A 53,968-nucleotide genomic window follows, 5' to 3' on the forward strand; every position below is an offset into this window, starting at 1 on the left:
CCAGACGTCCATCCGGAAGTCATTGCCCTGGATGTGCGCCAACGGGTCCCCGGTGACCACGGCCTCGACGCCGAGCTCCTCAGCCAGTTCCCGGCGCAGCGCCTGCTGAGGCGTCTCGCCCTGCTCGACGTGACCGCCGGGCAGGTCCCAGCAATCGGGGTACCAACGACGCGCCGGGGTGCGGTGCACCAACAGGCCGCGACCCCCACGGCGTAGAAGCCCGCACACGATCCGATGGAGGTCGTCGTGGCTCGAGTCGGCAGCGTGGTTCGTCACGCTGCCACGCTACCGATGGCCCGGGCGGTCATGGCTGCCGGATCGTGCCGCTCTCGGCGGATCCGCTGAGGGCAGATCCGCTGTGGGCGGCACGCCCTTCTGTCACCGTGTCGCCGGAGCCACGCTCGGAGCATGACCGAAGAACACCGACCCCTCGTCCTGGGCAAGCGCACCGCCGAAGACCTGCTCCGGCGACGCATCCTGCTCCTCGACTCCCCACTCGACGACGAGATCGGCGCCATGCTCTGCGCCCAGCTCGTGCTCCTCTCGACAGACGACCCGACCACCGACATCAGCCTCTGGATCAACTCCCCCGGCGGCTCGGTGACCGCCATGCTGGCCATCGCGGACACCATGCGCCTGGTCCCGAACGACGTCTCCACCGTCGTGCTGGGCATGGCCTACAGCGCCGGCCAGTTCCTGCTGTGCTGCGGCGCCGAGGGCAAGCGGTACGCCCTGCCACACGCCAAGGTGCTGCTCCACCAGGGCTCTTCCGGCATCGGCGGCAATGCCGTCGACATCGAGCTGCAGGCCGAGGACCTGCGCCACATGCGCGACACCGTGATCGGGATCGTCGCCGAGCGCACCGGCAAGTCCCCCGAGCAGGTCTTCGAGGACTCCTTGCGCGACCACGTCTTCACTGCGGAGGAGGCCCGGGACTACGGCTGCCTCGACCACCTGGTGACGGACCTCGGCCAGATCCGCCCACGCGTCCGTCGTACGACGGGGCTGCGACCGACCGACCCGACCGAGGAGGACGGCCAGTGAGCACCTACACGATCCCCAACGTGGTCAGCCGTACGCCGCGAGGCGAGAAGGTGATGGACGTCTACAGCCGCCTCCTCGAGGAGCGGATCGTCTATCTGGGCACGGAGATCGACGACGGGGTGGCCAACGCCCTGATCGCGCAGATCCTGCACCTGGAGGCCGAGAACCCCGAAGCCCCGATCAACCTCTACATCAACTCGGCGGGCGGCTCGATCACCGCGACCTTCGCGCTCTACGACACCATCCGCTTCTGCCGGGTGCCGGTGGCGACCACCTGCGTCGGACAGGCCTTCTCCAGTACGGCGCTCCTGCTCGCAGCCGGCGAACCGGGGCAGCGGACCGTGCTGCCGCACGCCCGGGTGATGCTGCATCAGCCGTCGGGCCAGGGCCGCGGCACCATCCCGGACCTGATCCTGGCCGCGGACGAGATCCTGCGGGTGCGCGAGGAGATGGAACAGGCGCTGGCCGAGCACACCGGTCAGGATGCCGAGACACTGCGGCGCGACACCGACCGCGACCGCATCTTCCGCGCTGAGGAAGCCGTCGCCTACGGACTGGCCGACGAGGTGATCAGTCGCAGGTGACCGGGCTCGAGGGACCGGGCGCAGGTCAGGCGGCCAGGGCCAGGGGTCCGCGGAGGGCCCCGACGTCCTGCCGGATCGAGGCCGTTCCGATCGGGCCGGCCGGTACGACGTACAACCGGCGCGCGGCCGCGACGGCCAGGTCGCGCAGGGTGAGGTCGAGTGCACCGGCCACCGCGGAGAGCACCTCGGAGGAGGGGTCCTTGCGACCACGTTCGACCTCGGAGAGGTACTGGGTCGAGATGCCGGCGCGGCTGGCGGTCTCGCTCAGCTTCTCCCCACGCATGTGTCGACGCTCGCGGAGCAGCTCGCCGGTCACCTCGCGCCACAGCGGTTCGGGGGTGCGGGGTTCATGGGTGCGCGGGTCGGCGGTGCGGGGTCCCGGCGCGCGCACGTCGGGGCGGTCGGACGGCGTACGCAGCGGCAACAGGTGACCCATGTCGCGATGCTAGCCACTGCCTCCGCGCACCCTGCCCGGGTTCTGCTCAGGGCAGAACGCGCTCACCATCAACGTGATGAGCGACGTGGCCAGTCCCCGCGGGCCGTGCCATCGCACAAGAGTGGGTCTGCGGGAGGATTGGCCGCCGCAGTTCGGGGAACGTTGCCCGATGACCACACATGACCGGAGGGCAACAGACAGATGGCAGACGACGACTTCCTCGACGTGATCGAGACCGAGGTGAGCCGCGACCCGCAGAACCTCGCGCTGCGTGAGGACTTCATCACCCTGCTGCTGCAGGCAGACCCGGACCGCGCCGCCGACGAGCTGACCACGTTCGAGGCCAGTGGGGGCGACCCGGCCCGCGTGCGCGTGTTGCGGGCCCGGGTGATGGCGGCCCGGATCCGGGGCGGCGCCATGGCACCGCCCAGCGAGCCGGCTGCACCTGCTCCGATCCCGGTTCCTTCGACGGCCGACCTCGATGACGAGACGGCGGAGGAACCCGGCATGTGGGACGCCGAGCGACCGGCCGTGACGCTGGCCGACGTCGCCGGCCTCACCGAGGTCAAGCAGCATCTCGACGCCACGTTCCTCGCCCCGCTGCGCAACCCCGAACTTGCTGCGGCCTTCGGACAGACGCCCGGCGGCTCCCTGCTCATGTATGGCCCTCCGGGCTGCGGCAAGACCTTCATCGCGCGCGCGATCGCGGGTGACCTCGGGGCCTCCTTCATCCACGTGACCCTTGCCGACCTGTTGAGCAAGTGGATCGGGGACAGCGAGAAGGCGATCCAGAGCGTCTTCCGGAATGCGCGGGCGGCCGCGCCCTGCGTGATCTTCTTCGACGAGTTCGACGCGCTCGGTGGGCGGCGTACGTCCGGCGGCGGCGGCTCGCAGTCGATGCGGATGATCGTGACGCAGTTGCTCGAGGAGCTCGACGGTGTGTCGAGCCAGAACGACGGCGTCTACTTCCTGGCGGCGACCAACCGGCCATGGGACATCGACCCCGCCCTTCGCCGCCCCGGTCGCATCGACAAGACCGTGCTCGTGCTGCCGCCCGACACGGTCGCCAGGGCCGCGATCCTCCAGGGCGACCTCAAGGACAAGCCGACCGACGGCGTCGACGTGGCCAAGGTGGCCGCCGCGACCGAGGGCTTCTCGGGCGCCGACATCGCGTCCGTGGTGAAGGTGGCCCTGCAACAGGCACTCAGCGCGTCGATGCGGGCAGGCAGCGTCTGCCCGGTGACGACCGACGCGCTACTGGCCGCGGCATCCGAGGTCACGCCGTCGACGACGGCGTGGTTCGACCAGGTGGCACCGGTTCTCGAGTACGGCGTCGACGACGGCACGTTCGACCAGGTGCGGGCCTACCGAGTGAAGCGAGGAATGCGATGAAGTGGCGCAAGAAGGACGGCGCGACCGTCGACCCGATCGAGCGGGACGTCGACCTGGCCTGGGAGCTGTTCGAGGCTCAGCCGACGCACCCCGAGATCGCCCGCCTCGCCTCGCGCGTGCTGGCACAACAGCCGGGTCGCAACGGCACCCGAATCCTGCTCGCCCTTCACCTCAAGGAGTGCGGTGAGACTGACGAGGCCCGCAAGCTGCTGCTGCAGGTGGCCGGTCAGCGCGACCGGTTCTTCGGTGACGTCGTCCGCAAGCTGCGCGACCTCGAGCAGTACGAGTGCAACTACGACGAGGCCCGCAAGTGGGCCGAGATCGCGCTCCGCGAGGACCAGGAGTCCTGGCTCGACGTGATGGAGCTCGGTGCCGCCACGGCGATGTCCGGGGACCTCGAGGCCGGCTGGCGGCTGCTCGACGAGGGCACCGCGATGTGCGGTCGCACCAACGCCGAGCTGCTGCCCGATGCCTTGGTCAAGCGCGCGATCAACCTGTTGCAGAGCTGGGCACCGCCGGAGCGCTTCATCCCGGCCGCCGAAGAGGCGATCCGGGCAGACGCGTCCTCCGAGTTCATCGGCGGACCGCTGGCCTGGTCCTATGTGCACGAGGGGCGCTTCGACGAAGCCGAGGAACTCTCCCTGCGTCTGCTCCGCGCCGATCCGATGGACGGCGTGGCCGAGAGCGTGCTCACCCTGATCCGTAAGTGGCGCGCCATCGTCGACAAGGGTGAGGTCACGCTCGCCGAGATCCACGCGTCCGGCGTGATCGACATGGCCTGGACCCAGATGCGCGACCAGCTGCTCGGCACCGACATCGACTCTTCGTTGGCAGCGCTCGATCCGGTGCTGCCCGCCGAACTCGCCGCCGCACTGCGCCCGCCTCTCGACGAGCAGGGCGCTCGCGAGTCCGCGGGCGAACGCGAGATCGCCGCCTGGCACGACGGCCAGGAGCCGGGCACCGGCGCATTGTGGGGAGTCGAGGGCGACTTCCGGCTGATGTCGAGCGCTGAGATCGACGCGATGGACGAAGCCATCGAGGCGGACCCCGAGGCCTGGCCGCAGTGGCAGGCTGATGAGATCGCCGAGTACTTCTCGCAGGTGATGACCGACGACAACGGCGGCTACCTGATCGCGACCATCGACAGCGTCGTGGTCCGCCGTGCCGGTGTCGACGACGTCACGGTCGCACCCAAGCTGGCCGACTGGTTCTGGGATCGCGTTGCAGCCTTCGGTGGCCGTGACCCGCGGCCGCTGGCTCGACCCGAGGCGGGACCGTCCACGGAGGAGCCCGTGGACGACGTGGAACCGACGGCTCCCCCGCTCGACCCGAGCCCGGAGGTGCTGGCCGAGCTCGACCGGCTCAACGCCGCCTGCCTGGCCGCGCCGAGTGCCGTCGAGCCCCAGGTGGAGCTGTGGAAGGCAGTGTCGGCACTTGACCGCTGGGTGTTCATCAACCGCGGTACGCCGGAACAGCCGCGGCCCTACGCACTCACGTCACCGGACGGCCCGATGCTGGCCGTCTTCAGCAGCGCCACCCGGGCACAGGTCGCCGCCGACTCCGGCGGTCTGGTTGCCGAGGGCGCCTCCGTCCCCCTGCTCGCCGTACCCCTGCCCGCAGCGCTCGACTGGGCGATGTCGTTCGGCCAGAGTGGCGTCGTCGGGGTGACCATCGACCACCCGCAGATCGGCGCCTGGTGTCCCATGCCGAACCTGGCTCCCCTGCGTCAGATGCGCGAGCAGCCGTAGGCGAGGCGTGATCGGCGCTGGCCCGGCTTCCGAGCTGGCCGCGGCCGAGCGCACGTCATTGAGGGGCACGACCCGGCGCCAGCCTCTAGCCTGACCGCATGGTGACCAAGATCAGGGCATCGGGGCTCGAGGCGTTGGAGTTGTCCTCCCTGCTGCTGCAACGTCGCAGGTTGGCCGACCCGGACGGCGGGCTCTGGGAGGCCGCCGACGTGCAGTGGTGGTGGCGCAAGCCGAGCCGCTCCGATGACGTCGAGAGGCCGTTCTGGCTCGATGACGACGGCCCGGTCGCCGGCGTGCTGATCTCGGCCGACGGTGACGGCTGCCAGATCGACCCGATCGTGGTGCCGGGCGCTCTCCCGATCGAAACCGTCTTCGCGGCGGCTCTCGAGATCGGGCAGGCCCACGCACCGGGCGGATTCGAGATCCCGGTCGACGATCACGACACGGCGTTGCGCCGGTTGGTCGCGGACGCCGGGCTCACCGCGGGATACACCGACAGCACGGCTTGGCTCCGCGCCGACGAGCGCGGAGAGGTCAGGGCTCCGGCCGATGGCTTCACCGTCGTCGACCGCAGCCAACGCACGGAGGCTCAGCATCCGTTGCTCAAACGCGCCGGTGAAGGTGTCGTGCAGCGCCTGGGGCAGTGCACGCTCTACGACCCTGAGCTCGATCTCGCGGTCGAGAGCGCCGACGGTCAGACAGCGGGATATGCGTTGTTCTGGGCCGACCCGGCCACGTTGGTCGGGCTGGTCGAACCCGTGCGGGTCGAGGACGACTTCCAGCGACGTGGGTTGGCCTCGACGCTGGTCACGGCGGGAGTCGCGCGACTGGCCGCTCGGGGCATGGAGCGGATCAAGATCTCGTTCGGGTCCGAGGCCGCTGGGGCAACCTACCGGGGCGTCGGGTTTGTTCCGACCTCGACGACCACGTGGTACGGCGACACGTCGGCCACGCCCTGACCGATCGTCTCGACGCCGGTTCCCTCGAATCACGCCGTCCCGAGGGACGTGAACACTGACCAGACTCCGAGGGCGAACATCACGAAGAAGACCGCCAGGATCACGAGATACATCCGGCGCAGCTCCACCACCTTGCTCCGATCGGGGTTCCTCGGGTCGTACATGATCTGGAGGCGGTCTCCGCCTCGTGGATCACCGGAGGGATTGACCGCAGTGCCGGTCCGGTCCGTCTCGTTGGCATCCGAGAAGGCATAGGTCACGGTCGTCGTGGTGGTCTCCGAGCCGTCACCCTGCCGCGACTTCTCGGTCCTCCTGCCCGTCACGGTGGCCTCGGCACGGGACCACGTCCTGCGCCGCAGCTGGTGGCGGAGGTAGATGAGAAGCACGATCAGGAAGGGCGCCATCAGCATCACGCTGATCAACAAGCCGGCCCACTCCGGAAGGTCGTCGGATCCCATGTCCGCTCCTTTCGCCGCGTCGTCCAAGCGTAGGACGAAGATTGCAGGCCGGATCGCGCGGGCCGATCACCGCCACCTGTCCGGACGCCACGGGGATATGGTGTGCGGCATGGCCGCCGAGCCGTCGTACACCATCGCGCCACTCAGCTCCGAGACGTGGCCGGCCTTCGACGCGCTGGTCCAGCGACACAACGGCATCTTCGGCGGCTGCTGGTGCATCTGGTTCCACCCTGACGGGCCCGAGCGCGGCCAGGGCGCCGACGCCAACCGTGCACTGAAGAAGGCCTACGTCGAGCAGGGCAAGGCTCACGCCGCACTGGTGATGGACGGCGACGAAGCCATCGCGTGGGCCGAGTACGGCACGCCCGTCGAGCTACCCACCCTGCACCACCGCAAGCAGTACGACGCCACCAAGACCACGGACCCCGACTATCGGATCACCTGCGTCTTCGTCGACAAGCGGCACCGGCGCGCGGGAGTCACGGAACTGGCCATCACCGGCGCCCTCGACCTGATTGCGCAGGCCGGCGGCGGACTGGTGGAGAGCTATCCGCACGATCTGACCAACCAGACCAAGAAGATGTCGTCGTCGTTCCTCTACAACGGCACCCGTCGCCTCTATGAGCGGCTCGGGTTCACGTACGACCGGCCCAAGGGCCTGAAGAACTGTGTCATGGTGAAGACGGTGGGGCCTGCCTGAGGTCCAGCCGCACGAGGCAACACCGGACCCTACGATGTGCCACACATCGAGCATCGTCGAGCAGATCCGAAGGAACCCATGTCCGAGAATGTGACGGCCGAGCTCATCCGGGCACTCGTCGACCACATGGGAGGTCCCGTCGTCGACTGGGACGGGTGGGAGTCGTTGGCGATGATCCTCGAGTTCCCCGGGGGCGAGTTCAACGAGGCGCACGGCTTTCTCTATTCGCCCGACGGCACCATCTCGGCCGTGGCCTCTGACTCCGGGGCGGTCAGGCCGGCGGTGGACGCCTACACGGACAGTCATTACCAACCGGGTGAGGCGCGGCCGGTGCAGGTGCTCGTGCAGTTCGACCGTGGGTCCGGCAAGTACACCGTGTCGATCGAGGACGCCGACGAGACGCGTTGGAAGATGACCCCGCGGAACCGCAACGAGTTCCGGGACGGACTCCGCCCCCGCTTCGACTGACGCAGGCACCGAGACCGCCTGACCTCGGGCGTGACGGACGTTCGCGACGAGGTCAGCGGCGATGGCCGATTCACTGTCCGTGCGGAGTGCGCCTGCCTCGCCCGGCCACGACGAGCGTGACCGGGCGAGCTGATTGCGACGCTCAGGGCGTGCCGGACGGCTCGCTGACCAGGAAGCCGGAGTGACCGTTGCATGAGTCGCCCGGCTGGAAGCCCGAAGCCTTGCGCTCGGCGGGGGTCGCGCCGAACGCTTCCCTGGAGTGGCCCCAGTTCTGCACGTTGCCCGGACCAGCGGGCTCGCCCTCGCCGCCGTCGGCGAGGCCGGAGAAGGTGCAGATGGAGTTGGCGTGGGCCGGACCCTGGGTGGCGCCGCCGTTGCCGGTGACCTCGCCCGCCGTCGCGGGTCCGGTGGAGAGGAGCAGGGCCGCGCCCATGGCTGCGGTCGTGACAAGAATTCGGCTGGTACGCATGAGTTGCCTTTCCCTAGACCGAGAGGGCGCCACATGGGAGCGCGGAGCCCGCCTAGGCCAGCGAACCACCGGCCGAGGGCGCTGCGCATGCCCAATATGCGGGAGACGGGGCACCCTCAGTTCGGCCCCGCAGGTTGGTGCGAGCGGGCGCCTAGTCGTGTTCGAGGGACGGCTCGTCGGGCGTCTGCGTGGTGAAGCCCGCGTTGATCCGGTTGAGTGCCTTGACGCAGGCCGCCATGATCAGCACGAGCACGGCGGCGACGCCGAGGAACCACAGCGGCGGCAGCGCCAGCCAGCCGGCCTCGCCCCAGGTGCGGTGGCCGTCCTCACTCTCGAGGCCGACCAGGTCACCGTCGACGAAGATGCCGCCGACCACCTCGTCCTCGAGCGACTGGCCCGAGTGGCGGGCGATCTTCAGCTTGATTCCGTCGCGGTCGCCGTTCTCGGTCTCGAAGTGGTGGGTCTTCGACTTGGTCTTGCCATAACGACTGATCGTCGCCGAGTCGAACGTGCCGGGCCGGATCTCGAGGCACTCGCTGGTCGCCTTGCCCGCGCATTCGGGCAGGCTGCGCAACTCTTTCCGTTCGTTGTCGATGGTGAAGAACCAGCCGAGCACAAGGCCCAGGAAGCTGAGCACCAACAGCAGGGCCAGGCCCAGCCGGAGGTTGTGCTTGGCCTGCGACATGCCCTCGGGCGCCGCCCATGAAGAAGAATCCATGATGCGCACAATGTCCATCTTGTTCGGGTCCAAACGTGCTCGATTCGCGACGTCCTACTGCGTGGCGGCGTCGAGCCACGCATCGGCGTAGGCGACGTTCACTTCCTTGATGCGGTCAGCCAGGTGCGGGAACTCCGCTGCCCAGTCGAACGGCAACCACTGACCGTGGCGCCACACCAGGGGGTGCGGGCTGATGTGGTCACGGCCCCACGTGATCGCTTCGCGCGCGGCCTTGAGGATCGCGAGCATTCCGTCCTCGTCGCGACTGCCCGTCATCACGAACCGGAGCCGCGAGAGCGCGGCCACCACGAGGTCCCCGTTGGGGACCAGGGTGTGGATTTCCGGCCAGGTGATGGGCAGGCGCGAGCTTTCGATGATCGTGGCGCGGACCTTGGGGTCCACCAGTACGGCGGCCGCGAGGTCGGCGTGGCTGATCCAGCAGGTGCCGTCGCGCGCGACGTGCTTGCCGACCTCGGCCTTCGCGACTCCGGCCGCGATGAGCTGAGCGAAGGTCACCTGCTCCTGGTCCTCCCAGAGCACCATGTCGTCCTCGGTGACGGCCTCGTACGTCGCGAAGGCGATCCGGCGATCGACACCGACGAAGAGCTCTCCGCCGACGTGTTCGACCCAAGGACGGGCACTGGCTTCGGGTGTGGTCTCCGCGATCAGGGCGAGCTGCTGGGCGTCGTACACGTGCAGCTGCAGATGGCGCTCGATGTCACCCAGCGCCGGCATCTGCCGCTGCCTCCACGCGCGGTCCGGTGCCTCGCTGCGCACCAGCGAGGCGATGGCACGGATCGGCTCGTCGAGGAGCTCTGGCCTCGTGGCGCGGAGCGCAGGGCCGACCACGTCCTGCCATCTCTCGAGCGGAGCGGTGGGCTCCAGGTCGGCGGTCGCCCCTTCTGCGTCACGGACGAGGGCCAGCACCGCCTCCAGCATCTCGGCCGGCACCTGTTCCGGCCGACGACCTCCGAGACCGCTCCAGGTCTCGCGCCGGTTCGTGTAGTACAGGACGGCCTTGTCGAGTTCGGCCAGGTGGACGCCCTCCTCGGCCCGCGCCTCGTCGGCCCAGTACTCCCGCACGTTCCTCCAGTCGGCCGCGACCTGCACCCGACCCTCGAGCGCCTCGAAGAGGCGGCCCTTCCCGATCAGTGTCGGATCACCGCCGTGGGCGATCAGGCTCTGCAGCTGGTACGACGTGAGGCCCTGCGCGGCGACGTACGCCTCGACCTGTTGGTCGGTGCCGAGCAGCACCACGTCGATCGCGCGGGCGGACTCCTTCTTGTTCGGCTTGCCGTTGCGGTCTTCTCGACCGGCGTGCTCGGCCAGGGGTTGCAGCACGCACCACAGGATCAGGTGACGGGCGAGACTGGTGCGGAGGACGGCGAGGTGCTGCTCGGTCAGCGCGAAGTGGAACTCACGGATGTCATGGCCGCGGTTGAAGTCGACGCCCATCTTCAGCTGGAGTTGGTCGCCTTCGCGGATGACCTTGGGGATCCAGCCTTGCGCCTCGACGGCGTACACGACCTCGCTCATGGGACCAGTCTGGTTGATCGGAGCCCGGCCTCTCACCAGGCAACGGCTCCGTGGTGGTCGATGAAGGTGCCGGACTCGGCATTGTCGGGGAGGGTCGCGGCATGCGCGACCACCAGCGAGGCCTCAGCTGGCGTGAGCGGCGCCTGTTCCATGTTGGCGGGAGTGAGGTCGGTCTGGACGAATCCCGGGCAGACCGAGGTCACCTTGATCGGGGTCTCGGCAAGCCTCTTGGCCAGCGCGATGGTGACGCTGTTGAGGGCCGCCTTCGATGCTTGGTAGGCCGGGACAACCACTTCATAGAACGGCGAGCCCGGGTCAGTCTGGTCACTCAGCGAGCCCATGGTGCTCGAAACGTTGACGATGCGGCCCATCGGGCTACGGCGTAGGAGCGGGAGGAACGCCTCGGTCACGGCGACGGCTCCGAACACGTTGGTGGTGAAGGTGGTCAGGAACAGTTCGGGATTGGCGAACTCGTGCGCCTCGTCGTCGGTGGCCTCGGGCAGGATGCCGGCGTTGTTGACCAACACGTCGAGTCGTCCGTGCACGGCGGTCATGGTGGCAACGGCCGATGCGATGGAGTCGTGCGAGGTGACGTCGAGCTGGATTCCACGGACGTCGAGGCCTTCGCTTCGCAGCGACCGAGCCTCCTCCTCGGCTCTGCCTGCGTCCCGGGCCGCAAGCAGCACACAGGTGCCGTTCTTGGCCAAGGTCCTGACAGTGGCGAGGCCCAGACCGCGGCTGGCGCCGGTTACGAGGGCGATCGTCATGAGAGTTCTCCATCCCTGGATGGTGTGGCCGTCTCGAATGCCGAAAGGGCCGTGGAGTCCTCAGTCAACGCGGGCGGACGTCGAAGTGCTGGCGAGAATCGGACTCCGCGTCGAGGCCCTGACAAACAGCTCTCCGGCGGCGTCGATCGCGATCAGCGACGATCCGGCTCCATCGCTGCCACTGCGTTCGCCGCCTGGATCTCCGGAACGTGCTCCTCGGCCCAGAGCCGTACGGCGCGCAGCGGCTCCAACAGCGAGCGGCCGAGCACGGTGAGCTCGTACTCGACGCGAGGCGGGTTCTCCTCGAAGTCGGTGCGAGCAATGAGCCCGTCTCGCTCCAGGGTGCGCAGTGTCTCGGTCAGGACCTTTGGGGTGATGCCCTGGATGTGCGTCTTGATCTGGACGAAGCGCAACGGCTGGTGCTCGAGCGCGTTGAGCACGAAGACCGTCCATCGGGCGCCGATGCGGTGCAGGACGACACGGGAGGGACAGGTGCGAGACATCACGTTGTAGCCCACCGACGTTCTCCAGTTCCCTTGCAGTAACTCGGTATCCAAAGCATACCGTCACGGTCATGACTCAACGAGAACTGGACGGACAGACACTCTTCGTGATCGGCGGCGGACGGGGCATCGGCGCGGCCATTGCAACGCGGGCGCGACAAGTTGGCATGGTGGTGACGGTGGGCGCTCGCGATCCACTGGCGATCGACGGCGCCGTACGCCTCGACCTCACGGACGAGGCGACGATCGCCGCAGCCTCCGCGCAGATCGGTGCCGTCGACCATGTCGTCACCCTCGGCTCCCTCCCCCACGATGCTCCGGTCGCCGGGCTCGACCGCGACCGGATGGTCGCCGCGTTCGAGGCGAAGGTGATCGGTCCGATCCTCGTCGCGAAGCACTTCGAGATCCGTCAGTCGATGACGCTCTTCGCCGGCGTCGTCGGCTGGCGGCCAGGACCCGGGTCGATCGTCAAGGGGATCACGAACGGAGCGGTCGACTACGCCGTCCGCCACCTCGCCGCGAACCTCGCGCCCGTGCGGGTCAACGCGATCGCGCCAGGCATCATCGACAGCGGCGCGTGGGACGCCAAGGGAGAAGCGAAGCCGGCTTTCCTCACGGGGGCGGCCGGCCAGACCCTTGTCGGCCGACACGGCGAGCTGGACGACGTCGTCGATGCGGCGCTGTGGCTCATCCGCTCGCCGTACGTCGACGGCGAGACGATCCACGTCGACGGCGGCCGACGCTGACGCGACTCTTCAGCCAGACCTCAATGTTGGGGCAGAGTCTTGCGCTCGGTCGCCCTGCCACGTGACTGTAGCCAGATGCCCGACTTCACCTGGCTCCCGGCAAACCAAGCGACGACCGAGGACGTCGAAGCGCTGTTCGCCACGGGAGGCGCCGGCAAATGTCGTTGCCAGGCGATGAAGGTGCCCGGTTGGATCTGGCGCGACACCACGCAGGATCAGAGGGACGCGGCCCTGCTGGAGCAGACCGCCTGCGGAACCACCCGGCCGACGTCCGGGCTGATCGGGTACGTCGACGGCGAGGCGGCCGGCTGGGTCGCCGTCGAACCGCGGGAGAACTACCCCAGGCTGTGGAGCCGCAAGCAGGCATGGATGCGGATGGATCCCGAGCTCGAGGGCGTCTGGTCCGTCACTTGTTTCGTCGTACGCAAGGGCTTCCGCAAGTCGGGGCTGACCTATGAGCTCGCCCACGCCACCGTCGAGTACGGCGAGCAGGTCGGCGCCCGTGTCCTGGAGGGCTACCCGATCGAACCACCGCCCGGTAAATCGGTGATCTGGGACGAGGCGTCGGTCGGGCTGGTGCAGGTCTTCGTGGAAGCCGGCTACGAGGTGGTGGCCACGCCCACCCTCCGGCGGCGAGTTGTGCGGCGAGAACTGGCCAGCACGCCCCGCAGCTAAGGTCGGCCCATGAATCGGGTCATGGCGGGGATGACGATGGCGGCGCTCGTGTTGATGGGCGGATGCGACGACGACGACCAGGTGACGGCGACCCCCGAGGCCCTGGCGGCCGTGGCCCTCGAGCACACCGGCATCGAGCCAACACTTGTGGAAGGGTCGACCGAGGACGGTGACATCGGGGCATCGATCGAGTTCGACAACGGCCACCAGCGGCTGGGCGTCGGCGTGAAGGAGGACCCCGGATCAGGGGACGAGCCCTGCGACGACCGCGGAACCTGCACGACCATCAGCACTGACGCCGGCGACGTACAGCTCTATTGGGAGGACGAGGAACCGGAGGAGGACCCCGGCCTCGTCATCGTCACCTTCGCATCCGATGAAGGCGTCAACGTCGCCTACTATGCCGGCGACTCCATCACCGCCGACCCGCGAGACCTCGACCTCGGTGTGGACGTCGACGACATGGTCGCGATCGTCACTGACGAACGGTTCGGCACCACCACGACCACGGAGCTGACCGAGGTCGACGTGCCGGGCTGGGCCGAGGAGCCCACCGAACGGACGCCCCAGACGATCGCCCACCACCTGACCACGGTGCACCAGACCCAGCACAGGATGGCTGCATTTGAGGTCGACGCCGGTGAGTACGGCGAAGGCAGCATCGGCGCCACCGTCGAGCTAGAGGACGGCATCACGATCACCGGCTACTACGTGCCGGACGCCGAGCGCGCCAAGGTCTGCCCGAGCGGATGGACCTGCACGCCGGGGCAGGACGGGGAGATGCTGGAGGGCCACCCACGCAACCAGGTGGACGACTTCTCCGAGCCAGTCGCCCTCAAGTACCGCCTCGTGTTCCTCAGCGACGACGGCTCCGCCACGATCGTGGTCCGCGACGGGATCCCCTTGGCGGGGTGGGATCCCAGGGATTCCATGGACCACGTGGCCCGCAACCTGGGCCGGGTGGACGGCGTCGAGGCAGAGGACCTCGTCGAGATCAACGAGATCTGGGAGCAACGCTGAGCGCGAGTTGCCCTCGTCGGACGCGTCCTTGGGGTGACCGGGCGCCTCGGAGCGCTCCAGGGTGCGCCTCGTCACCGCTTCGGCCCTTCCCGGTCCTCGTTCTCGAGCTCTGCCAGGTGCACCAGCGCCGGAAGCGCCGCCACCAGGGCCTCGATTTCGTCCTCGGCGAGTTCGTCGATCAGCCGCGCGAACGCATCGACGCCAGCCTGGCGCCGCGTCTCGACGTACGACGCGCCGGCCTCGGTCAGGCACACCAGCGTGACCCGCTTGTCGGACGCGTCGCCCGTCCTCTCGACCAGTCCGGACTCCTCCAGCACCCGGACCAGGACGGTCATTGCTGGCTGGGTGACCCCCTCGATCACGGCCAGATCGGTGATCCGCCGCGGACCGGACCTGTGCAGGGTGGCCAGGGTGGCGGCGGACGTGATGCTCATGCCGCGCGGCTGGCGTCTCACAGCCCTGGTGGCCAGCCCGTAGAGGGCCGATCCGATCGCAGTGGAAGCGCCACGATTAACGGCTTGACGCGCGGGGCGTCGCCGTCGAGGTGGAGGTCGAGTCGAAGGCCCAGGCCATCGAGGCGCTCCGCGCGGGAGTCGAGTGGATCATGCTGGACAACATGTCCCTCGAAGACATGCGGGACATCGTGACCATGCGCGGGCCGGATGGGCCCCGACTCGAGGCGTCTGGATCCATCACGCTGGACACGGTGAGGGCCGTCGCGGAGACCGGGGTCGACGCGATATCCGTCGGCGCCATCACCCACAGCGCGCCGGCCTTCGACCTCAGTCTGTTGTTGACGCCGACGGCACCTCATGCGTGAACGCGCCCTGGCTGTCAGTTCGAAGCCGGACGTGTCCGGCCGATCACAGGAGGTTTCCATGGCCAAGGGCTACTGGGTCAGCGTCTACCGCACCATTTCCGACCCGGACAGGCTGACCGCCTACAACGAGCTGGCCCGAACGGCCGTCCAGGCTGGGGGCGGGCGCACCCTGTCCCGTGACGGTCGAGTCGTCGCCCACGAGTCCGGGACCACGCAGCGCGTCGTTCTGGTCGAGTTCGACAGCTTCGAGCAGGCCGTCGCGACGTACGAGAGCGTGGCCTACCAGGAGGCGCTGGGCGCCCTGTCCGACAGCGTCGAGCGCGACTTCCGTATCGTCGAGGGCATCGACTGACCGGCCCGCGGGCCGCGTCGCGGCTGGCCGTCGGCCAGGGCGTACCCGGCGCGCACACCCCCGCAGAGTTGTTCGGAACAGAACTTGCCGAGTCCTGCGGCGGCGTCCACTCCCTCGCCACCCAGGACTCCTGATCTCGCTGCGGATCCCCCAGTTGGTGTCGTCCTGCCAGCATGTCGCCGTCCTCCGGCTTGCCTGTGCTCGTGCGGGGCGACAGGGTGGCCCCATGGTGACCAGGGATCGCGACGAGGAGGGCCGGCCACGCCAGGCCAGGCCGCGCGACGAGCTCGGCCGACCGCTGCCGTACGGCGCTGAGGGCGTCGAGCCGGTCTCCGAAGATCCCCTACCGCCCCTGCAGACAGTGCGATTCGCCATCGAGCTGCTGGACCAGGGCCGGCCGTTCTCGGCCCACGAGGTCTTCGAGGCCCGCTGGAAGGACGCCCCTGACGCCGAGCACGACCTCTGGCAGGGACTGGCCCAGCTGTGCGTGGGGCTGACCCACGCCCTCCGCGGCAACGCCACCGGCGCCGGGCGGCTGCTCGAACGCGGCAACGGCCGGCTTGAGCGCTACGCCGCCGCCGGCGGTCCGACGTACGGGCTGGACCTGACGGAGTTCCGGACGCGGATCCGCCGCATGGCCGGGACCGATTGACATCGACCTGCTCCTCAGGTGGCCGTCGGCTCGGGTCACCGGCTCAGCGCTGCCGGGTCCGGCGCGGCAATCGTGCCGAGCTGGACGCGCGCTCCGTACTCGTCGCGCACGCCCCAGTGCTCGGCGAGCCGATCGCCCTCGGTGCGATAGATGTGCACGGTGGTCATCGAGTAGCCACGGCCCTCCACACCCGGTCCGTGCACCGCCTCCACTCCGGCGCCGCGTGCCGTCGCTCGAACCACGACCCGGTCCTGGGTCGAGAACACGTCCTCCACGTCGTATCGGATCCGAAGAACCTGGGTGACGAAGGTGAGGATCTGCCGGTAACCGATCGGGCCGGGCGGGAGGGGGAACGGGGAGCCGTGGTCGACGAAGTCGTCGGTGACCAGCTCGTCGAGGCAGTCGAGATCACCGGAGTTGATGGCGTCGAAGACGCGCAGCGCCGCCGCCTGCGCCGGATTCAGATTCATGGCTAGACTCCTTGAACATTGGAATGACATTCCATTGGAATTGCAATCTAGTGAACTGGAGCGACAGATGGCAAGGGCCTACGACAGCCCCACCCGTGTCCAGGGAGCGCAGCGGACCCGGACGTCGCTCGTGGAGACCGCACGTGACCTGCTCCTCCACGACGGGTACGCCAGCATGACCGTGACCTCGCTGGCGGCGGCCGCAGGCGTGAGCCCGCAGACGGTCTACAACTCTGTCGGCAACAAGGCGGCCGTGGTGAAGGCGGTCTACGACCAGATGATGGCCGGCGACGACGCTGAGGTGCCGATGAGCGATCGGCCGGAGTTCCGGGCGATGTTCGACTCTGTCGACCGGCCTGCGTTCGCGCGCGCGTACGCAGCGTGGATTCGGGTGCTCTCGGGCCGGGCGGGACCGCTGCTCGGGGCACTGTTGGCACACGGCACGGATGCCACACTGCTCGAGTTCATGGCGACCATCGAGCAGGAACGGTACGTCGGCACCACCCACGCGATCACTGGAATGCGCGACCGGATCGGCCTCCCGGAACAGTCCCCGGATGAACACGGCCTCCACCGATTGATCGACGCGGTGTGGACCTTGAACTCCCCGGACTGCTACGACCGGCTGGTACGCCGCCGGGGCTGGTCGCCGGCCGAGTACGAAGCCTGGCTCGCCGGACAGCTCATCGCGTTGTTCGGCTGAGCCGACCACTCGTGCCGGACTGAGCTCCCGCGATGACCGGCTCGCCAGCGGCGACTCTCCGATGCCCGGCGTGCCGTTCAGCAGGATGAGGCGAGGCACACGCCAGCAGAATCATCGGACTCTCGTGATGCCCACCCTGCCTGGTCCGTGATGTCCGCTCGGGGACGCGCGGCTCACGTCACGCCACCGACCCAGCACGTCACGACGTCAAAAGATTGTCCATGGCGACGTAGGTTCAGCCGGCAACATTGACGGATCGGGGTCTCTTTCGTGTCCTCATCAAAGTAGCGTTCGGCGGCGCCGGTGGGCTCATGTGTTGGCGGTGGCGGTGTCAGGCGTCTCGCGGTGCGTACATGATGATCGCGACGCCGACGAGGCAAACCAGTGCTCCGGCGATGTCCCATCGGTCGGGTTTGAATCCGTCCAGCGCCATGCCCCAGGCAAGCGAACCGGCGACGAATACACCGCCGTAGGCGGCGAGAATACGGCCGAAGTTGGCGTCGGGTTGGAGTGTGGCGACGAAGCCGTAAAGCCCGAGCGCGATGATCCCGGCGCCGATCCAGACCATGCCACGGTGCTCACGGACGCCCTGCCAGACCAGCTATGCCCCGCCGATCTCGGCGACCGCGGCAGCGACGAACAGTGAGAGCGAGCGCATGACGTCCATGGCGGCGATCATGTCAGTCCGCGCCGGGCGGTTCGGTCCTGGTGGTGGCGAGCTCGAGGTGCACGGGTCTGGGATGGACACTGTCGGACGGTCGAGGCTCCTGGTGCCGCCTGCTCCACACCGCGAGCACGGACCCGATTGCGACGACCAGGGCGAACACGGTGCCGGCGAAGACGAAGGTCGCGACCGTGGCTGCGGCACCGGCGATCCCAAGCAGGGTAAGGATCGGCGCGGCGCAACAGACTGTGCAGGCTGCCGCCCCGGCGCCGTAGAGGTGACGGTCCTTGAGGGAGACCTTCACGGCTTGCTCGCCTCAGGCACGGTTACGATCTGGACGAAGGGGATCGGGCAGCAGTCCGACTCGGCGCAATGGATCAGGTCGTCGCAGCCGGCGTCACGCGCAGCGATCAGACTGGTCCGAATCACTTGCAGGTCGGCGATCTTCTGGTCGACTTCAGCGAGCTTGGCGTCGGTGCGGGACTGCAGGCCTCCAGCAGTGCCGTGGTGGTGGCGGCCTGCTTCGAGGAGTTCGGTCACCTCAGCGAGCGTGAACCCTAACCGCTGCGCCGCCTTGATGACCCGCAGAGTCGTCACGGTGGCATCCGAGTAGAGACGGTGACCGCCCAAGCTGCGGTCGGGTTCTGGGATGATCCCGCGTCGCTCGTAGTAGCGCAGCGTCTCCACGTTCACACCCGCCGCGTCAGCCACCTGCCCGGCCCGCAGGCCGGTGCTCACGAGGCTGCTCCTGCTCGGGACTCGGCGCGGGCGCCGAACGCTTCAAGCACGGGCTGATGCGCCGGTGTCGTCTCGATGGCCAGCGACACCTGGCCTTCGGCGATGACGAGCTGGAAGGAGAAGAACGAGCAGCAGCCTGCCTCCTTCGCGGCCAGGTCTGCGGCCCGCGCTGCAGTCGCCGGGTCCGAGCGCAACTCGAGTCGGATCCGGTTCGGCGACTCCCGGAAGACCGCGAGGACATCTCTGGCGAACAGGTCGTCGAACTCGCTCCGGCGCACGGGCTGCTCGACGGTTGGGAGGGTGCAGGCCTCAGGGACCCAGTCGTCGTGGATGAGATTCGTCGTCATGCCCCGACGATAAACCCGGACCCAGGTACGGGATGCAAGCCTGCGGTGCCAGCAACTGCCCGCCTTGAGGCGAGCGCTCATTGGCCAGGAGCCGCGTTGAAATCTGGTGGCAATACGACGCGGTTTGCTGGCAACCTCGGTGCCGTGAACCTCGATGTGCGCAGCATCACCGCTGCTGACTGGTCGCTGCTCCGCGACGTCAGTGTGCGGGCGCTGGCCGACTCTCCCGACGCCTTCAGAACGACGCTCGCCGAGGCGCGGGCGTTCACGGAGAACGTCTGGCGGCAGCGGGCCGAGGGCTCTGCACTGGTCCTGGTGGTGCTGGAGGACGGCCGAGCGGTCGCGATGGGTGGTGTGTTCACGCCCCCGGACAGCGCCGTTGCCGAAATCTGGGGCATGTGGACGGCGCCCGAGGCCCGCGGCCGTGGGTGCGGCGGCGGGCTCCTCGCCGACCTGGTGAACTGGTGCCGCGACCGCGACCTCGGCGTACGGCTGCAGGTGACCGAGGACAACCAGGCCGCACGCCGGCTGTATGTCGCCCACGGCTTCCAGCCGACCGGCGTGCGGGAGCCACTTCGGGAAGGGTCGGAGCTGCGGGTCGAGGAGATGCAGCTCGTGGAGTGACCCGCGGCAGTGTGTTGTTGTTGGGCTGTCGAGACGCAGCGGAGATTGACGGGTCTCAGGCGGGCAACTTTGACAGACCAGGGCTCGGCTACGCCGAGAGCAGAGTGCGCGCAATGCGGCAGTAGCGGACACTATGCCGCCGTACTGTCTGCGGCACGAGCGGACGCTACGGCGCCGTACTGATCGCAGCAAGGTCGGGGAGGAGTCTGCACACGCCCGCGCTAGGTACTCGGAGCAGCGCGTCAGGTGAGCATTGCGAGGACGACTACGCCCACGAGCACGAGACCGATGACGATGGCAACAACGATGTGGAGTGGGTTGTCCTGAGGCGAGGAGCCGGGTCGCCACAGATATCCGGGCGATGGTGGCTTGTCGTCTTCCATGCTTCCTCCTGCCTTCAGCGCGTTCGACTCTAGCGTCTTGCACGGCTCGGCGAGCACGCACCGAGCCCGACTCTCGGCATGAGCGCGCGGTTCGGCGGCGCTGATCAAGAGGCGCGCCCAGGGGAAGCGCCCGATCAGCGGCATAGAGAGAGCGTGCTGACGTCGGATTCGACGAGCACCATGTTCGGACGGCGGCGCCTGCCATCAGTTGGCCTCGCCCGTGGGATGGGGTCAACGCGGTGCCGGCGTTCGTGACCTCCGCGCTCGGGAGTTGAGACAGTCAAGGGCGGTAGGTCGCCATGATCACGCCGGTGGACGTGGTGGCACTGTCGACGAGCGTTAGCGCAATCCGGCCCTACGTCGGACCGAACAGGCGCCGGCCAGAGCCAAGCACGACCGGGTGGATCATCAGGAACAGCTCGTCGACCAGCGCGTGGGGGACCAAGGAACGGATGAGCTGACCGCTACCCATGATCACGAGGTTGCCGCCGGGCTGCTCGCGCAGGGCGCTGACCGCGGCAGGGACGTCGCCGCTCAGCAGGATGGAGTTCGGCCAAGGCAGGTTGATGTCAGGACTGGAGGAGGCGACGTACTTCGTCGTTTGGTTCAGGCCGTCCTTGAACGGGCCGCCGACCTCGTTCCAGTGGCCGAGCATGTCCTCGTAACTGCGCCGGCCGAACAGCCAGGAGAACCTATTTCCCATCCGCTCACTGAGTGCGGTGGTTATCTCCGGGGCGTTCGCCGCCTGCTGCGCCCACCCCCCGTGCCGGAAGCCGTCGCGAGTGTCCTCGTCGGGGCGGCCCGGCCCCTGCAGGACCCCGTCGAGGGTGACGTGGTTGACGACCAAGACGCGCATGGGGGGCTCCTTCCGGGACGGCTACAGGGTCCGACCCGAACCACTCCGCAAACTCATCGCCCGTCGGAGATGGTGGGTCGACCCGCCGCGCTGTCCTCGGCATGAGCGCGCGGTTCGACGGCAATGATCAAGAACCCCAGGCACCACGAGACGCGAGCCAATCGGGAGCCGGTTTCTCGCGTCCTCACAGGCCCTCAGTGCGACATGACGTCAATTGTTTGACTACGACGACAGCCCGTCAAAGATCGCTCATCTCGACAACAACGTCATGTCGAGATGCAGTAACCATTGACGAACCTCTCGCGGGGATCTTTGACAAAACTGGGGCGAACGGACGACGTCGTCAAAGTACGGGTGTCCGAAGGTGAGGTGTCGCGCGGAGCTCGATCCCAGTCAATGGGTGTAATGCCGACCTCCCCAATCTGGGAGCTGGCCTAGAGAACGGGCGACTGGATCCCGAGCCCTGACTTCAGTTCCTTGGTGGCCGCGAGGAGACAGGGTGCCACTCAAGTGGAGTCCAGCAGAGTGATGTGCCCTCAGCGTCTCGGTAGGAGGTCGGCCAACTCTGCGGCGGTCTGCGGGCGCTGGGACTTTACGGAGATAGCCTTCTTGATGGCTTCGCGCAGACCGTAGTCGCGGCTCGTGAGGGGGTTGACCTCGACCTTTCGGACGGAGTTGCCAGTCTCCTCGCCGGATAGGAGCGTGATCATCAGCAGGCCGACCTGGTAGATGTCGTCGGCGGGGCGCCAGAAGGCGCCGATGTCGGCTGGCGCGTAGTAGGGCGCCATGGCATCGGCGCGGACTCCCAGCTTCTTGAAGCCAGTCTTGGTGATGCCGAAGTCGCCCAGCTTGAGCACGGCCCGGTTTGCGACGTAGACGTTGCCCGGCGTGATGTCTCGATGTGAGGTCCCCATGTTGTGGAGCAGCGACAGCGGTTGCAGCAAGCCCCGAATTTTTCTGACCACGCGGTCCTCTGGCCAGGGCAGGCGACCGTCGTAGCAGGCGTCCCTGACCGTGCCGGTATCCATGTAGTCCATCTCGATCGCGAAGACCATCCTCGTGCCGCGCCCGTCAACCACCATCGTGGGGAAGGCGTCTCGCTGACGGACGACGTTCGTGTGGTCGTGTAACAGGCCCGCGAAGAAGGCTTCGCCGTGCCAAACGCGGGCGTCCGAGGTGAACTTCAGGCACACCGGTTCGCCATACTCGTCACCGTCGTCGTCGATGTGGAAGGCGCCGTAGGCAGCGCCGAACCCACCCTCCCCCAGGAAGGCCTGGATTCGGTAGGCGGTGCCACTGACTTGGTTCTCGATAACGGTGCCTACGGGGAGTCGTCGCATGCTCGGCGTCCTTTCAATGATGATGTCCAGTCGGCACCGGGCAGTGGGAGTACCCGGTTACTCCTGCTCTTCGTCGTTGGCGTCTCCGCCGTCAGGGTCGTCCAACTCGTCGGGCTCGTCGGTTTCTTCTTCGGTGACCTCGATGTCGGGCCGCGGCCAAACCTTGAGCGCCATCTGTGTCAGGTACACGCTGCGCCTGGCGATGCGGTCTTCGGTCCACTCGGCAGCCCAGACTGCTGCGTCGTCTCTGTCGACGCCCGTTGGGGCAGACAGGATCGAGGCGGTGGTGATGAGCATGGTGCTCTTCTGCTGGAGTGCCGGCTTCTTGGTCGGCCAGGCCTCGTTGCGCATCTGAGAGTTGAGGCGCCCATTGGTGAGCGTGAGATTGCCGACGGTGTTAATTGCCTGCTCTCGCTTCGCGGCATCGTCCCCGTCGTCCGGGTCCGGCAATGGCCAGTGCTCTCGCCACTTCTGCGGCATGACGTGCTCGATGTTGAGGTACTCCCACCGGGCTCGGATTGGAGTGGCGTCCTCGGCCTTGTTGTCGCGGAGGTGGTTCTCAATGCCGGCAAAGAAGGCCCGCTGGCGCGGCCTGCTCAGAGCATAGAAGTTGGATCCGAAGATGCAAGCCACAAACTCACCGTCGTCGGGCCAGTTGCGAGACTCGCCGGCCAAGTGAGCCAGTTGCTCTTCAATCTCGTCACCAGCCAATCCATCCTCGGCGGCACGTTGGCTCGCACTCTTGAGTACAGCAACGAAGATGCGGTTGTAGTCCTTCGTCGTCAGACCGCACAACATCCGACGGGTGAGGTACGAAGTCAGAGCCTCGGAGGCCTTCTGGCGTTGCGCCTGGGAGACACGGTCGTCAGCGTAGATGCCGAGGATAAGGGGCCACGCGGTGTTGGTCTTGGTCGCGATGACGAGATCCACGAGCGTTGCCGTGGGCTCATCGGGCGGATCGTTGACGAGAGCGTCGTACAGGTCGGCATACCGGCGGATCTCCTTGATGACGTTGCCCGCGTTCAGGCCACCCTCGAGGAACCACGCTTTGAACTCGTCGAAGAGTCGCTCGACCGAGACGACTTCGAGTCGTCGAGCTGTGAGCCAGTAGGCCGCCACCTGATCAAGCAGGCTGCGCTTGATACGACCGGTGATCGTCTCCGCACGCCATCTGCGGCCGTCGAGTGGCAACCAGTGGTCAACGAGCAACGACTCGGAGAGGTGTCGCTGGCCCTGGTCCTCGACCATGCGGAAGAGCAGATTCTTGATCAGGTCGGATTGTGAGAGCTCGACACCACGGTGGTTGAGGGCCTCGAAGATGACCTGAGCGTTGTCCGTCTTCTCCAAGGTGATGCGAACCAGGGCGATGCGATTCTCCAAGGCACTGTGCAGTGCGTCCAGCCGGTCACTCGGGTCGCCATCGCACGTCGCCCACTCCCGAATCGCATTTTCGAACCACAGCCGAGCCTCCGAGATCCGGTGGGCAGCGTCCGGACATGGTGACTCATCGTCTGGGTGCCGCACCGCCCACAAGTACTGCGGCCGATCCTGAGGCAGCGGCCACAGCTTGTACTTATCGTCGGGCCACTTCTCGTGGACCGCCTTCGCGCTGTTCTCAACCCACTCCTCAAACCGGCCCGCCGCGCTCTCGGCTCCGAGCTCGACAGCGATGGAGCGCGCCGCCGCCAACATCACCTGCAACGTGGTCAGCCTCTGCTGTCCATCAACAAGAATCGACCCGCCGAGTCGCTGCGGATGGTTCGGAGTCGCCTTCACCACGATGGCACCGAGGAAGTAAGTTGGCGGCTCGTCCGGCCACTCTCCGCTGACCATGTCATCGACCACGCTTTCGGCAGCGGCTGCGATGTCGTCCCACAGTGGAGTCCAGTTGTACTCCTCGCCCCATACGTAGGGCCGCTGGAACATCGGGATCTCATAGCGGTGGTTGTCGAAGAAGATCGACCCGAGCTTTACGTCTCCGGCTTGCATGCGGCTCCTCGCTGGGGTGGGCTGCTTCGACCTTAGACTGCGCAATCGCAGGCGTCAGTAGTTCAGAATCACTTCAAGGTGCGCCTGCCTCGCGACACCGCAGCGATCGCCGTGAACTGACTAGGCCGCTCGGTTGTCACCTGATCGTGCCGGGCAGTCATTCCGGAGAAGCGGACTCGATCAGCAGCAGTAGTGCGTACGCGGCGATGGACTTCGCATCGGAGATGGTGCCCTCGGTGATGAGGCGCTCGACCTGGGACCTGGTGAACCAGGCCGACCGCATGTCTTGTTCCTCGGGTTCCGGCTGAGGACTCGCTTGCGTGAGGCCTGTCGCCAAGAACACTTTGCACTGCTGGCTCAGGGTGCTCGGCATCGTGTCGAGGCTGCCCAGTGAGCGCAGAGTGGTGGCGATCAGCCCCGTCTCCTCACGCAACTCGCGTGCCGCGACCGCGCTCGCGTCGATGTCGGACTGGTCGGTGCTGCCCGAAGGGAACTCCCAACGGCGACCAGCCACCGGGTAGCGGTACTGCTCAACCAGGCGCACCCGGTCCCCGTCGAGGGGGATCACGAGCGAACAGTCGGCTGATTCGACCACGCTGTAGTCGCCACTTGAGCCATCCAAACGGCGAACTCTGTCTTGGCGCACGGACAGCCACGCGTCGGCGTACACCTGCCTGCTGCTGAGCATCTCCACATGAGCCAGTGTGCACCAGCCAACGAATGTCTACCGCGCGAGTAGATCTTGACAATGACAACGGTTTGTCAATCTTCGCTGCATCTCGACATCTGTCGAGACGCAGGAAAGATTGACGGGACTCAGCCGGGCGACTTTAGCGGATCAGGGCCTTGGCCGGACTGCGGGCAAAGTGCACGCGGACTATCTGTGGTAGCCCTCGTCGTGTGCGCAGCAGTTGTCTGCACACGTGTCGCCTGTGGTGACATCAGGGCTGGAGTTCTGTAGTGGGGTCGGCGCGCAGGCACAGCCCTCGCCGCGCCAGGCCTCGAGTCCTTCCCGCGCGGCGACCGCGGCGATGACCAGCCCTGCGATCGGGTCGGCCCAGGACCAGCCGAGTGTGGCGTTGAGGATCAGGCCGACCAGGAGTACCGCGGAGAGGTAGGTGCACAGCAAGGTCTGCGTGGAGTCGGCTACCACAGCGTTCGATCCCAGGCTCTTGCCGGTGCGCCGTTGTGCCCAGGACAGGAACGGCATGATCACCAGCGATGCTGCGGCCAGCACGATGCCGACGGGCGAGGCGTCGGGGTCGTGGCCACCGACCAGGGCACGCAGGGACTCGACGCTCACGTAGGCGGCGAGCGCGAAGAAGGAGAGTGCCATCAGTCGAAGAGCGCGGCGCTCCCGTGACTCGGGCAGGGGGTGGCGGAACTGCCACAGGATGATCAGTCCACTGCTGACCTCGACCACGGAGTCGAGCCCGAATCCGACCAGGGCGATCGACCCGGCCACGAGGCCGGCGGTGATGGCGATGACCGCTTCAATCACGTTGTAGGAGACCGAGGCGGCCGCCAGGAGTTGGGCCCGACGACCGAGTTGCCGGCGTCGGTCGGGGTCGTCCACGTACGTCGCCACGTGGACGTGACTGCTCATCGTGCGACTCCTTCGCCGTAGGTGGGGCACAGCACGACTGCGTCGCCGGTGGCCGCGAGCAACTCCTCGGCGGCGGCGAACACTCTCAGAACCGGGTCGGGATGGGTCAGCGAGAACACCGAGGCACGACCGGCCGGACGGGACTCCACCAGGCCGCAGTCGCGCAGGCATGCGAGGTGTTTGGAGACCGTGGACTGGGCCAGTCCGAGGTGGGTGGTCAGCTCGGTCACGTTGTGCTCACCGAGCAGCAGGTGACGCAGGATCGCCACTCGCGACGGGTCGCCCATGCCGCGGAACAGGCAGGCCGCGGCGCGGGCTGCGGTGGTCTCCTCGAGCCCTTGGGAGGGTTGCGCGGTCATCGACTCTATCATCGCCATGTGACGATATTAACGCCATATGGCATGTTCTGCCACAGGGTATCCATGACGGCGATCGACTGAGGCGTGGGCGATGCGGGTTCGCGAGATTGATCTATACCCCCCGGGGGTATATGGTGAGGTGAGTCTTTGAGAGCCAATTGATGGAGGGAATCGCGATGCCCAGCCCTGGCGAGATCCACGCTGACCAAGATGTCCACCACGACCACCAGCACCCGGTTCATCACGACGCTTCTGCGGGACACAGTGGACATGGTGGTCACAGTGGCGACGGAGGCCATGTGGCAATGTTCCGTCGGTTGTTCTGGGGTTCCTTGGTGGTCGCGGTGCCGACGGTGCTCTTGTCGGGAATGTTCGCCGATCTCCTCGGGTATGAGCTTCCCGATGTTCCCGGCGTCGACTGGGTTTCCCCGGCACTTGGGACGCTTCTCTTCTTCTGGTTCGGCCGTCCGTTCCTGATGGGTGCTGTGGAGGAGATCCGGGGCCGTCAGCCCGGGATGATGTTGTTGGTGGCGCTGGCCATCACGGTCGCGTTCCTCGCGTCGTGGGGCGCCACCACGGGCCTGCTGGCGCACCACCTCGACTTCTGGTGGGAGTTGGCCTTACTGGTGGTCATCATGTTGTTGGGCCACTGGGTGGAAATGCGTTCCCTGGCACGGACCACCTCGGCGTTGGACTCGCTGGCGGCGCTTCTTCCCGATCAGGCCGAGCGTCTCGAGGGCGACGAGGTCGTTGTGATTGCGCCGGGTGAGCTGGTTGTCGGCGATGTCGTGATCGTTCGTCCGGGCGGGAGTGTGCCCGCTGATGGTCGTATCGTCGAGGGGTCTGCCTCGGTGGATGAGTCGATGATCACGGGAGAGTCACGCGCGGTGCGTCGCGCGGGCGGGGACCACGTGGTGGCCGGGACGGTGGCCACTGACTCCGGCCTTCGCGTGGAGGTCACTGCGACCGGTGAGGAGACCGCTCTGGCGGGTATTCAGAGGCTTGTTGCGGACGCACAGGGTTCCGGGTCGCGGGCGCAGCGCTTGGCTGATGTCGCGGCGGGCTGGCTCTTCTGGTTCGCCCTGGGATCTGGTGTTCTCACCGCCATCGTCTGGGCTGCCATCGGGTTGCCTGATGAAGGTGTCATCCGCACCATCACGGTGTTGGTCATTGCCTGCCCCCACGCACTGGGTCTGGCCATTCCACTGGTCATCTCGATCGCAACCGAGCGGGCTGCGCGCGGCGGGGTGTTGGTCAAGGACCGCCTGGAGATGGAGGCCATGCGTGGGGTCGACACCGTGCTCTTCGACAAGACCGGCACCCTGACCAAGGGTGAGCCCACCCTCGTCGCCGTTGAGCCCGCAGCCGATGCCGACCTCGACCGGGATCGGGTGCTGGCCCTGGCGGCTGCCGCTGAGGCCGACTCTGAACACCCGCTCGCCCGCGCGATCGTCCGCGCCTCGGTCGACGGTTCGGTCGACGTGCTCCGTGCACGGGACTTCAGCTCTTCCCCCGCGGTCGGCGTCTCCGCGACTGTGGAGGGTCGGACGGTTCAAGTCGGCGGCCCAGCACTTCTCGAACAAGTGACCGGCCGCGAGTTGCCCATCTCCGATGAATGGCGCAAGGAGGGCGCAATCATCTTGCACGTCGTCCTCGACGGCACCGTTGTCGGCGCACTGCGTTTGGATGATGAGATCCGGGCAGAGTCCCACGCCGCGGTCCGAGCGCTGCACGAGCGTGGCGTGGAGGTCGTCATGATCACCGGCGACGCCGAGGCTGTCGCCGCGACCGTATCCGCCGAGCTCGGCATCGACCGCTACTACGCCGGCGTACGGCCAGAGGACAAGGCATCGACGGTTGCCTCCCTGCAGGCCGAAGGACGCCGGGTCGCGATGGTCGGCGACGGAGTCAACGACGCACCGGCCCTGGCTCAGGCCGACGTCGGCATCGCGATCGGCGCCGGTACCGACGTAGCCATCGGATCGGCAGGTCTCATCCTCGCCTCCGACGACCCGCGCTCGGTGATCTCGGTGATGGAACTCTCCCGGGCGACCTACCGCAAGAGCGTGCAGAACCTGGCCTGGGGAGCCGGCTACAACCTGGTGGCGGTCCCGCTGGCCGCTGGCGTGCTGGCACCCCTCGGCTTCTTGTTGCCGATGTCGGTTGGTGCGGTCCTGATGTCGGCCTCCACTGTGGTGGTCGCCCTCAACGCACAACTGTTGCGCCGGCTCGACCTCAGCCCGGACGCCGCCGCACCCCTGGACGTTCCCCATCAAGACAAGGGGGACGTGCCGATTCACGACTGATGACACTCCGACCAGCCCCGGCACACCCACTGGGCTTCCCACCCAGCGCTGAGACCACCCACCACTGCCACACCAGGAGAAACACCATGTGCACCGCGTGCTCTTGTTCCACCGAGTCAGAATCTTCGACCGCGACGCCCCCCTCCTCCGCCCAAGCCCCGCAGACTTCCACTGAGTTCACGGTGACCGGCATGACCTGCGGGCACTGCGTGACCTCGGTGACCGGGGCGATCCAGCAGATCGAAGGAGTCAGCGACGTCACGGTCGACCTGGCCAACAGACGTGTCACGGTCATCTCGTCGAGCGGACCCGTCTCCGGTGACGCGGTCACTGCTGCCGTGCGTGAGGCGGGCTATCAGATGGGATAGCGCTCCGCCTATGTGTCCGGCCTCCATGCCGCCCTGACGGTCATCGCGGAGGCCCCGCGACCGGCCACGGGTTGGGTGTGCAGCCCTGCAGGCCCAGGGTCTGTTGGAGCATGACAGGCGCCGGGTCTCCCGCTTCGGGACAGGCCTGGTGGGGGTACCCCAAGGCATGGCCGACTTCGTGGTTGATCACGTATTGCTGGTACTGCTCCAGTGGCCTGTTGAAAGGTGCGGCGCCGAAGAACCAGCGCTTGGCGTTGATGACGACCCGGTCGAGGTTGCGACACGAGACCTCCCCGTTGGTCTCCAGGGGTGCACACAACTCATCGACGGTGGCGGGGGTCGCGAGCAGGATGCGCACCTCGACACCCTCGTCGACCCGCTCGAACTCGTAGTCGCCGATGCCTCGCCAGCCCCGGGAGTCCGCGAGGACGGCCTCGACGGTCTGGGCGAACACCGCGGGTGCAACCTCGAGGCCGCCTTCGACCTCCACCGAGTACCGCAGCGGGTCCGGCCCAGTGCTGGACCCAGCGGATCCCGCGATGCTGAAGCGACCGGTGCCCCGCCCAGGCACGAGCGGGTCGAGGCGCATCGGGCGCGCCATCCTCACCACGCCCGGACCCGGTGCCGCGATCTGGGGTGACTCCTGCCGCGTCGGCACGTCTGAGGCACCCTGGGTGCGGGGCTGGAGTGTCGCTCCAGCCCCCATCCACACGCCCGTGCCGAGGAGCACGACCATCAGGACGGCGTACCCGATCGATGTCTTCCACGGCCCGGGTGCGGCTCGCCGCCCGCGGTGTCTGTGGGTGCCGCTGCGGTGGGCTCCGGTCATTGCAGAGGGATCTCAATGAGGACGCCCATCGTGCGCGTGACACTCATGGGGTAGCAATCCGCACCAGTGGTTCCCAGGTGTTCCCGCCGTCCTGAGACCTGTAGAGGCCTTGGTCGCTTGCTGCGTGCCAGACACGGCCAGCAATGTCGAAGGCGGCGGGCACCCCCGGGACGATCCCGCGGACGGTCCAGGTATCTCCGCCGTCGGTGCTCGCGTAGACCTCCCCGGTGGGGGCGATTCCGGCCAACTCTCCGGGCTCAGGCCAGGCCAGGTACTGCAGCGGCGGCGCATCGCGCAAGGTGGTGGCCGCGCGTTGTCCGAGTCTGCGTTGTTGAAGCCGGCCCGTGGGTGAGGCCACCAGGACCTGTCGTGGGTTGTCCGGGTTGATCACCAGGTCAGTGACCTGTCCCCGGGAGAGCGCCGACCAGCGCTTCTTGTCGGTGCTGGTCAAGAGCTGGTTCGACATGGCGTCGTAGGCATAGATCCGTTTGCCGGCGACATCGAGGGCGTGGAAGTCGGCCTCGCCGAGCAGCGAGAGGCTGGACCAGGTCTCGGCAGCGTCCACCGTCTCGATCAGACCCAGGTGCGGGGGCAGGTCTTCGCGCAGGTCCGGATGTCCGCTACCCAGGAAACGGCCGGGGCCGACGACTGTGAACGCCATGGTGTCCTGCCAGCGGTCCGCGATGCGGGTCAGGGAACCATTGTCTTCAATGCGCATCACGCCGACGTGTGTGGCGGCGTAGAGGGCGCCGTCGGCGGGATCCACGCCGATTCCGTGGACATGCCCGAGGACTTGCTTCTCGGGCTGGGTGACGTTTCTGGTGTCGTTGTTGCCGGCGCAGCCGGCCACAAGGGGTAGGGCGATGAGAGTGGCAGCGAGTACAGAGCAAGCACGCAGCATGGTGCATCTCCAAAAGGGTTCGGGGTAGGTCGAGAGAAGGCGAGGACCTGGGCCGGCCGTGCACGGGGGACACGGCCGGCCCAGGAGTCGTGGAGATCAGGAGGCGAGCAGCTTCTCCATGGTCGCGATCTCGTCCTGCTGGGAGGACTCGATCGACTTGGCCATCTCGATCGCGTCCTTGTTGACGCCCTCGGCCTGCTCAGACTTGGCCATCTCGACCGCGCCCTCATGGTGCTCGATCATCATCTCCAGCCACATCCGCTCAAACTCGGCCCCGTCCGCGGCCTCGAGGGCGGCCATCTCGTCGGCCGACATCATCCCCGGCATCTCGGGGTCCATCTCCATGTCGCCCTCGCCGTGGGCGTTGGCGTGGTCCCGGGCAGTCTCGGGGACCGGCTGGTCCCACTCGGTGAGCCAGTCGGTCATCTGCTCGATCTCGGGAGCCTGTGCGGTGCGGATCGCCTCGACGAGGTCCTTGACTACAGGGTCGAGCTTGCGGCCCATGGTCATGTCGACCATCACCAAGGCTTGGGCGTGGTGCTGCATCATGTCCGTGGCGAAGGCGACGTCCGCGTCGTTGAACTCGCTACCGCCTGCGGCGGTCTTCGTGTCGTGTGCCTGGCCGTGGTCTTCGTCGTTTCCGCACGCGGTGAGGGTGGCGAGGACGACGAGCAGCGCGGTCAGTACTGAAAGTTTCTTGATCATGGGGTTCTCCTGTGGGCGGTACGTGAAGGTGTGGGCGCGCGTCAGCAGCCCGACCGCGCGTTCAGCGTCGGCCGGGTTGCGTGCCCCTCACGTCCGCAGGACAGAGAGCTCAAACAGGCAAGGAGGATCCCGGTCCCGGGTGGCGGTCACCGGGATCGCAGCCACACGCAGCGCTCGCGGTACACGGAACAACACCACGTGTGTAGGTCGACGAAGGACGTATCCGATCACGAAGCCGACCAGGACAGCCAGGCACAGACCGACCATGGCCATACCGCCCCGGGAACCCTTCTCCGGATCGCCGCTCGGCGACTCTGTGAGGGAGGCATCAGCGGACGCATCACCGGCGTGTGACATACCCGGTTCCATGCTCGTCGCACTCGCGCCAAGGCCATCGTTGCCAGCCTCGTGGCCCGCTGCACCGTGGTTCGTGAGCCCGTGCATGGCCAACAGTCCTGCGAGCACGCCAACCAGGACCAGCAGCTTAGCCAGCGACCGGCCGGGGGCGCTCGACATGACCGCGGGGAACCTCAGCATTGAGGCCGAGTGTAACTAGTTCGTCGAGCGCAGTTCACGCATGCTCCGTTACACACGTGATGCCGTGAGCGGGCCGCGGAGTCAGGTGCGTCCCCTGTGAGGGCACCCCGCGGCCCCCTCAGCGCGACATAACGTCAAAAGATTATCTATGGCGACGATCCGACAATGTTCGCTGCATCTCGACAAAAGGATCAGTGGGCCATGTCGACGAAGCGGCTGTAGTGGCCCTGGAACGCGACGGTAATGTCACGCGTCTGGCCGTTACGGTGCTTGGCCACGATCAGATCAGCCTCGCCGGGACGGGTCGACTCGCGCTCGTAGACGTCGTCGCGGTGCAGCAGGATCACCATGTCCGCGTCCTGCTCGAGCGAGTTGTGAAGGGCAATGCCCTCAGCCACGAAGTTGTGCACTCCGAGCACGGTGGCGTCGTACACCTCTTGCTCTCCGAGCGACTTCACCGAGGTGATGCTGTCCCAGTAGACGTCGTTCGTGGCGAGCACTTCGAGATCGGCATCGCCGAGGATGCCCGCGATCTTGGACATACGCTGGCGGCTGGGCGCGTGCTTCCACATCGTCGATCCGCAGAACTGGGTGCCCATGGCCGATGCGAACTCCCGGTGCGTCACATTCTGTTCGGTGAGGAGTTCACGGACGCGGCCCCACACCTCGACGGGAACGGTGTCGAGGTTCGTGTTGGGTCGCACATCACGCAACGACTCGGCCAACGCACGCGCCTTCTCGCCACGAGCGCCGTGCACGCCGATCTCGTCGCAGAAACGCAGCTGGTTCTCCGCTCCGTAGACATGCAGGTGCCATCCGTCGCGGTAGCCGGGCTTGCGCACCCGCTTGATGCGCGTGAACACGTTGAAGCGCCCCAGGAGTCGCGCGAGATCGTCGACCAACCGGCGGCTGGTCGACGCGTAGTAGACGCGGCCGAGGTGGTTCTTCACGTCGTACCCGATCGAACCATCGGTGGCCCAGATGTGGCGGAGGAAAAGGCCCACTTGTTCCTTGGGAAGGCCGAAGACCCATTCGGGCACGAACTTCTCGTGGCTGCGCAGACCGAAGAGACCGTCCTCATCGAGCCACGCAGCAATTGGGCTCCGGCGTCCGCGCGCCAGCCTGTACGGCGCCGGCAGACGCAAGGTGGTGACCCGAGCAGCTTCGTACTCGTCGCGGATCGGTGTGATGCCGAATCGCCTCGACGCTGCCTCGCCGACGGCACTGAGGTTGGCCTCGTCGATGCTCGCGTAGCGAATGGGCTGACGCTTCACGAACGAGCCATCACCGAGCATGTGGGCGAGGATCACGATCTCGTCCTCGTCGCGCGGCGTGATCTGCAGCGGCGGCGGAACGTGGCGGATCGAGCCAATGCGGGCCCCCCGTGCGAGCTCACCCAGGGGCATCCACCCGTCGTACGTCAGGAACGGATGGTTCGCTGTCGCCTTGACCGTGCGACCGGAGGCGAGCGTGAGCTCGAATACCTCCTTGGTTCCGGAAGGGAACGCGTGGGTCATCGTGCGTGGAACCAGCTTGAGTCGATCGTCGAGCGCCCAGACCGGGATGTCCTTGGCGCCGGACTCCATCAGCTCACCGATGGTGACCTCGGCATTGTTGTCAGCCCGCATGATGCGTGTGTCCGCCGTGACGCAACCCGACTCACGCAGGTCGCTCATCATCGGTCGCTTGTCGGATCGCTGCTCGGGACCACGGTTCAGCTGCGACAGCGCGATGATCGGGACCTCGAGCTCCTTGGCCAGGAGCTTGATCTGACGCGAGAACTCCGAGACCTCGAGCTGACGGGACTCGACCTTCTTGCCCGAGCTCATCAGCTGCATGTAGTCGATGACGATGAGGCGCAGGTCGTGGTTCTGCTTGAGCCGTCGAGCCTTCGACCGGATCTCCATCATCGTCATGTTCGGGGAGTCGTCGATGAACATCGGCGCCGACGAGACCTCGCCCATCTTGCGCGCGAGCTTGGCCCAGTCGTCATCGGTCATGTTGCCGTTGCGGATGTGGTTCAGCGGCACCTTCGCCTCAGCCGACAACAGGCGCATCGTGATCTCGGCCCGGTTCATTTCGAGGCTGAAGAAGACGCTGGTCATGCCGTTGTGGATCGACGCCGCCCGGCACAGGTCCAGAGCCAGCGTTGATTTCCCCATGGCCGGGCGCGCCGCAATGATGATCATCTGGCCGGCGTGGAGGCCGTTGGTCAGGTCGTCGAAGTCGGCGAATCCGGTCGGCACTCCGTAGATGCCGCCGTCACGGTTTCCGATCGCCTCGATCTCGTCGAGGACGCCTTCCATGATGTCGACCAGGGGCGCATAGTCCTCGGCGGAACGCTTGTCGGTGATCTTGTAGACCTCGGCCTGGGCGTTGTCGACCATGGCGTCGACCTGGCCCTCGCCGGCGTACCCCATCTGCACGATCTTGGTGCCGGCATCGACCATGCGGCGCAGGATCGCCTTCTCTCGCACGATCTCGGCGTAGTAGCCGGCGTTCGCGGCGATCGGCACGTTGGCCGAGAGCGTGTGGAGGTACGGCGCACCGCCGATGCGCTGGAGTTCTCCGCGGCGCTGCAGCTCGGCCGAGACGGTGACCGGGTCGGCCGGCTCGCCGCGACCGAAGAGGTCGATGATCGCGTCGTGGATGATCTCGTGCGCCGGCCGGTAGAAGTCGGTGCCGCGGATCGTCTCGCTCACGTCGGCGATCGCGTCCTTGGAGAGCAGCATCGAGCCGATCACGCTCTGCTCGGCCGCGTTGTCCTGGGGAGGCGTGCGGTCGTTGGACGCACGGGGAGCATTGCCGGGCTCGTACGACGCAGGGCCGTCGCCCCACTCCGGCTCCGGCGGCAGGTCATCGCGAGGGTGGTCGGTCATGCTCATCGTCGCTCCCCTTCTTCATATTTCCGGCCCCGGACACGGCGTCCACTGTGCTGCCACGACGCTAGATGAGACCACCGACAGAACGGCTCCGGGAGAGCTGCAACGGGGACTTCACAAGACGCGGACGTGTGACCGTACGTCCCCGGGACCGTCCACCGAAAGCGCGTTGTCCACAGGCACCTGGGGATAACTCACGACTCGCCGTGGACGACACGCACCTCGCTGTGCACAGACTGGGGACGCGCCTGTGGATTCACGTGAAACCATGCGTCACACACCGCCTCTGACCTGCGCAAACGCCTCTCCCGACCTGTGGACAGGAAGTTGTTGGCAACTTTCTTTCCAGACGACCACCCACTGGACGGTCCGGTGTTTCTTTGTCGACATGGCGCCCTGGCGCTTCGTCTGCTCACAGATACCCACCGGTTACACACAGGCCGCCCCCGAGCCGGATGTCATGGGCACTAGGCAGTGTGCCTCTTACGTTCGCTAGGCTGCTCCCGTGAGCACCCGCGCCCCGGATCGCAGCGTCGACCGCGAGATCCTCAAGCTCGCGATCCCCGCCTTCCTGGCCCTGGTCGCCGAGCCACTGTTCCTGCTCGCCGACGCGGCGATCGTCGGACACCTCGGCACTCCGGAGCTGGCCGGCCTCGGCATCGCCGGCGCGGTGCTGCAGACCGCGGTCGGACTGTGCGTCTTCCTCGCCTACGGCACCACCGCGTCGGTCGCCCGCCAGCTCGGAGCAGGGAACCTGCGCGCGGCGATCAGCCAGGGCATCGACGGCATCTGGCTGGCGGTGATCATCGGCGTCGTCACCACCGTGGCCGGCATCCTCGCCACGGACTGGCTGGTCGGCCTCTTCGGCGCGAACGGCACCGTCGCCGACCACGCCAGCGACTACCTGCGCATCGCCTTCCTCGGCACCACACCGCTGCTGGTCATGCTGGCCGCCACCGGCGTGCTCCGCGGCATGCTCGACACCCGCACACCACTCATCGCCGCCGTACTCGGCAACCTGCTCAACATCGTGCTCAACTTCGCGCTGGTCTACGGCGTCGGGCCGGTGCCGGCGCTCGGCCTGAAGGGATCAGCACTGGGCTCGGTGATCGCCCAGGTGTTCATGGCCGGCCTCCTGCTGGCCGTCGTGCTCCGCGGCGCCCGACGCGAAGGTGCGTCCCTGCGCCCCGACCTCCCGGGGATCCGCACCGCCGCCCACGCCGCGGTCGCACTCGTCGTCCGCACCCTGACCCTGCGGGCCGCGCTCCTGGTCACGACGTACGCCGCCGTGCAGGCCGGCGGCGACACCCCGATCGCCACCCACCAGCTGGCGATGACGATCTGGTCGTTCCTCGCCTTCGTGCTGGACTCCATCGCCATCGCGGCCCAGGCGCTCACCGGCCGCTACCTCGGGGCCGGCGACCGCGCCGGCACCCGGGCCATCACCCGACGCATGGTGCAGTGGGGCATCGCCTCGGGCGTGGTCACCGGGCTCGGCCTGGCCGCGCTCAGCCCGGTGATGGGCCACCTGTTCACCTCCGACCGGGCGGTCATCGAGCAGCTCGTCCCGGTCCTGCTCATCGCGGCGGTGGCCCAGCCGATCGCTGGCTACGTGTTCGTGCTGGACGGCGTGCTCATCGGCGCTGGCGACGGCGCCTACCTCGCGTGGGGCGGGCTCGCCGTACTCATCGTCTACACGCCCTTGGCCCTCCTCGCCGACGACCTGGTGTGGCTGTGGGTCGCGTTCGGCTTCGGCTTCATGTTGGGGCGTGCGGTCGTGCTCGGCCTTCGCGCACGAGGTGAGAAGTGGATGGTGCTGGGCGCCACCTGAGTCGCCGTACGACGGCACTTGTGCGCCCCTGTGGTCACTTCGACCCCCGCCGGTGGGGTGCAGAGCGTCATGGACGGGGCGTTACTCGCGGGAGGGGCGGCCACTACAGTTGCCGCGTGACTGACCAGCCGGCCGCGGACCCGGAGAGCCGAAGCCGCCCGGAACGCACGTCGATGACCCCGCTCCAGAAGGTCGCGATGGGCTTCGTCGTCGTCGCGATCGACACCCTCGGGCGCCTCGACGTCCTCCCCGACTTCATCGGGTGGGCGATGGTCCTGTGGGGCCTGTCCTCGGTGCGGTGGTCCGAGCGCGGACAGCTGCTCGGCATCGGCAGCGTGTGCGCCGTCGTGTCACTCGCCGTCTGGTTCCCCCAGGTCAACGAGCGCGTGCACGACGCCGAGCTCGCGCTCAAGTGGGCCCTGTCGCTGCCCGACCTCCTCTTCATCCTCCTGTTCGCACGGGCGGTGTGCTCCGCGGCCCGGGCCGGGAAGGACCGCAAGTTCACCGGCCGCTTCGGGGTCATCGGCTGGGTCACCTGCGTCGTGGCCGCACTTCCGCCGATCGCCGACGCGGCCGACTCGAGGACCATGCTCGGCTACGCCGACGTGGCCTTCGTCCTGCTGTGGCTCTGGCTGATCTGGAACACCTTCGCCGCACACGCCAGGCCGTACGCCGCCGCGCGCGACACCGTCTGACCCGACCGGCCACGGACGATCGGGGGGCGCAGGCTCGCACCGACCCGATCGCGGCCGAGCGGAGACGGCCGAGGGCGACCACGATCGTGCAGGTGTCGAGTCACGACACCGGATCCGGGCCCGAGGGCGACCACGATCATGCAGGTGCAGAGTTGAGGTCACGGGGAGCGAGCGCGTCGGCGGGTCGGCGAGTCGACGGGACGCGCCAGGCGCAAGCGACGTCCTGAACACCGGCGGCCGCGCCGCCGCCCACGCCGGACGTCCCGGCAGGAACGACTGGGAGCCAGGAGCGCCCGGAAATGACAGTCGGCCCGCCACCCCGAAGGGCAGCGGACCGGACTGGTGTGTCAGACAGCCAGCGTCAGACAGGCTCGATCAGCCGGCGACGACGTTGAGCGCCACCGTGGCGGAGACCCCGTCGTACAGCTTGACCGACACCTGGTGCGCGCCGAGGGCCTTGATCGGGTTGCCCGCGACGATCGTGCGCTTGTCGACCTGCTCGCCCGAGGTCTCGGACAGGGCAGCGGCGATCTCGGCAACGGTCACGGCGCCGAACAGGCGGCCACCTTCACCGGCACGGACGGCGACCTTGACGGGCGCGGCCTCGAGCTTGGCCTTGACCTCGCCGGCGTGGTCCTGGTCGCGCAGCGCGCGCGAGGCGCGGGCGGACTTGATGGACTCGATGGTCTTCTCGCCACCCTTGGTCCAACGGACCGCGTCGCCGCGGGGGATGAGGTAGTTACGGCCGTAGCCGTCCTTGACCTCGACCACGTCGCCGGGGGCGCCGAGGCCGTCAACTTCCTGGGTCAGGATGAGCTTCATGTTCGCAAATCCTCTCAGCGACCGGTGGACGTGTAGGGCAGGAGTGCGACCTCGCGGGCGTTCTTGACCGCGATGGCAACGTCGCGCTGGTGCTGCACGCAGTTGCCGGTCACCCGACGGGCACGGATCTTGCCGCGGTCGGAGATGAACTTGCGGAGGAGCGTGGTGTCCTTGTAGTCGACACCGGTCGCCTTCTCCTTGCAGAACTGGCAAACCTTCTTCTTGGGCTTGCGAATCACTGCCTTGGCCATTGTGGTGCTCCCTTTCGTGAAGCCCGGCCGCGCGTCTCAGCGGGCCGGAATGGATGTTGGCTAACGGAAATTGTGGTGCTGTGCGGTCTCGCCACGGTCGCTGTGCGACCTGCTCGACCGACGGATCAACTCAGAAGGGAGGCTCTTCGGACGACACGCCCGGAGCGGCCCACGGGTCGGACTGACCCGCGTTGCCTGCCGGAGCGCCGCCCTGTGCCGGAGTGGCCCAAGGGTCGGCAGCAGGGGCGCCCTGCTGGGACTGGCCGCCCTGGTTGAAGCCGCCGCCCTGCGACGGACCGCCCTGGTTGAAGCCACCGCCACCGCCGCCGCCACCGCGGGAAGCCCGCGTGACCTTGGCCGTGGCGTACTTCAGGCTGGGACCGACCTCTTCGACGTCGATCTCGAAGACCGTGCGCTTCTCACCCTCGCGGGTTTCGTAGGTGCGGGCCTTCAGGCGACCCTGCACGACGACACGCATGCCGCGCTGCAGGGACTCGGCGACGTTCTCCGCGGCCTGTCGCCAGACAGAGCAGGTCAGGAACAGCGCGTCGCCGTCCTTCCATTCGTTGCTCTGCTTGTCGAAGGTGCGCGGCGTCGATGCGATCCGGAAGTTCGCCACGGCCGCACCCGACGGGGTGAAGCGCAGCTCCGGGTCGTCGACGAGGTTGCCGACCACCGTGATTACGGTCTCGCCTGCCATCTCAGGTCTCCCTTTGTTCTCAGCTGTTTGTGTGTCCGGACCATGGTGTACGCCGGCACCGACAGTGTGAAGACTTCTCCACAGACTGGTTTCGAGACGGTCGCAGAGCGACCTCCTCAACCAGCAGCAAGCTACCGGCGTACGCCGTCACGCCTGGGCGCGAAGGACCTTGGTGCGCAGCACGGACTCGTTCAGGGTGAGCTGGCGGTCGAACTCCTTGACCGTGGCCGGCTCGGCCTGCAGCGAGATGATGGCGTAGATGCCTTCAGCGTTCTTCTTGACCTCGTAGGCGAGGCGGCGACGTCCCCAGACGTCGACGGTCTCGACGGAGCCACCATCCTTGCGGATGACGTTGAGGTACTTGTCGAGGGACGGTTCGATCGTCCGCTCTTCGAGGTTCGGGTCGAGGATGACCATCACTTCATATGCACGCATAGCGGTCTCCACCTCCTCTGGACTCGGCGGCCACGGTCTCTCCGTGGCAGGAGGGCTTTGCGAATGTCAGCGGGATGCACCACTCGGGGGTACAGGGCCACAAGGACAGTGCAGGCTATCAGCGCGCGCGTACGGCGACGAAATCCGCCGACTGGATCCGGGGCCGATCCGGGCCGGAATGTTTGGCCGATGAATGGGTAGGGTGGCCCCCGATGACATCCATGGGGAACACGCCGCTCGCCGGCCGCTACGTGCTGATCGACCAGATCGGCGCCGGCGGCATGGGCTCTGTGTGGCGTGCCTGGGACCTCCGGAACCAGACGTTCGTGGCGGCGAAGGTGCTCGGCCAGCACGACAGCGGCATGCTGCTGCGCTTCGTGCGCGAGCAGTCGGTGCGCATCCGTCACCCCCACGTCGTCGCGCCCAGCGGCTGGGCCGCGGAGGACAACCTGGTCATCTTCACCATGGACCTGGTCAAGGGCGGCTCCATCCAGACCCTGCTCGGCGACCACGGCAAGCTGCCCGAGTCGTACGCCGCGGTGGTGCTCGACCAGACGCTCCAGGCCCTCGAGGCGGTCCACGGTGCCGGAGTCGTGCACCGCGACGTCAAGCCGGCCAACCTGCTCCTCGAGCCGACCGGCACCCGCCGTCCGCACCTGCGCCTGGGCGACTTCGGTGTCGCCGCGCTGATCGACGAGGTCCGGCTGACCCGCTTCCCCGGCGCCATCGGCACCGACGGCTACATGGCCCCCGAGCAGGCCCTCGGCGCCTCTCCCGAACCCCAGCAGGACCTCTACGCCGTGGGCGTGGTCGGCATCCAGATGATCACCGGGCTCAGCCCGCGTCACCAGAAGGGCGCCCCTGACGGCAAGTACAAGGAGTTCCTCGAGGCGCTGATCCAGGAGGACTCCGAGGCCCGGCCGGCCAGTGCCTCCGAGGCGCTCCAGATGCTCCGCGAGATCGGCGTACCGCCCGGCACCCCGTGGCAGAACGACTCCGAGCCGCCCGAGGTTTTCAACCAGCTCAATGACGTGGCGCCGCCGCCCCCGTCGTACTACCCGTCCTACTCGACCGGCCAGATGGGCTCGACCTATCCGACGCCGACCCCGTTCCCCGGGGCCGGCCAGGCACCCACGCCGTACGGCCCCGCATCACACGGCTCGGGCTCCCGCGGTTCGGGCAGCCAGGGCTCGGGTGCCCCCGGTTCAGGCGGCCAGGGGTCGGTCGGCCACGGTTCGGTGGCCCAGGGCGGCTTCGCCCAGGGTTCACGGGCGACGTCCGGACAGGGACGCCACGCGGGTCCCCAGTCCGGCGCGCACTCCGGAGCGCAGTCGGGTGCCAACTCGGGCGCGCACTCCGGATCCAACTCCGGAGCCCAGGGGGCAAGCTCGGGCGCCCACTCCAGCCCGGGCAGCAACGCCGGGCCGACCTCCGCCGGCCGCACGGCCTTCGTCGGCCCGCCGATGCCCCAGCCGGTGACCGGCTACGACGTCACGCGGCGGTCCGGTGCGGCCACGACCGGCGGCACCAGCACCGCCCTGATCGTGGCGATCGTCTGCTTCCTGGCCGCCATCGGCCTGGCCGGCAGCGCGATCTGGCTGGTCGTGGCCTGACGCCGACGCGGTTCGCGTCAGCGGTTGCGCAGCAGCACGAGTCCGACGACGGTCAGCACCGCCGCGGCCGCGATCAGGCTCCAGATGAGCGCCCACGGCTCGCTGGCCAGCACCGGGATCATGCGCGGCTCCGACGGTGACGGCCCAGGGCAATCACGCCGGCGGCGGCCATCACGGCCGACCCGGCGAAGAGGCCACCGACCGCGGCCCACGGAGTCTCGTCCGACGACGAGGACGAGGCCTCCGACTTCTTCTCGTCGGACTCCTCCTGCGCCGCGTCGGACCCGTCGAGCGCGGCGACCGGCTCCGCGTCCTGGGCGTACGGCGACGTGGCGGCCTTGTCGGTGATCACCTTGGTGTCGACCATGAAGTCGGCACCGCTGGGCTGGATGTCCTGCTGGCCCAGCTGCAGCAGCACGTAGTAGGTGCCGGGGAACGCCGCGGTGACACCCTCGGCCTCGCGGTTGCGCCAGGTGATCGACGGGGAGACCACGCCTCCGTCGAGGGTGTTGTACTTCAGGTCGATGTCGTCGAAGCCCGGCGGCTCACCCTTCGCACCCTGGGTGGCCGTGCCCCAGGCGGACTTCCCGCCCACGGGGTTGATCAGGATCGGCCGCACGGTCACGTTGTCGACGGTCTCGGGGCCGTCGTACGTCAGCCACACCTGCAGGTGCTGGTTCCAGTCGAGCGGCACCTTGAACAGGGCCGCCTTGCCCGGGTCGACATGCACCTTCCACTTGCCGTCGACCAGCTCGGGCGCGTCGGCGAACGTGTGGCCCAACGTGGCGTCGCCCTTGTCGGTCGAGGGGGTGCCGACCCACTTCTGGTTCGTCGCCGGCGGAGGCAGGATCGAGGCGTCGGCGACCGGCGGCTCCTCCCACACCACGAGGTTGGCCTCGGCGTTCGGCACCGTCGTGGGGTCCCAGCTCTGGAGGCCGAACAACACCTTGTCGGCCGTGCTGCACGACTGGTTCGTCGAGGCTGAGCCGGCGATCAGGTCGTGGCGGCCGTAGTAGGAGTCGGCGTACGCCCCCTGCCCGCAGTCCTGGTTGGTGCCGTCGGCGGTGGGCGTGATGTACCAGGACCCGTCCACCGGCTTCGGCGCGATCAGCGACTCGCCCACCCAGATCGTCGAGTCGTCGATCGTGCGCTCGACCGCGAAGTACGCGGTGTCGGTGGAGTCGGGCATGTTCATGGTGTGCAGGCCGGGCTCGACGGCAGGGGCGCTGCCGACGTCGGTGGCGAGCTCCACCGGCTCGTCGTCGGCCGAGGTGTACGCCGCGGCGGGCGCCAGCAGGCAGGCCGCAGTGAAGCCTGCGGCGGCCGACCCGAGGAGCCGTCGTGAACGCTTCATGGGCTCCACTTTTCCACACGAGTGGGCGGAGAGGCGTCATCGTCCGCGCGCTCGGTAGGGTTGGATCAGTCGAAAGGGGGTCCCGGGGATGAACGACGTGCAGGAAGACAGGCGCCGACAGCAGGCCGAGTTGTACGGCGACCCCATCGACGTGCTCGCCAACAAGGTGCAGCACCTCATGGGCCTGGGGATTCCCGAGCTGGCCGAGGTGATCGGTCTGTCCGTGCCGATGCTGACCAAGCTGCTCACCGCCGAACGCGTCGGCATCGGCAACAACGTGGCCATGGGCCGGCTCACCAGGCTGCAGGAGTTCACCAGCCAGCTGATCAGCGGCGAGGCCTCGCGTGACGAGATCCAGCTGACCCTGGCCCAGATCAAGGCCTCCACCACCCCCGCCCGGCCGAGCCGGGTCACCGCCGTCGCGAAGGCGACCCCGACCGCGGCTCAGCAGGACACCAGCCCGCGCCGCCCGATGATCGCCCCCGGCACCGGCGAGCGTCCGCTGATCACCCCGACGTCACTGGGCTACGCGCGGTCGGTGGTGGGCCGCCACGTGAAGCCGACTCCGGCGTACCGCTGGCCGCTGCTCGAGCGCTTCACCCGCACCGAGACGTGGGTCAAGCACGAGAACCACTCACCCACGGGCGCGTTCAAGGTGCGCGGCGGGCTCAACTTCCTCGAACGGCTGCGCGTCTCGGGCATGCCCGCGCCGTCCGGCCTGATCTCGGCCACCCGCGGCAACCACGGCCAGAGCCTCGCGTTCGCCGGCAGCAAGTACGGCGTCCCGATCACGATCGTGGTGCCCAGGGGCAACAACCCCGACCAGTCCGACTCCATGGACGGCCTCGGCGCCGAGGTGATCGAGCACGGCGACGACTTCCAGGAGGCCCGCGAGTACGCCGCCCGGCTGGCCGGCGAGCGCACCCTGCTGATGGTGCCGCCGTTCCACGCGTGGCTGGTCGAGGGCGTGGCGACGTACGCCGCAGAGCTGCACGAGTCGGTGCCCGGGCTCGAGGCGATCTACGTGCCGATCGGCATGGGCTCGGGCGCCTGCGCCAACATCCTGGTCCGTGACCTGCTCGGGCTCCGCACCGAGATCATCGGCGTGGTGGCCGCGGGCGCCCCGGCGTACGCCCTCTCCTACGAGGCGGGCCGCCCGGTCTCGACCGACAGCGCCGACACCTTCGTCGACGGCGCCGCCTGCCGCACCCCCGACCCGATCGCGGTCGACATCATCAACCGCGGCATCTCCCGCATCGTGCGGGTCTCCGAGGAGGAGGCCGCCGAGGCGATGGCGCTCACCTACCGCACCACGCACAACCTCGCCGAGCCCGCGGGGTCGCTGGCGCTGGCCGGCATGCTCGCCGACACCGACCGCCCCGAGGGCCGCAAGACCGCGATCGTGCAGACGGGCGGCAACTGTGACCTCGCCACGCTGTCCCGGGTCACCACCGACGTCGTCTGACCTACGCCCCACGTCCTCCTGATGCGCCAACCGTGGATTATTGCGTCGCGAGCCGTGGTTTCCTGATGCGCCAACCGTGGATTATTGCGTCGCGAGCCGTGGTTTCTTGATGCGCGAACCGTGGATTATTGCGTCGCGAGCCGTGGGTTCTTGATGCGCGAACCGTGGATCCTTGATGCCTGTAGGTCGGCTTGGCGCGGGCGGACCCACGCCAAGCGGACCGTGGGACAGGTAAGTAGCGCCCCTCCTGGCCTCCACGCGCGTTGAACACGGCCGCGGGCATGCCAGTTGCCTGTCCCACGGTCCGCCCACCGCCGCCCACGGCCATTCACCCAGCACCAGCCAGCCACCGACGACCACGCGTCGGCGGGCTTCGCCCCTCGCACGAGAGTGCTGTCCGACCGGGCTCCTACGATGGGCCACATGAGCTCCCCGTCCACCAGCACAGCCATCGGCGCGCACGTCGACCAGACCGACCCGATCGCGGAGGCGCGCGCCCGTGACACCACGCTGGTGCAGTTCTTCCTCGGCAACCCGCAGAGCTACAAGGGCCCGGTCATCGCGTACGCCGGCGGCGCCGAGGGCCTGAAGGCAGATGCGGAGGAGGCCGGCGTCGACCTCTACGTGCACTCGCCGTACCTCATCAACGTGGCCACCACGAACAACCGGCTGCGCATCCCGAGCCGCAAGCTGCTGCAGTCCCACATGGATGCCGCGGCGTCCATCGGCGCCAAGGGGCTGGTCGTGCACGGCGGGCACCTCAAGGACGACGAGGACCCGTCGATCGGCTTCGACAACTGGCGCAAGGCGATTGCCGCGACCGACCTCAAGATCCCCCTGCTGATCGAGAACACCGCCGGCGGTGACAACGCGATGACTCGTTACCTCGAGCGCATCAAGGGCGTGTGGGGCGCGATCGAGGGTGAGGAGCAGGCCGACATGGTCGGCTTCTGCCTCGACACCTGCCACGCCCATGCCGGTGGCAACAACCTCGAGACCATCGTCGACGACGTGCTGGCGATCACCGGCCGCATCGACCTCGTGCACGCCAACGACAGCCGCGACGACTTCGACTCGGGCGCCGACCGGCACGCCAACCTGGGTGCGGGCCACATCGACCCCGACCTGCTGGCCTCGGTGATCCGCGACGCGAAGGCTCCCGCGCTCCTCGAGACCCCGGGTGGTTCCGCGGAGCACGTGGCCGACACCGCGTGGTTGCGCGAACGCCTCTGACACCAGGAACCCACGGTTGGCGCATCAAGAACACGCGGTTCGCGCATCAATAACCCACGGCTCGCGCTACCAGCCGGCGCCGAAGCAGACGAACGGGGCGGGCGCTCCGGTCGTCGTACCGGTCGCCACCGCGGCGGCCAGGGCGGCCGACGGGTCCAGGCCGGCGGCCAGGCCCTCGTGCAGGTGCGTGAGTACGTCGTGCGCTGCGTCGTCGGCCACGGCAGTGGGCGAGGCGATCACACAGCGCGCCCCCGCATGCAGCCAGGCCGAGGTCATCCCGATCAGCTCGTCGCCGAACCGCACCGACGACCGCCCGACCTCGCAGGCCGAGAGCAGCACCACCTGCGGCACCTCCGGCAGGGCGTCGACGTCGTAGCCGAACCACGGTCCACCGACCAGCTCGAGCCCGGAGAAGAGCGGGTTCTCCGCCGAGTGGCGTCCGTGCGCGGCCACGTGGAGCACGTCGACCCGGCCGGCCAACGCGGTCACCTCGTCGGCCGTGGCCGCGTCTCCGGTCAGCACCTCGGCGCTGGCCCAGCCCTTGGCGGCGGCGGTGACCTCCTCGACCGCGCGTGGCACACGGGGACCGGCGACCAGCCCGACCCGTTCCAGCGACAGCGGCCGTTGCCGCGCCGAGAGCCACGAGGTCGCCGATCCGGCCACGGTCACCGACCGTCCGACCAGTCCGGGCAGCAGCGACCACGGCGTCCCGGCCAGCCCACCGGACGGCGTGACCACCACCCGACGGTCGCCGATCGACTCGAGCAGCGGTGTCACCAACAGGTCGGCAAGAGTCTGCAGTCGCGCCGCGAGCCCGCGTCGTACGACGTCGGCCAGCGCGTCCGGCAGAGTGGTGGCCGCCATGTCGAGGTCGGGCAACAGTCCGGCCAGCAGCTCGCGCACCCGCGCGAAGGTGCCGAGCTCGAACTTCCTCTCACCGGCGTCCGTGACCACCAACCCGACCACCCGGTCGGCGCTGATCACCCAGGCGACCAGCGCGGTGTCGGTGCCGAGCTCCCGGCGTACGTCGGCCAGTGGCGCGGGCTCGGTGACCTCGCCGGAGCCCGGGTTGTGCCAGGCCCGCTCACGCACCCGCCGGCGCAGCTCGGCCTCACGGCGTGGCCGCGGGACCTGTACGTCGTCGCCACCGGCCTGGAGCTGTCTGAGCTCGGCGAGGTCGGCAGCGGTCTGTTCGTCGACCGGTGGCCGGACCGGCAGGATGCGGCTGGCCAGCATGCGCCCGCGCTCGGACCACTCGTAGAGCACGGCCGGGTCCCCGGAGTCCACGGCCAGGCGCAGGCCGAGCACGGCGAGACGGCGGCCCTGTCCGACGACGCCGGTCTGCAGGTCGAGGCTGCCGAACGTGCTCTGCCAGGCGTGCAGCTCCCCGACACCGGCGCGGATGTGCTGCAGAGCGGTTCCGTTGCGGCCCTGCGCGTGGGCAAGCTCGGCCCTGGCCGTGCGGCTGAGCAGGCGCACCCCCAGTGGAGCGTGCGATCCAGGCCGTACGGCGTCCACTCGAAGCCGCGCGTCTGAGTACGACCCACGTCGCACCATCACACGGGCGGCGTGCAGGCGCACCTGGTCAGCGCCCCACCGCAGTCCCTGCTCATCGAGCTCGGCGGCCAAGGCGTCGCTGCGGTGCACGAGTGCCGGGCCGCGACGACCCAGCTCGACCTCGGCGGCAACGACGACCGCCTCGGCCCGTGCCGCCCAAGCCCGACTGTCGACGCGTTCGAAGAGGTGCCGTGCGATGCGCGCCGCCTTCAGGGCTGCCTCCGGGTCGGCACGGACGAGGGTGCGGGCGAGGACCAGCTCGGCGTCGGCCTGATAGCGGTGAAGCTTCGAACGGCTGAAGGTCCGCGCGGCATCCCGAAGCACAGTGCACCCCTCCGTGACCAAACCTGCAGCGATCAGCGCCTCGGCACGATCCTGGTTGATCACCGCTTCCATCACGGCCCCGTCGGGGGCGAGGTAGGGGTGCGCGGCGTCCATGCTCTGCAGAGCGCCGACCAGGTCCCCTTCGAGCAGGCGCGCGTAGCCCAGGTTGTGGGCGGCCTTGGCGGTGAGGTAGTCGTTGTCGACCTGCCGGAAGTGGTGTTCGGCGCGCTCGAAGTCGGGCAAGGCGACCGATGGTCGTCCCTGCTGGAGGAAGACGTTCCCGCGGTTGAGGTGCACGCGGCCGAGCAGCAGGTCATCCTCGAGGGCATCGAGCGCCAGCTCGAACTCTCGCAACGCGGCCGAGGTCTCGCCGTGCAACATCAGGATCAGGGCGCGCTGGCTGTGCAGGAGGCCGACGGTCTCGCGGGACAGCCCCGGCCGTCCGGCCGCCGCGACACAGAGGTCGAGCGCGTCGGCGGTGCGTTTGGTCTGTGACATGACCAGAGCGAGGCTGAGCTCGATCCTGGCGCACAGGTCCTCCTCCGAGGCCAGGTCCAAGGCCTCCTCCAGCAGAGCCTGCGCGCGGTCGAACTGGCCCGCGTTCATCGCGGCTACTCCGCGTTCGTGCAACACCTCGGCTCCGACCACCCGGCCATCATGTCGTGATTCGGGTGCACCTCTCCACAGCGGTCCAGGCCCGGCTCACAGCTGCTGCGGTGTCCGGCGCTGCACTCGACGGCTCGAGGCCCTCGAGCAGGTTCGCCGCGAGCACGCCGGCGAGCACGGGCGCAGCGAACGACGTACCGCTCCACACCGCGAAGCCACCGCGGAAGTCGTCGGGGTCGATGGCCGAACGTGTGCGCCCGAAGGCCACCGTCTCGGCCATCGACTGGGCCCCTCCCTGGAAGGCGGGGATCGTCGACATCAATGCCGCGCCCGGCACGTAGGACCGCACCCAGGCGCCGGTGTTGGTGAAGAGTGCATCGCTGCGCCGGTTCGGGTTGAGCGCTCCCACCGAGACGATCGGAACGCACGTCGTGTCCACGGAAACCGGGCCCTGCCCGTCCGACCAGGGCGCGAACGCCGCTGGGAAGGCGGGTCGACTGGTGGCGTCGTTGCCAGCAGAGCAGACCACCACGACTCCATGTCGCCCGAGGTCCTCGAGGATGTCGCGGATGGTGAGGTCGAAGAGTCCGTCCTCCGGTGTCTCGTGGTAGTAGCCACACGAGAGGTTGAGCACGTCGATCGCCTGTCCACCAGGCTCGCCGGCGTGATGACGTCGCACCAACTCGGCGATCTGGCTCAGCGCACGCACCAGATCTGACTCCACGATCGGGCCTGCCGAAGGGACCACGCGCCACGCCAGGATGTCGGCATCGGGACACGTCTGGTGGACCAGGCCAGCGATGAAGGTGCCGTGGCCGGAGAGCGGGTCGATGGAGCCGTCCAAGGGACCGGTGAGGTCGCCGTGCAGGTCGGGAGCCGTTGTCGGGTCCGTGTAGCCGATCGCCTCGCCGTCGAGAGTGATCGACGTGTGGACCACGTCGTCCAGCCAGGGGTGCGGCGCGCATCCGGTGTCCAGGACAGCCACCACGGGTCGTCGGCCCTTGAGCTCATCGTCAGATCGGCGTACCGGAGCCGGCCCGACGTATGCGATCGGTTGGCGGCCACCAGTGCCTGCCCGTGCGTAGCTCGCGACGGCCGCGGACGTGCCACCCCGCGCCGGGTTGCCGTCCCAGACCGGGTTGCCGTCCCACACGGGGTTGCCGTCCCAGACCGGGTTGCCGTCCCACACGGGGTTGCCGTCCCACACGGGGTTGCCGTCCCAGACCGGGTTGCCGTCCCAGACCGGGTTGCTCGCGACCGCCACCCTGACGACGTGGTCGAGGCCGATTCCGCGCGTCATGTCCAGGCCGTACTTGGCCCGGGCCCGCTGCAGCAGGGTCCATCCATCAGGCGCCTGTGACGCCTTGTTCCCGGAGACGGAGAGACTCAGCCGACGGACGCCGAAGCGGAGTTGACGGTCCTCGGCGAGGTTCTCCGGCGTGCGAATCTGCGCGTCGGCCGGTGCCGATGCGTACTCACGCGCGGCCGTCTCCTCCGGGTCGACGTCCCAACCGAGTTCTTTGGCGACGTCTCGGAGGATGTCGAGCGTCTCCGCGAAGTTGTTCCGGTAGGAGATCGTCAGCCGCGGACCGACGTACACCGTTGCCCGCGGCCGCACACCCTTCACCACCAAGGCTGTGGCGGGATCGAGGATCCTGCCTTCCACCGCCGCGATGGCCCACTTGGGCGGCGGCTGGGGGTCACGGTCAAGGGGTTCGGGACGCTTCGGCTCCTTGGGCTCGTTCAATTCAGAGCTCGGGTTCTGCATGGGGCGTTGTCCTCAGATCTCGAAGGCGGGCGTGGCGAACGGCTTCAGCCCGGTGTCGCGTGGGGTCAGGTGCAGGCGCACCATCCCGGCAGGCAGGTCGGTGAACTCGAACCGCCCGGTGTCGTCGCTCTCGACCTCCCAGGAGCGCCCGGTGTCGGGAACCGGCGTGGCGTGCACGGTGACCGGACCGGCCGGGGAGACCCAGCCGTCGAGTCTCGTGCCGCCCTCAGGTGCACCGACCGCGCGCACCAGCAGGTCGATGTCGTCACTGCTGAACCGCAGTGTGTACGTCGCGGTGCCGCGGGCCCCGGCGAGCATCTCCTCGCGGGAGACCAGCATCAGCAGTTCGACGTCGAAGTCGGTGCCGGCAATGGCCAGCTCGGCCTCCACCGCCGCCTGCATGCGCTCGACGAGCCCTGCCGGCATGGGGTCACGCTCGGTCCAGACCTCGCGCACCACCTGGAGGAGCCCGTCACGGCTGTAGTCCCTGGTCATCGTCCTGCCTCCGGGTCGTCGATCTGCATGAGGGCGATCCGCAACTTCGCCAGGCACCTGCTGCGGGTGGGGCCGATGCTGCCGACCGGCATGTCGAGGGTCTGCGCGACGTGCGTGTAGTCGGGCCGGTTCTCGAAGGCGACGATGCGCAGCAGCCTGCGGCACCGGTCCGGCAGCTCGTCGACCACCCGCCACAGCTGGGAGCTCTCGTCGGCCTCGACCGCATGCGACTCCGCCGAACGCTGTCGCGGCAGCCGGAAGGCGATCTCCTCGTCCTCCACGGGGATCGCCTGGTTCTTCAGCTTCGAGACCCGCCACGCCTCGCGACGTGCGGTCGTCGTCAGCCAGCCACCGATGGCCACTGGGTCCTCGATGGCGTCGCGGCGACGCACCAGCGCCAACCACGTCGTCTGTACGACGTCCTCGGCGAGCTCGTGCGGCAGGCGGTAGGAGCGCACCACGTGCCACAGCACCGGCGTCATCACCCGGACCAGCCCGGAGAGCCCCAGCTCCCCGGTCTCACCGTCGGTCCACGCACGGAAGCAGGCTGACGCCTCGGCCCAGACCTGGCCGGCTGACTGGGTCGGGGCGCGGGGTGTCGAGTCACGTGAAGGAGTGCCCATCACCTGCATTGTCGCCATACCCACACAGGTGTGCCAGAGAACGGCCCAGATACCTGTTCGAAGAAATTTCGTCCCGATGTATCTGGCGGCCCACCGGCCACTCCTGAGCGCTGGAACAACGGGGGTGACCGGCCGGGGCCGACGAGTGACGTGGGGGTTCACTCGGCGGCCCCGCCCGGTAGCCTCGCCCTCGTGTCTTCCCCCGCTGCCGCCCACCCCGACGCCCCGCTGACCGTCCGCACGATCGACGCCGACGCGCACCTCGCCTACCTGGCCGGCCAACGCTCTGCCAGCTTCCTCCAGACCCCGGCCTGGGGCGCGGTGAAGGCAGAGTGGAAGCGCGAGTCGATCGGCTGGTTCAGTGACGACGAGCTGGTCGGCGTCGCGCTGGTGCTCTACCGCCAGCTGCCCAAGGTGAAGCGCTACCTCGCCTACCTGCCCGAGGGCCCGGTCATCGACTGGGACGCCCCGAACCTCGCCGCCTGGCTGGCGCCGATGGTCACCCACCTGCGCCAGGCCGGCGCGTTCGGCTGCCGCATGGGCCCGCCGGTGGTGACCGCGCGCTGGTCAGCGGCCCAGGTCAAGGAGGGCATCGCCAGCGACGCCGTACGCCGACTCGGCGAGGTCGCACCCCTCGAGCGCAGCGTGGTCGGAGCCCGCGTGGTGAGCCAGCTCAACGAGCTCGGCTGGAAGCAGCTGGTCGCCGAGGGTGGCTTCGCCGCCGGCCAGCCTCAGTACAACTTCGTCATCCCGCTGCGCCACGACGACGGCACCGCCCGCACCGAGGACGAGGTCCTCAAGGGGATGAACCAGCTCTGGCGCCGCAACATCAAGAAGGCCGCCAAGTCCGGGGTCGAGGTCACCCGCGGGACGATCGAGGATCTTCCTCTCTTCCACGACCTCTACGTGCACACCGCCGAGCGCGACCACTTCACGCCGCGGCCGCTGGGCTACTTCCGCACCATGTTCGAGGCGCTCTCCTCGTCCGGTCCTGACGTCGAGATCCGGCTCTACCTGGCCCGCCACGAGGGCGACCTGGTGGCCAGCACGATCTGGATCCGCTGTGGCGCGCACACCTGGTACTCCTACGGCGCCTCCTCCACCGAGAAGCGCGACGTACGCGGCTCGAACGCCGCCCAGTGGGCGATGATCCAGGACTCGCTGGCCGCGGGCGCCGACGTCTACGACCTCCGCGGCATCACCGACACCCTCGACTCCGACGACTCCCACGTCGGGCTGATCCAATTCAAGGTCGGCACCGGCGGCGAGGCCGTCGAGTACGCCGGCGAGTGGGACCTGCCGATCAACCGGCTCATCCACAAGGCCTTCGACGTCTACATGGCGCGGCGCTCGGGCGGGGGCAACTGATGGGCCTGAGCCTCTACGTCGACGCAGCGCGCTTCCGGGCCAACCAGCACCGCATCCTGGCCACCCTCCCCGAGGTGGTGCCGGTGGCCAAGGGCAACGGCTACGGGCTCGGCAACCGGCGCCTGGCCGACGAGGCCCGGTCCCTGGGCGTCGACACGCTCGCCATCGGGACGTACGCCGAGGTGGACGAGGTCGCCGACACCTTCCCCGGCTCGCTGCTGGTGCTCAGCCCGTGGCGTGCCTTCGAGGCACCGACCGAGCCGAACCCGCGACTGATCCACACCATCGGCCGGGTCTCCGACCTCGAGGGGCTGCTGGCCCGCGACCCCGAGGCCCGGTTCGTGCTGGAGCGGCTCACCTCGATGGTGCGCCACGGCTTCACACCGCGCGAGCTGCGCGAGGCCGGCGACTTCCTGCGCAGCCACGAAGGTGGTGCCAGGTTCGAGGGCATTGCGTTCCACCTGCCGATGGGCGGCGCATCCCACCTCTCCGAGGTGCAGCGGCTGATGACCGACGCGGTCGCCGCCGGCCTGCCGCCGACCACGATCTGGGTCAGCCACCTCACCGCGGCCGAGCTGGCGCAGCTGGCTCGTGCGTGGCCCGACTACACGATCCGCCCGCGCATCGGCACCGACCTCTGGCTCGGCGACCGGGGCGCGTTCACCGTCAAGGCGACGGTGCTCGACTCCCACCACGTCGAGCGCGGTGCCCTGTTCGGCTACCGGGGTCGGGCTGCGCCCAAGACCGGCACCATCCTCGTGGTCAGCGGCGGCACCGCCCACGGCATCGGGCTCGAGGCCCCCACCGGCGCGAACACCATCAAGGCCCGGGCCGGCGCGATCGCCCGGGGTGGACTGGACGCGGCCGGGTTCGTGCGGTCGCCGTACAGCATCGGCGGGAAGCAGCGGCTCTTCGCGGAGCCGCCGCACATGCAGGCCAGCATGCTGTTCGTGCCACAGGGATCAGCGGTGCCCGACATCGGCGACGAGATCGACGTCCGGGTCCGCTACACCGCGACTGCGTTCGACCGCGTCGTCATCGCCTGAGCAGGGTCCCCCGCCGTCACGCTTCGGGCCGGGAACCGAGCACGCGAGCGGGCCGAAGAACGGGCACAACGACCGTCCCACCCCCGAAATCGGGCCGAACCATGGCGTTGTGCCCGTTCAGAGGTACGACGCCGTCCGACGAGGGCGCTCGCTACTCGACCACCGAAGCCCTACGGGCTTCAGCCGGCTCGTGATCAGCCCGGACCGGGTCGTGGTGCGGACGCAGGATGTCACGCACGATGATCGCGACCAGGTAGAGCTCGCAGGCCATCCGCACGACGATGGCGAGCCAGTAGAACCCGGGGTCGTCGCCGCCACCCGGCTTCAGGAAGCCGCCGAGGTACCACCACACCGACGCGAAGTAGAACAGCTCGCCGGCCTGCCAGATGAGCTGGTCGCGCCAGCGTGGCCGGGCCAGTACGGCGAGGGGCAGCAGCCAGAGGGCGTACTGCGGTGAGTAGACCTTGTTGACCAGCAGGAAGCCGGCCACGACCAGGCAGCCGAGCTGGGCCAGGCGCGGGGTCTTGGGGGCGGCCAGGCCGAGGATCAGCACGAGCGCGCACCACCCGATGAAGAAGATCCACGACGCCTTGTTGATCTCGTCCGCGGAGAAGTCGTGGCCGGCCTGCGAGACCACCAGCCAGATGCTGCCCAGGTCGGCGCCCCGGTCGGAGTTGAACGTCCAGAACACCTTCCACGCCGACTCCGACGAGAGGTACGCCGGCGCGTTCGCGACCACCCACGCCAGGCCCGCGGTGATCGTGACCTTGAAGAAGTCGCTCAGCCGCCGCCGTCGCAGGCAGATGATCAGCACCCCGCCGAGCAGGAACAGGGGGTAGAGCTTCGTGGCCGTGCCGAGCCCGATCATCACCCCGGTCCACACGGGTTTGTCGCGCGACCACGCCCAGAGTGCCCCGGCCACCAGCGCCACCGAGAGCAGGTCCCAGTTGACCAGGCCGTTGAAGAGCAGCACCGGCGAGGCGGCGAAGAGCGCCGCGTCCCACGGCCTGCGTCGATGGGCCCGGGACAGGAACCACGCGGTCAACAGGGTGGCCATCGCGAGCAGGACGGCGCTGACCGCGACGTACGTCGTGATCTCGTCGAGCACGTCGGGGTCCGAGTAGTGCT

Annotated in this window: 59 protein-coding genes and 1 pseudogene (2 of these 60 running past the window's edge); 24 read left to right on the forward strand and 36 right to left on the reverse strand. The window is 68.3% G+C overall.

The annotated features are described in order from the left end of the window. Nucleotides 1–276: the 5' portion of an NUDIX domain-containing protein gene (locus ASD30_RS17055; RefSeq protein ID WP_056683991.1), read on the reverse strand. It extends 144 nt beyond the left edge of the window; only the first 276 of its 420 coding nucleotides appear in the window; it begins with the start codon at nt 274–276; the stop codon falls past the left edge of the window. A gap of 132 nt (nt 277–408) precedes the next feature. Here ASD30_RS17055 and ASD30_RS17060 point away from each other — a divergent pair, with 132 nt between their 5' ends. Both ASD30_RS17060 and ASD30_RS17065 read left to right on the forward strand, forming a co-directional pair. After that, entirely contained in the window at nt 409–1,044 is a 636-nt protein-coding gene (locus tag ASD30_RS17060) for a ClpP family protease (protein ID WP_056683996.1), read from the forward strand. After that, nucleotides 1,041–1,628 (forward strand): ClpP family protease, encoded by a 588-nt coding sequence (locus tag ASD30_RS17065; protein ID WP_056683998.1) that lies wholly within the window; start codon nt 1,041–1,043, stop codon nt 1,626–1,628. The genes ASD30_RS17060 and ASD30_RS17065 overlap by 4 nt, the downstream gene beginning before the upstream one ends. A gap of 25 nt (nt 1,629–1,653) precedes the next feature. Here the strand turns inward: ASD30_RS17065 and ASD30_RS17070 are convergent, their stop codons facing one another. Further along, entirely contained in the window at nt 1,654–2,064 is a 411-nt protein-coding gene (locus tag ASD30_RS17070; RefSeq protein WP_082563897.1) for a helix-turn-helix domain-containing protein, read from the reverse strand. A 201-nt stretch (nt 2,065–2,265) separates the two neighbouring features. Here ASD30_RS17070 and ASD30_RS17075 point away from each other — a divergent pair, with 201 nt between their 5' ends. The 3 genes from ASD30_RS17075 (at nt 2,266) to ASD30_RS17085 (ending at nt 6,163) form a co-directional block, all read left to right on the forward strand. Then, entirely contained in the window at nt 2,266–3,456 is a 1,191-nt protein-coding gene (locus ASD30_RS17075; RefSeq protein WP_056684001.1) for an ATP-binding protein, read from the forward strand. Beyond that, the gene (locus ASD30_RS27230; protein WP_200951167.1) at nt 3,453–5,204 is read left to right on the forward strand and encodes a tetratricopeptide repeat protein; all 1,752 of its coding nucleotides are present in this window, start codon (nt 3,453–3,455) and stop codon (nt 5,202–5,204) included. Before ASD30_RS17075 ends, ASD30_RS27230 begins: the two co-directional genes overlap by 4 nt. A 98-nt stretch (nt 5,205–5,302) precedes the next feature. Further along, nucleotides 5,303–6,163 (forward strand): GNAT family N-acetyltransferase, encoded by an 861-nt coding sequence (locus ASD30_RS17085; protein ID WP_056684005.1) that lies wholly within the window; start codon nt 5,303–5,305, stop codon nt 6,161–6,163. A 29-nt stretch (nt 6,164–6,192) separates the two neighbouring features. Here the strand turns inward: ASD30_RS17085 and ASD30_RS17090 are convergent, their stop codons facing one another. After that, on the reverse strand, nt 6,193–6,621 hold the full coding sequence (locus ASD30_RS17090) for a DUF3592 domain-containing protein (protein ID WP_056684007.1): 429 nt from the start codon (nt 6,619–6,621) through the stop codon (nt 6,193–6,195). 109 nt (nt 6,622–6,730) lie between these two features. Between ASD30_RS17090 and ASD30_RS17095 the strand changes: the two genes are divergently transcribed. After that, nucleotides 6,731–7,321, forward strand: a complete 591-nt coding sequence (locus ASD30_RS17095; RefSeq protein ID WP_056684010.1) for a hypothetical protein — start codon at nt 6,731–6,733, stop codon at nt 7,319–7,321. Nucleotides 7,322–7,399: 78 nt separating this feature from the next. Next, nucleotides 7,400–7,789: a hypothetical protein gene (locus tag ASD30_RS17100; RefSeq protein WP_056684013.1), complete on the forward strand. Its 390-nt coding sequence runs from the start codon at nt 7,400–7,402 to the stop codon at nt 7,787–7,789. Nucleotides 7,790–7,931: 142 nt separating this feature from the next. Here the strand turns inward: ASD30_RS17100 and ASD30_RS17105 are convergent, their stop codons facing one another. The 5 genes from ASD30_RS17105 to ASD30_RS17125 form a co-directional block, all read right to left on the reverse strand. After that, entirely contained in the window at nt 7,932–8,258 is a 327-nt protein-coding gene (locus tag ASD30_RS17105; RefSeq protein ID WP_156388756.1) for a hypothetical protein, read from the reverse strand. Nucleotides 8,259–8,409: 151 nt separating this feature from the next. Next, complete coding sequence (locus ASD30_RS17110) at nt 8,410–8,976, reverse strand: hypothetical protein (RefSeq protein ID WP_156388757.1); 567 nt, start codon at nt 8,974–8,976, stop codon at nt 8,410–8,412. A gap of 54 nt (nt 8,977–9,030) precedes the next feature. Beyond that, nucleotides 9,031–10,512, reverse strand: coding sequence for a DUF6357 family protein (locus ASD30_RS17115; RefSeq protein WP_056684023.1), 1,482 nt, complete (start codon nt 10,510–10,512; stop codon nt 9,031–9,033). 32 nt (nt 10,513–10,544) lie between these two features. Further along, entirely contained in the window at nt 10,545–11,279 is a 735-nt protein-coding gene (locus ASD30_RS17120) for an SDR family oxidoreductase (protein WP_056684026.1), read from the reverse strand. 152 nt (nt 11,280–11,431) lie between these two features. Next, the gene (locus tag ASD30_RS17125) at nt 11,432–11,782 is read right to left on the reverse strand and encodes a winged helix-turn-helix transcriptional regulator (RefSeq protein WP_056685194.1); all 351 of its coding nucleotides are present in this window, start codon (nt 11,780–11,782) and stop codon (nt 11,432–11,434) included. Nucleotides 11,783–11,853: 71 nt separating this feature from the next. On the opposite strand from ASD30_RS17125, the gene ASD30_RS17130 reads away from it, so the two are divergent. The 3 genes from ASD30_RS17130 to ASD30_RS17140 all read left to right on the forward strand — a co-directional run bounded on the left by ASD30_RS17130 (nt 11,854) and on the right by ASD30_RS17140 (nt 14,223). Further along, complete coding sequence (locus ASD30_RS17130; RefSeq protein ID WP_056684030.1) at nt 11,854–12,528, forward strand: SDR family oxidoreductase; 675 nt, start codon at nt 11,854–11,856, stop codon at nt 12,526–12,528. Between the two features lie 75 nt (nt 12,529–12,603). After that, nucleotides 12,604–13,203 (forward strand): GNAT family N-acetyltransferase, encoded by a 600-nt coding sequence (locus ASD30_RS17135; protein ID WP_056684033.1) that lies wholly within the window; start codon nt 12,604–12,606, stop codon nt 13,201–13,203. A 9-nt stretch (nt 13,204–13,212) separates the two neighbouring features. Beyond that, nucleotides 13,213–14,223: a hypothetical protein gene (locus ASD30_RS17140; RefSeq protein ID WP_156388758.1), complete on the forward strand. Its 1,011-nt coding sequence runs from the start codon at nt 13,213–13,215 to the stop codon at nt 14,221–14,223. Nucleotides 14,224–14,294: 71 nt separating this feature from the next. On the opposite strand, the gene ASD30_RS17145 is transcribed toward ASD30_RS17140, so the two are convergent. Next, a complete protein-coding gene (locus tag ASD30_RS17145) occupies nt 14,295–14,657 on the reverse strand; it encodes a MarR family winged helix-turn-helix transcriptional regulator (protein WP_056684039.1) in 363 nt (120 codons plus the stop codon). Nucleotides 14,658–14,767: 110 nt separating this feature from the next. Here ASD30_RS17145 and ASD30_RS17150 point away from each other — a divergent pair, with 110 nt between their 5' ends. The 3 genes from ASD30_RS17150 (at nt 14,768) to ASD30_RS17160 (ending at nt 16,047) form a co-directional block, all read left to right on the forward strand. Continuing rightward, nucleotides 14,768–15,043 carry a nicotinate-nucleotide diphosphorylase gene (locus ASD30_RS17150; RefSeq protein WP_056684042.1) on the forward strand — a complete coding sequence of 92 codons (276 nt, stop codon included), beginning with the start codon at nt 14,768–14,770 and terminating at the stop codon, nt 15,041–15,043. A gap of 58 nt (nt 15,044–15,101) precedes the next feature. Further along, nucleotides 15,102–15,395: a DUF1330 domain-containing protein gene (locus ASD30_RS17155; protein WP_056684045.1), complete on the forward strand. Its 294-nt coding sequence runs from the start codon at nt 15,102–15,104 to the stop codon at nt 15,393–15,395. Nucleotides 15,396–15,621: 226 nt separating this feature from the next. Further along, entirely contained in the window at nt 15,622–16,047 is a 426-nt protein-coding gene (locus ASD30_RS17160) for a DUF309 domain-containing protein (RefSeq protein WP_056684048.1), read from the forward strand. A 35-nt stretch (nt 16,048–16,082) separates the two neighbouring features. On the opposite strand, the gene ASD30_RS17165 is transcribed toward ASD30_RS17160, so the two are convergent. Continuing rightward, nucleotides 16,083–16,517 carry an ester cyclase gene (locus tag ASD30_RS17165; RefSeq protein WP_056684051.1) on the reverse strand — a complete coding sequence of 145 codons (435 nt, stop codon included), beginning with the start codon at nt 16,515–16,517 and terminating at the stop codon, nt 16,083–16,085. A 67-nt stretch (nt 16,518–16,584) separates the two neighbouring features. Here ASD30_RS17165 and ASD30_RS17170 point away from each other — a divergent pair, with 67 nt between their 5' ends. Next, the gene (locus tag ASD30_RS17170; protein ID WP_082563898.1) at nt 16,585–17,220 is read left to right on the forward strand and encodes a TetR/AcrR family transcriptional regulator; all 636 of its coding nucleotides are present in this window, start codon (nt 16,585–16,587) and stop codon (nt 17,218–17,220) included. A gap of 331 nt (nt 17,221–17,551) precedes the next feature. On the opposite strand, the pseudogene ASD30_RS17175 reads toward ASD30_RS17170, so the two are convergent. The 4 genes and pseudogenes from ASD30_RS17175 to ASD30_RS26935 all read right to left on the reverse strand — a co-directional run bounded on the left by ASD30_RS17175 (nt 17,552) and on the right by ASD30_RS26935 (nt 18,969). Continuing rightward, a pseudogene (locus ASD30_RS17175) lies at nt 17,552–17,887 on the reverse strand (YnfA family protein). Between the two features lie 13 nt (nt 17,888–17,900). Further along, on the reverse strand, nt 17,901–18,188 hold the full coding sequence (locus tag ASD30_RS17180; RefSeq protein ID WP_056684054.1) for a hypothetical protein: 288 nt from the start codon (nt 18,186–18,188) through the stop codon (nt 17,901–17,903). Further along, on the reverse strand, nt 18,185–18,622 hold the full coding sequence (locus ASD30_RS17185; RefSeq protein ID WP_056684057.1) for a MerR family transcriptional regulator: 438 nt from the start codon (nt 18,620–18,622) through the stop codon (nt 18,185–18,187). Before ASD30_RS17185 ends, ASD30_RS17180 begins: the two co-directional genes overlap by 4 nt. Next, a complete protein-coding gene (locus tag ASD30_RS26935) occupies nt 18,619–18,969 on the reverse strand; it encodes a hypothetical protein (RefSeq protein ID WP_056684060.1) in 351 nt (116 codons plus the stop codon). Before ASD30_RS26935 ends, ASD30_RS17185 begins: the two co-directional genes overlap by 4 nt. 144 nt (nt 18,970–19,113) lie before the next feature. Between ASD30_RS26935 and ASD30_RS26940 the strand changes: the two genes are divergently transcribed. Then, entirely contained in the window at nt 19,114–19,593 is a 480-nt protein-coding gene (locus tag ASD30_RS26940; protein WP_056684062.1) for a GNAT family N-acetyltransferase, read from the forward strand. 242 nt (nt 19,594–19,835) lie between these two features. Here the strand turns inward: ASD30_RS26940 and ASD30_RS26690 are convergent, their stop codons facing one another. The 7 genes from ASD30_RS26690 to ASD30_RS17230 all read right to left on the reverse strand — a co-directional run bounded on the left by ASD30_RS26690 (nt 19,836) and on the right by ASD30_RS17230 (nt 26,144). Next, on the reverse strand, nt 19,836–19,976 hold the full coding sequence (locus ASD30_RS26690; RefSeq protein ID WP_156388760.1) for a hypothetical protein: 141 nt from the start codon (nt 19,974–19,976) through the stop codon (nt 19,836–19,838). A 355-nt stretch (nt 19,977–20,331) separates the two neighbouring features. After that, entirely contained in the window at nt 20,332–20,832 is a 501-nt protein-coding gene (locus ASD30_RS17205; RefSeq protein WP_200950097.1) for a dihydrofolate reductase family protein, read from the reverse strand. Between the two features lie 536 nt (nt 20,833–21,368). Continuing rightward, the gene (locus tag ASD30_RS17210; RefSeq protein ID WP_056684070.1) at nt 21,369–22,172 is read right to left on the reverse strand and encodes a protein kinase domain-containing protein; all 804 of its coding nucleotides are present in this window, start codon (nt 22,170–22,172) and stop codon (nt 21,369–21,371) included. A gap of 57 nt (nt 22,173–22,229) precedes the next feature. Next, nucleotides 22,230–24,161, reverse strand: coding sequence for a DUF262 domain-containing protein (locus tag ASD30_RS17215; RefSeq protein ID WP_056684073.1), 1,932 nt, complete (start codon nt 24,159–24,161; stop codon nt 22,230–22,232). Nucleotides 24,162–24,318: 157 nt separating this feature from the next. Beyond that, nucleotides 24,319–24,849 carry an NUDIX domain-containing protein gene (locus ASD30_RS17220; protein WP_056685201.1) on the reverse strand — a complete coding sequence of 177 codons (531 nt, stop codon included), beginning with the start codon at nt 24,847–24,849 and terminating at the stop codon, nt 24,319–24,321. Nucleotides 24,850–25,038: 189 nt separating this feature from the next. After that, complete coding sequence (locus ASD30_RS17225) at nt 25,039–25,767, reverse strand: cation diffusion facilitator family transporter (protein ID WP_082563899.1); 729 nt, start codon at nt 25,765–25,767, stop codon at nt 25,039–25,041. Continuing rightward, nucleotides 25,764–26,144, reverse strand: coding sequence for a metalloregulator ArsR/SmtB family transcription factor (locus tag ASD30_RS17230; protein ID WP_082563900.1), 381 nt, complete (start codon nt 26,142–26,144; stop codon nt 25,764–25,766). The genes ASD30_RS17225 and ASD30_RS17230 overlap by 4 nt, the downstream gene beginning before the upstream one ends. Before the next feature lie 317 nt (nt 26,145–26,461). On the opposite strand from ASD30_RS17230, the gene ASD30_RS17235 reads away from it, so the two are divergent. Together ASD30_RS17235 and ASD30_RS27595 are read left to right on the forward strand one after the other, a co-directional pair. Further along, the gene (locus ASD30_RS17235; RefSeq protein WP_235532612.1) at nt 26,462–28,432 is read left to right on the forward strand and encodes a heavy metal translocating P-type ATPase; all 1,971 of its coding nucleotides are present in this window, start codon (nt 26,462–26,464) and stop codon (nt 28,430–28,432) included. 182 nt (nt 28,433–28,614) lie between these two features. Beyond that, a complete protein-coding gene (locus ASD30_RS27595; RefSeq protein ID WP_056684082.1) occupies nt 28,615–28,800 on the forward strand; it encodes a heavy-metal-associated domain-containing protein in 186 nt (61 codons plus the stop codon). A 40-nt stretch (nt 28,801–28,840) separates the two neighbouring features. Here the strand turns inward: ASD30_RS27595 and ASD30_RS17245 are convergent, their stop codons facing one another. From ASD30_RS17245 to ASD30_RS17265, 5 genes are all read right to left on the reverse strand, one after another. Beyond that, nucleotides 28,841–29,629 (reverse strand): DUF3152 domain-containing protein, encoded by a 789-nt coding sequence (locus tag ASD30_RS17245; protein ID WP_056684085.1) that lies wholly within the window; start codon nt 29,627–29,629, stop codon nt 28,841–28,843. 43 nt (nt 29,630–29,672) lie between these two features. Next, nucleotides 29,673–30,395, reverse strand: coding sequence for a WD40/YVTN/BNR-like repeat-containing protein (locus ASD30_RS17250; RefSeq protein ID WP_156393682.1), 723 nt, complete (start codon nt 30,393–30,395; stop codon nt 29,673–29,675). A 231-nt stretch (nt 30,396–30,626) separates the two neighbouring features. Next, nucleotides 30,627–31,235, reverse strand: a complete 609-nt coding sequence (locus ASD30_RS17255) for a DUF305 domain-containing protein (protein ID WP_056684091.1) — start codon at nt 31,233–31,235, stop codon at nt 30,627–30,629. A gap of 87 nt (nt 31,236–31,322) precedes the next feature. Then, nucleotides 31,323–31,772 carry a DUF6153 family protein gene (locus ASD30_RS17260; RefSeq protein ID WP_056684094.1) on the reverse strand — a complete coding sequence of 150 codons (450 nt, stop codon included), beginning with the start codon at nt 31,770–31,772 and terminating at the stop codon, nt 31,323–31,325. 191 nt (nt 31,773–31,963) lie between these two features. Further along, nucleotides 31,964–34,657, reverse strand: a complete 2,694-nt coding sequence (locus ASD30_RS17265; protein WP_082563903.1) for a replicative DNA helicase — start codon at nt 34,655–34,657, stop codon at nt 31,964–31,966. A gap of 502 nt (nt 34,658–35,159) precedes the next feature. On the opposite strand from ASD30_RS17265, the gene ASD30_RS17270 reads away from it, so the two are divergent. Both ASD30_RS17270 and ASD30_RS17275 read left to right on the forward strand, forming a co-directional pair. Beyond that, complete coding sequence (locus ASD30_RS17270) at nt 35,160–36,485, forward strand: MATE family efflux transporter (protein WP_056684097.1); 1,326 nt, start codon at nt 35,160–35,162, stop codon at nt 36,483–36,485. 116 nt (nt 36,486–36,601) lie between these two features. Continuing rightward, nucleotides 36,602–37,180 carry a hypothetical protein gene (locus ASD30_RS17275; RefSeq protein WP_156393683.1) on the forward strand — a complete coding sequence of 193 codons (579 nt, stop codon included), beginning with the start codon at nt 36,602–36,604 and terminating at the stop codon, nt 37,178–37,180. 375 nt (nt 37,181–37,555) lie between these two features. Here the strand turns inward: ASD30_RS17275 and rplI are convergent, their stop codons facing one another. From rplI to rpsF, 4 genes are all read right to left on the reverse strand, one after another. Beyond that, entirely contained in the window at nt 37,556–38,002 is a 447-nt protein-coding gene (gene rplI / locus ASD30_RS17280) for a 50S ribosomal protein L9 (RefSeq protein WP_056684102.1), read from the reverse strand. Nucleotides 38,003–38,016: 14 nt separating this feature from the next. Beyond that, nucleotides 38,017–38,253: a 30S ribosomal protein S18 gene (gene rpsR, locus ASD30_RS17285; RefSeq protein WP_017933521.1), complete on the reverse strand. Its 237-nt coding sequence runs from the start codon at nt 38,251–38,253 to the stop codon at nt 38,017–38,019. Between the two features lie 130 nt (nt 38,254–38,383). Beyond that, on the reverse strand, nt 38,384–38,953 hold the full coding sequence (locus ASD30_RS17290; RefSeq protein ID WP_056684105.1) for a single-stranded DNA-binding protein: 570 nt from the start codon (nt 38,951–38,953) through the stop codon (nt 38,384–38,386). Between the two features lie 147 nt (nt 38,954–39,100). Beyond that, nucleotides 39,101–39,388 carry a 30S ribosomal protein S6 gene (gene rpsF / locus ASD30_RS17295; protein ID WP_056684108.1) on the reverse strand — a complete coding sequence of 96 codons (288 nt, stop codon included), beginning with the start codon at nt 39,386–39,388 and terminating at the stop codon, nt 39,101–39,103. Nucleotides 39,389–39,600: 212 nt separating this feature from the next. Here rpsF and ASD30_RS27235 point away from each other — a divergent pair, with 212 nt between their 5' ends. After that, nucleotides 39,601–41,001: a serine/threonine-protein kinase gene (locus ASD30_RS27235; protein ID WP_200951168.1), complete on the forward strand. Its 1,401-nt coding sequence runs from the start codon at nt 39,601–39,603 to the stop codon at nt 40,999–41,001. A 118-nt stretch (nt 41,002–41,119) separates the two neighbouring features. Here ASD30_RS27235 and ASD30_RS17305 read toward each other — a convergent pair whose 3' ends face one another. Further along, nucleotides 41,120–42,355 carry a hypothetical protein gene (locus ASD30_RS17305; protein ID WP_056684112.1) on the reverse strand — a complete coding sequence of 412 codons (1,236 nt, stop codon included), beginning with the start codon at nt 42,353–42,355 and terminating at the stop codon, nt 41,120–41,122. An 88-nt stretch (nt 42,356–42,443) separates the two neighbouring features. Between ASD30_RS17305 and ASD30_RS17310 the strand changes: the two genes are divergently transcribed. Next, complete coding sequence (locus ASD30_RS17310; protein WP_200951169.1) at nt 42,444–43,820, forward strand: threonine dehydratase; 1,377 nt, start codon at nt 42,444–42,446, stop codon at nt 43,818–43,820. A 423-nt stretch (nt 43,821–44,243) separates the two neighbouring features. Next, the gene (locus ASD30_RS17315; RefSeq protein WP_082563905.1) at nt 44,244–45,053 is read left to right on the forward strand and encodes a deoxyribonuclease IV; all 810 of its coding nucleotides are present in this window, start codon (nt 44,244–44,246) and stop codon (nt 45,051–45,053) included. Between the two features lie 66 nt (nt 45,054–45,119). On the opposite strand, the gene ASD30_RS17320 is transcribed toward ASD30_RS17315, so the two are convergent. From ASD30_RS17320 to ASD30_RS17335, 4 genes are read right to left on the reverse strand one after another with little or no spacing between them, the layout of a single operon-like run. Continuing rightward, nucleotides 45,120–47,582, reverse strand: coding sequence for a CHAT domain-containing protein (locus tag ASD30_RS17320; RefSeq protein WP_056684117.1), 2,463 nt, complete (start codon nt 47,580–47,582; stop codon nt 45,120–45,122). A gap of 7 nt (nt 47,583–47,589) precedes the next feature. Next, entirely contained in the window at nt 47,590–49,308 is a 1,719-nt protein-coding gene (locus tag ASD30_RS27240; protein ID WP_156393684.1) for a S8/S53 family peptidase, read from the reverse strand. A 12-nt stretch (nt 49,309–49,320) separates the two neighbouring features. Next, nucleotides 49,321–49,803 (reverse strand): hypothetical protein, encoded by a 483-nt coding sequence (locus ASD30_RS17330; RefSeq protein WP_056684123.1) that lies wholly within the window; start codon nt 49,801–49,803, stop codon nt 49,321–49,323. Next, the gene (locus ASD30_RS17335; RefSeq protein ID WP_056685207.1) at nt 49,800–50,426 is read right to left on the reverse strand and encodes a sigma-70 family RNA polymerase sigma factor; all 627 of its coding nucleotides are present in this window, start codon (nt 50,424–50,426) and stop codon (nt 49,800–49,802) included. The genes ASD30_RS17330 and ASD30_RS17335 overlap by 4 nt, the downstream gene beginning before the upstream one ends. Nucleotides 50,427–50,618: 192 nt before the next feature. On the opposite strand from ASD30_RS17335, the gene ASD30_RS17340 reads away from it, so the two are divergent. Together ASD30_RS17340 and ASD30_RS17345 are read left to right on the forward strand one after the other, a co-directional pair. Beyond that, nucleotides 50,619–51,794 (forward strand): lipid II:glycine glycyltransferase FemX, encoded by a 1,176-nt coding sequence (locus ASD30_RS17340; protein WP_056685211.1) that lies wholly within the window; start codon nt 50,619–50,621, stop codon nt 51,792–51,794. Next, nucleotides 51,794–52,840 (forward strand): alanine racemase, encoded by a 1,047-nt coding sequence (locus ASD30_RS17345; RefSeq protein ID WP_056684126.1) that lies wholly within the window; start codon nt 51,794–51,796, stop codon nt 52,838–52,840. Before ASD30_RS17340 ends, ASD30_RS17345 begins: the two co-directional genes overlap by 1 nt. Before the next feature lie 151 nt (nt 52,841–52,991). Here the strand turns inward: ASD30_RS17345 and ASD30_RS17350 are convergent, their stop codons facing one another. After that, on the reverse strand, nt 52,992–53,968 hold the 3' portion of the coding sequence (locus ASD30_RS17350) for a glycosyltransferase family 87 protein (protein WP_056684130.1). It continues 445 nt past the right edge of the window; the window shows 977 of its 1,422 coding nt (coding positions 446–1,422); its start codon lies off the right edge, out of view; it ends in the stop codon at nt 52,992–52,994.

It is taken from the genome of Nocardioides sp. Root140 (genome assembly GCF_001426745.1).
Lineage (GTDB): Bacteria > Actinomycetota > Actinomycetes > Propionibacteriales > Nocardioidaceae > Nocardioides.

What these genes read in the sequence shown, in the direction of transcription:
- ASD30_RS17060 (WP_056683996.1), top strand. Translation starts at nt 409, where the DNA reads ATGACCGAAGAACACCGACCCCTCGTCCTGGGCAAGCGCACCGCCGAA.
- ASD30_RS17070 (WP_082563897.1), bottom strand. Translation starts at nt 2,064, where the DNA reads ATGGGTCACCTGTTGCCGCTGCGTACGCCGTCCGACCGCCCCGACGTG.
- ASD30_RS17075 (WP_056684001.1), top strand. Translation starts at nt 2,266, where the DNA reads ATGGCAGACGACGACTTCCTCGACGTGATCGAGACCGAGGTGAGCCGC.
- ASD30_RS27230 (WP_200951167.1), top strand. Translation starts at nt 3,453, where the DNA reads ATGAAGTGGCGCAAGAAGGACGGCGCGACCGTCGACCCGATCGAGCGG.
- ASD30_RS17085 (WP_056684005.1), top strand. Translation starts at nt 5,303, where the DNA reads ATGGTGACCAAGATCAGGGCATCGGGGCTCGAGGCGTTGGAGTTGTCC.
- ASD30_RS17090 (WP_056684007.1), bottom strand. Translation starts at nt 6,621, where the DNA reads ATGGGATCCGACGACCTTCCGGAGTGGGCCGGCTTGTTGATCAGCGTG.
- ASD30_RS17095 (WP_056684010.1), top strand. Translation starts at nt 6,731, where the DNA reads ATGGCCGCCGAGCCGTCGTACACCATCGCGCCACTCAGCTCCGAGACG.
- ASD30_RS17100 (WP_056684013.1), top strand. Translation starts at nt 7,400, where the DNA reads ATGTCCGAGAATGTGACGGCCGAGCTCATCCGGGCACTCGTCGACCAC.
- ASD30_RS17105 (WP_156388756.1), bottom strand. Translation starts at nt 8,258, where the DNA reads ATGCGTACCAGCCGAATTCTTGTCACGACCGCAGCCATGGGCGCGGCC.
- ASD30_RS17110 (WP_156388757.1), bottom strand. Translation starts at nt 8,976, where the DNA reads ATGGATTCTTCTTCATGGGCGGCGCCCGAGGGCATGTCGCAGGCCAAG.
- ASD30_RS17115 (WP_056684023.1), bottom strand. Translation starts at nt 10,512, where the DNA reads ATGAGCGAGGTCGTGTACGCCGTCGAGGCGCAAGGCTGGATCCCCAAG.
- ASD30_RS17120 (WP_056684026.1), bottom strand. Translation starts at nt 11,279, where the DNA reads ATGACGATCGCCCTCGTAACCGGCGCCAGCCGCGGTCTGGGCCTCGCC.
- ASD30_RS17125 (WP_056685194.1), bottom strand. Translation starts at nt 11,782, where the DNA reads ATGTCTCGCACCTGTCCCTCCCGTGTCGTCCTGCACCGCATCGGCGCC.
- ASD30_RS17130 (WP_056684030.1), top strand. Translation starts at nt 11,854, where the DNA reads ATGACTCAACGAGAACTGGACGGACAGACACTCTTCGTGATCGGCGGC.
- ASD30_RS17135 (WP_056684033.1), top strand. Translation starts at nt 12,604, where the DNA reads ATGCCCGACTTCACCTGGCTCCCGGCAAACCAAGCGACGACCGAGGAC.
- ASD30_RS17140 (WP_156388758.1), top strand. Translation starts at nt 13,213, where the DNA reads ATGAATCGGGTCATGGCGGGGATGACGATGGCGGCGCTCGTGTTGATG.
- ASD30_RS17145 (WP_056684039.1), bottom strand. Translation starts at nt 14,657, where the DNA reads ATGAGCATCACGTCCGCCGCCACCCTGGCCACCCTGCACAGGTCCGGT.
- ASD30_RS17155 (WP_056684045.1), top strand. Translation starts at nt 15,102, where the DNA reads ATGGCCAAGGGCTACTGGGTCAGCGTCTACCGCACCATTTCCGACCCG.
- ASD30_RS17160 (WP_056684048.1), top strand. Translation starts at nt 15,622, where the DNA reads ATGGTGACCAGGGATCGCGACGAGGAGGGCCGGCCACGCCAGGCCAGG.
- ASD30_RS17165 (WP_056684051.1), bottom strand. Translation starts at nt 16,517, where the DNA reads ATGAATCTGAATCCGGCGCAGGCGGCGGCGCTGCGCGTCTTCGACGCC.
- ASD30_RS17170 (WP_082563898.1), top strand. Translation starts at nt 16,585, where the DNA reads ATGGCAAGGGCCTACGACAGCCCCACCCGTGTCCAGGGAGCGCAGCGG.
- ASD30_RS26935 (WP_056684060.1), bottom strand. Translation starts at nt 18,969, where the DNA reads ATGACGACGAATCTCATCCACGACGACTGGGTCCCTGAGGCCTGCACC.
- ASD30_RS26690 (WP_156388760.1), bottom strand. Translation starts at nt 19,976, where the DNA reads ATGGAAGACGACAAGCCACCATCGCCCGGATATCTGTGGCGACCCGGC.
- ASD30_RS17205 (WP_200950097.1), bottom strand. Translation starts at nt 20,832, where the DNA reads ATGCGCGTCTTGGTCGTCAACCACGTCACCCTCGACGGGGTCCTGCAG.
- ASD30_RS17210 (WP_056684070.1), bottom strand. Translation starts at nt 22,172, where the DNA reads ATGCGACGACTCCCCGTAGGCACCGTTATCGAGAACCAAGTCAGTGGC.
- ASD30_RS17215 (WP_056684073.1), bottom strand. Translation starts at nt 24,161, where the DNA reads ATGCAAGCCGGAGACGTAAAGCTCGGGTCGATCTTCTTCGACAACCAC.
- ASD30_RS17220 (WP_056685201.1), bottom strand. Translation starts at nt 24,849, where the DNA reads ATGCTCAGCAGCAGGCAGGTGTACGCCGACGCGTGGCTGTCCGTGCGC.
- ASD30_RS17225 (WP_082563899.1), bottom strand. Translation starts at nt 25,767, where the DNA reads ATGAGCAGTCACGTCCACGTGGCGACGTACGTGGACGACCCCGACCGA.
- ASD30_RS17230 (WP_082563900.1), bottom strand. Translation starts at nt 26,144, where the DNA reads ATGGCGATGATAGAGTCGATGACCGCGCAACCCTCCCAAGGGCTCGAG.
- ASD30_RS17245 (WP_056684085.1), bottom strand. Translation starts at nt 29,629, where the DNA reads ATGACCGGAGCCCACCGCAGCGGCACCCACAGACACCGCGGGCGGCGA.
- ASD30_RS17255 (WP_056684091.1), bottom strand. Translation starts at nt 31,235, where the DNA reads ATGATCAAGAAACTTTCAGTACTGACCGCGCTGCTCGTCGTCCTCGCC.
- ASD30_RS17260 (WP_056684094.1), bottom strand. Translation starts at nt 31,772, where the DNA reads ATGCTGAGGTTCCCCGCGGTCATGTCGAGCGCCCCCGGCCGGTCGCTG.
- ASD30_RS17265 (WP_082563903.1), bottom strand. Translation starts at nt 34,657, where the DNA reads ATGAGCATGACCGACCACCCTCGCGATGACCTGCCGCCGGAGCCGGAG.
- rplI (WP_056684102.1), bottom strand. Translation starts at nt 38,002, where the DNA reads ATGAAGCTCATCCTGACCCAGGAAGTTGACGGCCTCGGCGCCCCCGGC.
- rpsR (WP_017933521.1), bottom strand. Translation starts at nt 38,253, where the DNA reads ATGGCCAAGGCAGTGATTCGCAAGCCCAAGAAGAAGGTTTGCCAGTTC.
- ASD30_RS17290 (WP_056684105.1), bottom strand. Translation starts at nt 38,953, where the DNA reads ATGGCAGGCGAGACCGTAATCACGGTGGTCGGCAACCTCGTCGACGAC.
- rpsF (WP_056684108.1), bottom strand. Translation starts at nt 39,388, where the DNA reads ATGCGTGCATATGAAGTGATGGTCATCCTCGACCCGAACCTCGAAGAG.
- ASD30_RS27235 (WP_200951168.1), top strand. Translation starts at nt 39,601, where the DNA reads ATGACATCCATGGGGAACACGCCGCTCGCCGGCCGCTACGTGCTGATC.
- ASD30_RS17305 (WP_056684112.1), bottom strand. Translation starts at nt 42,355, where the DNA reads ATGAAGCGTTCACGACGGCTCCTCGGGTCGGCCGCCGCAGGCTTCACT.
- ASD30_RS17310 (WP_200951169.1), top strand. Translation starts at nt 42,444, where the DNA reads ATGAACGACGTGCAGGAAGACAGGCGCCGACAGCAGGCCGAGTTGTAC.
- ASD30_RS17315 (WP_082563905.1), top strand. Translation starts at nt 44,244, where the DNA reads ATGAGCTCCCCGTCCACCAGCACAGCCATCGGCGCGCACGTCGACCAG.
- ASD30_RS27240 (WP_156393684.1), bottom strand. Translation starts at nt 49,308, where the DNA reads ATGCAGAACCCGAGCTCTGAATTGAACGAGCCCAAGGAGCCGAAGCGT.
- ASD30_RS17330 (WP_056684123.1), bottom strand. Translation starts at nt 49,803, where the DNA reads ATGACCAGGGACTACAGCCGTGACGGGCTCCTCCAGGTGGTGCGCGAG.
- ASD30_RS17335 (WP_056685207.1), bottom strand. Translation starts at nt 50,426, where the DNA reads ATGGGCACTCCTTCACGTGACTCGACACCCCGCGCCCCGACCCAGTCA.
- ASD30_RS17345 (WP_056684126.1), top strand. Translation starts at nt 51,794, where the DNA reads ATGGGCCTGAGCCTCTACGTCGACGCAGCGCGCTTCCGGGCCAACCAG.